This is a genomic window from Caulobacter sp. (assembly GCF_965279145.1).
Lineage (GTDB): Bacteria > Pseudomonadota > Alphaproteobacteria > Caulobacterales > Caulobacteraceae > Caulobacter.
Window position 1 is genome coordinate 2,613,324 of record NZ_OZ257139.1, and the last position, 55,394, is coordinate 2,668,717.

Annotated in this window: 52 protein-coding genes and 1 pseudogene; 34 read left to right on the forward strand and 19 right to left on the reverse strand. The window is 67.6% G+C overall.

The window, feature by feature from the left end:
• The first annotated feature begins 253 nt into the window (after nt 1-253).
• On the forward strand, nt 254-1,075 hold the full coding sequence (locus tag ACQY9P_RS12285; RefSeq protein WP_421738980.1) for a flagellin: 822 nt from the start codon (nt 254-256) through the stop codon (nt 1,073-1,075).
• Nucleotides 1,076-1,206: 131 nt separating this feature from the next.
• Here the strand turns inward: ACQY9P_RS12285 and ACQY9P_RS12290 are convergent, their stop codons facing one another.
• Nucleotides 1,207-2,499 (reverse strand): lytic murein transglycosylase, encoded by a 1,293-nt coding sequence (locus ACQY9P_RS12290; protein ID WP_421738979.1) that lies wholly within the window; start codon nt 2,497-2,499, stop codon nt 1,207-1,209.
• A 192-nt stretch (nt 2,500-2,691) separates the two neighbouring features.
• Between ACQY9P_RS12290 and ykgO the strand changes: the two genes are divergently transcribed.
• The 5 genes from ykgO (at nt 2,692) to ACQY9P_RS12315 (ending at nt 5,004) form a co-directional block, all read left to right on the forward strand.
• Nucleotides 2,692-2,817, forward strand: a complete 126-nt coding sequence (ykgO, locus tag ACQY9P_RS12295) for a type B 50S ribosomal protein L36 (protein WP_007663273.1) — start codon at nt 2,692-2,694, stop codon at nt 2,815-2,817.
• The gene (locus ACQY9P_RS12300) at nt 2,817-3,434 is read left to right on the forward strand and encodes an HAD-IA family hydrolase (protein WP_421738978.1); all 618 of its coding nucleotides are present in this window, start codon (nt 2,817-2,819) and stop codon (nt 3,432-3,434) included. Before ykgO ends, ACQY9P_RS12300 begins: the two co-directional genes overlap by 1 nt.
• Before the next feature lie 62 nt (nt 3,435-3,496).
• Nucleotides 3,497-3,763, forward strand: a complete 267-nt coding sequence (locus tag ACQY9P_RS12305; protein ID WP_421738977.1) for a DUF2312 domain-containing protein — start codon at nt 3,497-3,499, stop codon at nt 3,761-3,763.
• A 55-nt stretch (nt 3,764-3,818) separates the two neighbouring features.
• A complete protein-coding gene (locus tag ACQY9P_RS12310; RefSeq protein WP_421738976.1) occupies nt 3,819-4,184 on the forward strand; it encodes a hypothetical protein in 366 nt (121 codons plus the stop codon).
• A gap of 391 nt (nt 4,185-4,575) precedes the next feature.
• The gene (locus ACQY9P_RS12315) at nt 4,576-5,004 is read left to right on the forward strand and encodes a hypothetical protein (RefSeq protein ID WP_421738975.1); all 429 of its coding nucleotides are present in this window, start codon (nt 4,576-4,578) and stop codon (nt 5,002-5,004) included.
• 156 nt (nt 5,005-5,160) lie between these two features.
• Here the strand turns inward: ACQY9P_RS12315 and ACQY9P_RS12320 are convergent, their stop codons facing one another.
• A complete protein-coding gene (locus ACQY9P_RS12320; RefSeq protein WP_421738974.1) occupies nt 5,161-6,633 on the reverse strand; it encodes a sigma-54-dependent transcriptional regulator in 1,473 nt (490 codons plus the stop codon).
• Nucleotides 6,634-6,828: 195 nt separating this feature from the next.
• Between ACQY9P_RS12320 and ACQY9P_RS12325 the strand changes: the two genes are divergently transcribed.
• The 4 genes from ACQY9P_RS12325 (at nt 6,829) to ACQY9P_RS12340 (ending at nt 11,882) form a co-directional block, all read left to right on the forward strand.
• Nucleotides 6,829-7,191, forward strand: a complete 363-nt coding sequence (locus tag ACQY9P_RS12325; RefSeq protein WP_421738973.1) for an MmcQ/YjbR family DNA-binding protein — start codon at nt 6,829-6,831, stop codon at nt 7,189-7,191.
• A 903-nt stretch (nt 7,192-8,094) separates the two neighbouring features.
• Complete coding sequence (locus ACQY9P_RS12330; protein WP_421738972.1) at nt 8,095-9,885, forward strand: M3 family oligoendopeptidase; 1,791 nt, start codon at nt 8,095-8,097, stop codon at nt 9,883-9,885.
• A gap of 133 nt (nt 9,886-10,018) precedes the next feature.
• Entirely contained in the window at nt 10,019-11,389 is a 1,371-nt protein-coding gene (locus ACQY9P_RS12335) for an ABC1 kinase family protein (RefSeq protein WP_421738971.1), read from the forward strand.
• A gap of 52 nt (nt 11,390-11,441) precedes the next feature.
• On the forward strand, nt 11,442-11,882 hold the full coding sequence (locus tag ACQY9P_RS12340; protein ID WP_421738970.1) for an SRPBCC domain-containing protein: 441 nt from the start codon (nt 11,442-11,444) through the stop codon (nt 11,880-11,882).
• Here the strand turns inward: ACQY9P_RS12340 and ACQY9P_RS12345 are convergent.
• Nucleotides 11,879-12,478 carry a hypothetical protein gene (locus ACQY9P_RS12345; protein WP_421738969.1) on the reverse strand — a complete coding sequence of 200 codons (600 nt, stop codon included), beginning with the start codon at nt 12,476-12,478 and terminating at the stop codon, nt 11,879-11,881. The two genes, ACQY9P_RS12340 and ACQY9P_RS12345, sit on opposite strands and share 4 nt — an antisense overlap.
• On the reverse strand, nt 12,468-12,995 hold the full coding sequence (locus tag ACQY9P_RS12350) for an RNA polymerase sigma factor (protein ID WP_421738968.1): 528 nt from the start codon (nt 12,993-12,995) through the stop codon (nt 12,468-12,470). The genes ACQY9P_RS12345 and ACQY9P_RS12350 overlap by 11 nt, the downstream gene beginning before the upstream one ends.
• Before the next feature lie 105 nt (nt 12,996-13,100).
• On the opposite strand from ACQY9P_RS12350, the gene ACQY9P_RS12355 reads away from it, so the two are divergent.
• The 8 genes from ACQY9P_RS12355 (at nt 13,101) to ACQY9P_RS12390 (ending at nt 19,121) form a co-directional block, all read left to right on the forward strand.
• Nucleotides 13,101-13,574 (forward strand): PaaI family thioesterase, encoded by a 474-nt coding sequence (locus ACQY9P_RS12355; protein ID WP_421738967.1) that lies wholly within the window; start codon nt 13,101-13,103, stop codon nt 13,572-13,574.
• Nucleotides 13,575-13,576: 2 nt separating this feature from the next.
• Nucleotides 13,577-14,515 carry an alpha/beta fold hydrolase gene (locus ACQY9P_RS12360; protein WP_421738966.1) on the forward strand — a complete coding sequence of 313 codons (939 nt, stop codon included), beginning with the start codon at nt 13,577-13,579 and terminating at the stop codon, nt 14,513-14,515.
• A gap of 56 nt (nt 14,516-14,571) precedes the next feature.
• Nucleotides 14,572-15,510 carry a glycosyltransferase family 9 protein gene (locus ACQY9P_RS12365; protein ID WP_421738965.1) on the forward strand — a complete coding sequence of 313 codons (939 nt, stop codon included), beginning with the start codon at nt 14,572-14,574 and terminating at the stop codon, nt 15,508-15,510.
• A 61-nt stretch (nt 15,511-15,571) separates the two neighbouring features.
• Entirely contained in the window at nt 15,572-15,802 is a 231-nt protein-coding gene (locus tag ACQY9P_RS12370; RefSeq protein ID WP_421738964.1) for an aa3-type cytochrome c oxidase subunit IV, read from the forward strand.
• Between the two features lie 118 nt (nt 15,803-15,920).
• On the forward strand, nt 15,921-17,063 hold the full coding sequence (locus tag ACQY9P_RS12375) for a Re/Si-specific NAD(P)(+) transhydrogenase subunit alpha (protein WP_421738963.1): 1,143 nt from the start codon (nt 15,921-15,923) through the stop codon (nt 17,061-17,063).
• 23 nt (nt 17,064-17,086) lie between these two features.
• A complete protein-coding gene (locus tag ACQY9P_RS12380) occupies nt 17,087-17,413 on the forward strand; it encodes a proton-translocating transhydrogenase family protein (RefSeq protein WP_062149601.1) in 327 nt (108 codons plus the stop codon).
• Nucleotides 17,410-17,706 (forward strand): hypothetical protein, encoded by a 297-nt coding sequence (locus ACQY9P_RS12385; RefSeq protein WP_421738962.1) that lies wholly within the window; start codon nt 17,410-17,412, stop codon nt 17,704-17,706. The genes ACQY9P_RS12380 and ACQY9P_RS12385 overlap by 4 nt, the downstream gene beginning before the upstream one ends.
• Nucleotides 17,703-19,121 (forward strand): NAD(P)(+) transhydrogenase (Re/Si-specific) subunit beta, encoded by a 1,419-nt coding sequence (locus ACQY9P_RS12390; RefSeq protein WP_421738961.1) that lies wholly within the window; start codon nt 17,703-17,705, stop codon nt 19,119-19,121. Before ACQY9P_RS12385 ends, ACQY9P_RS12390 begins: the two co-directional genes overlap by 4 nt.
• 86 nt (nt 19,122-19,207) lie before the next feature.
• Here ACQY9P_RS12390 and ACQY9P_RS12395 read toward each other — a convergent pair whose 3' ends face one another.
• Nucleotides 19,208-19,558 (reverse strand): UrcA family protein, encoded by a 351-nt coding sequence (locus ACQY9P_RS12395; protein ID WP_421738960.1) that lies wholly within the window; start codon nt 19,556-19,558, stop codon nt 19,208-19,210.
• A gap of 623 nt (nt 19,559-20,181) precedes the next feature.
• On the opposite strand from ACQY9P_RS12395, the gene ACQY9P_RS12400 reads away from it, so the two are divergent.
• The 4 genes from ACQY9P_RS12400 to ACQY9P_RS12415 are packed head-to-tail and all read left to right on the forward strand — an operon-like array spanning nt 20,182 to nt 24,333.
• Nucleotides 20,182-20,931, forward strand: coding sequence for a M23 family metallopeptidase (locus ACQY9P_RS12400; RefSeq protein ID WP_421738959.1), 750 nt, complete (start codon nt 20,182-20,184; stop codon nt 20,929-20,931).
• 45 nt (nt 20,932-20,976) lie between these two features.
• Nucleotides 20,977-21,951: an alpha/beta hydrolase gene (locus tag ACQY9P_RS12405; protein ID WP_421738958.1), complete on the forward strand. Its 975-nt coding sequence runs from the start codon at nt 20,977-20,979 to the stop codon at nt 21,949-21,951.
• A 13-nt stretch (nt 21,952-21,964) separates the two neighbouring features.
• Nucleotides 21,965-22,882, forward strand: coding sequence for an ABC transporter ATP-binding protein (locus ACQY9P_RS12410; RefSeq protein WP_421738957.1), 918 nt, complete (start codon nt 21,965-21,967; stop codon nt 22,880-22,882).
• Nucleotides 22,879-24,333 (forward strand): ABC transporter permease, encoded by a 1,455-nt coding sequence (locus ACQY9P_RS12415; RefSeq protein WP_421738956.1) that lies wholly within the window; start codon nt 22,879-22,881, stop codon nt 24,331-24,333. The genes ACQY9P_RS12410 and ACQY9P_RS12415 overlap by 4 nt, the downstream gene beginning before the upstream one ends.
• 156 nt (nt 24,334-24,489) lie before the next feature.
• On the opposite strand, the gene rpsU is transcribed toward ACQY9P_RS12415, so the two are convergent.
• Nucleotides 24,490-24,729: a 30S ribosomal protein S21 gene (rpsU, locus tag ACQY9P_RS12420; RefSeq protein ID WP_085953736.1), complete on the reverse strand. Its 240-nt coding sequence runs from the start codon at nt 24,727-24,729 to the stop codon at nt 24,490-24,492.
• 181 nt (nt 24,730-24,910) lie between these two features.
• Here rpsU and ACQY9P_RS12425 point away from each other — a divergent pair, with 181 nt between their 5' ends.
• Complete coding sequence (locus ACQY9P_RS12425) at nt 24,911-25,567, forward strand: COQ9 family protein (protein ID WP_421738955.1); 657 nt, start codon at nt 24,911-24,913, stop codon at nt 25,565-25,567.
• Nucleotides 25,568-26,313: 746 nt separating this feature from the next.
• Here ACQY9P_RS12425 and ACQY9P_RS12430 read toward each other — a convergent pair.
• The 3 genes and pseudogenes from ACQY9P_RS12430 to ACQY9P_RS12440 all read right to left on the reverse strand — a co-directional run.
• Nucleotides 26,314-26,474: pseudogene (locus ACQY9P_RS12430) on the reverse strand (hypothetical protein); the annotation flags it as partial.
• Between the two features lie 869 nt (nt 26,475-27,343).
• On the reverse strand, nt 27,344-28,960 hold the full coding sequence (locus ACQY9P_RS12435) for an alpha-L-fucosidase (protein ID WP_421738954.1): 1,617 nt from the start codon (nt 28,958-28,960) through the stop codon (nt 27,344-27,346).
• 11 nt (nt 28,961-28,971) lie between these two features.
• A complete protein-coding gene (locus ACQY9P_RS12440; protein ID WP_421738953.1) occupies nt 28,972-30,945 on the reverse strand; it encodes a glycoside hydrolase family 97 protein in 1,974 nt (657 codons plus the stop codon).
• Nucleotides 30,946-31,105: 160 nt separating this feature from the next.
• Here ACQY9P_RS12440 and ACQY9P_RS12445 point away from each other — a divergent pair, with 160 nt between their 5' ends.
• Together ACQY9P_RS12445 and ACQY9P_RS12450 are read left to right on the forward strand one after the other, a co-directional pair.
• Nucleotides 31,106-33,571, forward strand: coding sequence for a glycoside hydrolase family 3 protein (locus tag ACQY9P_RS12445; RefSeq protein ID WP_421738952.1), 2,466 nt, complete (start codon nt 31,106-31,108; stop codon nt 33,569-33,571).
• 143 nt (nt 33,572-33,714) lie between these two features.
• Nucleotides 33,715-35,637 (forward strand): sialate O-acetylesterase, encoded by a 1,923-nt coding sequence (locus ACQY9P_RS12450; protein ID WP_421738951.1) that lies wholly within the window; start codon nt 33,715-33,717, stop codon nt 35,635-35,637.
• Nucleotides 35,638-35,802: 165 nt separating this feature from the next.
• Here ACQY9P_RS12450 and ACQY9P_RS12455 read toward each other — a convergent pair whose 3' ends face one another.
• From ACQY9P_RS12455 to fucP, 3 genes are read right to left on the reverse strand one after another with little or no spacing between them, the layout of a single operon-like run.
• On the reverse strand, nt 35,803-36,567 hold the full coding sequence (locus ACQY9P_RS12455; protein WP_421738950.1) for an IclR family transcriptional regulator: 765 nt from the start codon (nt 36,565-36,567) through the stop codon (nt 35,803-35,805).
• Nucleotides 36,568-36,573: 6 nt separating this feature from the next.
• Entirely contained in the window at nt 36,574-37,398 is an 825-nt protein-coding gene (locus ACQY9P_RS12460) for an amidohydrolase family protein (RefSeq protein ID WP_421738949.1), read from the reverse strand.
• Nucleotides 37,399-37,402: 4 nt separating this feature from the next.
• Nucleotides 37,403-38,692, reverse strand: coding sequence for an L-fucose:H+ symporter permease (gene fucP, locus ACQY9P_RS12465; RefSeq protein WP_421738948.1), 1,290 nt, complete (start codon nt 38,690-38,692; stop codon nt 37,403-37,405).
• A 107-nt stretch (nt 38,693-38,799) separates the two neighbouring features.
• Between fucP and ACQY9P_RS12470 the strand changes: the two genes are divergently transcribed.
• Complete coding sequence (locus tag ACQY9P_RS12470) at nt 38,800-39,153, forward strand: L-rhamnose mutarotase (protein WP_421738947.1); 354 nt, start codon at nt 38,800-38,802, stop codon at nt 39,151-39,153.
• A 77-nt stretch (nt 39,154-39,230) separates the two neighbouring features.
• Nucleotides 39,231-39,395 carry a hypothetical protein gene (locus tag ACQY9P_RS12475; protein WP_421738946.1) on the forward strand — a complete coding sequence of 55 codons (165 nt, stop codon included), beginning with the start codon at nt 39,231-39,233 and terminating at the stop codon, nt 39,393-39,395.
• Here the strand turns inward: ACQY9P_RS12475 and ACQY9P_RS12480 are convergent.
• From ACQY9P_RS12480 to ACQY9P_RS12490, 3 genes are all read right to left on the reverse strand, one after another.
• Complete coding sequence (locus ACQY9P_RS12480) at nt 39,376-39,825, reverse strand: MarR family winged helix-turn-helix transcriptional regulator (protein WP_421738945.1); 450 nt, start codon at nt 39,823-39,825, stop codon at nt 39,376-39,378. The genes ACQY9P_RS12475 and ACQY9P_RS12480 overlap by 20 nt on opposite strands.
• The gene (locus ACQY9P_RS12485) at nt 39,822-40,238 is read right to left on the reverse strand and encodes an organic hydroperoxide resistance protein (protein WP_421738944.1); all 417 of its coding nucleotides are present in this window, start codon (nt 40,236-40,238) and stop codon (nt 39,822-39,824) included. The genes ACQY9P_RS12480 and ACQY9P_RS12485 overlap by 4 nt, the downstream gene beginning before the upstream one ends.
• Nucleotides 40,239-40,337: 99 nt before the next feature.
• Nucleotides 40,338-41,048 carry a DnaJ domain-containing protein gene (locus ACQY9P_RS12490; protein WP_421738943.1) on the reverse strand — a complete coding sequence of 237 codons (711 nt, stop codon included), beginning with the start codon at nt 41,046-41,048 and terminating at the stop codon, nt 40,338-40,340.
• A 94-nt stretch (nt 41,049-41,142) separates the two neighbouring features.
• Between ACQY9P_RS12490 and pdxH the strand changes: the two genes are divergently transcribed.
• Nucleotides 41,143-41,808 (forward strand): pyridoxamine 5'-phosphate oxidase, encoded by a 666-nt coding sequence (gene pdxH / locus ACQY9P_RS12495; RefSeq protein WP_421738942.1) that lies wholly within the window; start codon nt 41,143-41,145, stop codon nt 41,806-41,808.
• A gap of 1 nt (nt 41,809) precedes the next feature.
• Here the strand turns inward: pdxH and ACQY9P_RS12500 are convergent, their stop codons facing one another.
• The gene (locus ACQY9P_RS12500; RefSeq protein ID WP_421738941.1) at nt 41,810-42,430 is read right to left on the reverse strand and encodes a TetR/AcrR family transcriptional regulator; all 621 of its coding nucleotides are present in this window, start codon (nt 42,428-42,430) and stop codon (nt 41,810-41,812) included.
• 141 nt (nt 42,431-42,571) lie between these two features.
• Between ACQY9P_RS12500 and ACQY9P_RS12505 the strand changes: the two genes are divergently transcribed.
• Nucleotides 42,572-44,071 (forward strand): AAA family ATPase, encoded by a 1,500-nt coding sequence (locus ACQY9P_RS12505; RefSeq protein WP_421738940.1) that lies wholly within the window; start codon nt 42,572-42,574, stop codon nt 44,069-44,071.
• Between the two features lie 9 nt (nt 44,072-44,080).
• Entirely contained in the window at nt 44,081-44,506 is a 426-nt protein-coding gene (locus ACQY9P_RS12510) for a TonB family protein (protein ID WP_421738939.1), read from the forward strand.
• Nucleotides 44,507-44,558: 52 nt separating this feature from the next.
• Here ACQY9P_RS12510 and ACQY9P_RS12515 read toward each other — a convergent pair whose 3' ends face one another.
• Nucleotides 44,559-46,325: an ATP-binding protein gene (locus tag ACQY9P_RS12515; RefSeq protein WP_421738938.1), complete on the reverse strand. Its 1,767-nt coding sequence runs from the start codon at nt 46,323-46,325 to the stop codon at nt 44,559-44,561.
• 235 nt (nt 46,326-46,560) lie between these two features.
• Here ACQY9P_RS12515 and ACQY9P_RS12520 point away from each other — a divergent pair, with 235 nt between their 5' ends.
• Entirely contained in the window at nt 46,561-49,437 is a 2,877-nt protein-coding gene (locus ACQY9P_RS12520; RefSeq protein ID WP_421738937.1) for a long-chain-fatty-acid--CoA ligase, read from the forward strand.
• A 4-nt stretch (nt 49,438-49,441) separates the two neighbouring features.
• Here the strand turns inward: ACQY9P_RS12520 and ACQY9P_RS12525 are convergent, their stop codons facing one another.
• Nucleotides 49,442-50,332 carry an MBL fold metallo-hydrolase gene (locus ACQY9P_RS12525; RefSeq protein ID WP_421738936.1) on the reverse strand — a complete coding sequence of 297 codons (891 nt, stop codon included), beginning with the start codon at nt 50,330-50,332 and terminating at the stop codon, nt 49,442-49,444.
• Nucleotides 50,333-50,393: 61 nt separating this feature from the next.
• Here ACQY9P_RS12525 and ACQY9P_RS12530 point away from each other — a divergent pair, with 61 nt between their 5' ends.
• The gene (locus ACQY9P_RS12530) at nt 50,394-50,543 is read left to right on the forward strand and encodes a hypothetical protein (RefSeq protein ID WP_421738935.1); all 150 of its coding nucleotides are present in this window, start codon (nt 50,394-50,396) and stop codon (nt 50,541-50,543) included.
• A 6-nt stretch (nt 50,544-50,549) separates the two neighbouring features.
• Here the strand turns inward: ACQY9P_RS12530 and ACQY9P_RS12535 are convergent, their stop codons facing one another.
• Entirely contained in the window at nt 50,550-50,960 is a 411-nt protein-coding gene (locus ACQY9P_RS12535) for a TIGR01244 family sulfur transferase (protein WP_421738934.1), read from the reverse strand.
• A 613-nt stretch (nt 50,961-51,573) separates the two neighbouring features.
• Here ACQY9P_RS12535 and ACQY9P_RS12540 point away from each other — a divergent pair.
• Both ACQY9P_RS12540 and ACQY9P_RS12545 read left to right on the forward strand, forming a co-directional pair.
• Entirely contained in the window at nt 51,574-54,759 is a 3,186-nt protein-coding gene (locus tag ACQY9P_RS12540) for a TonB-dependent receptor (protein ID WP_421738933.1), read from the forward strand.
• Between the two features lie 131 nt (nt 54,760-54,890).
• Nucleotides 54,891-55,388, forward strand: a complete 498-nt coding sequence (locus tag ACQY9P_RS12545; RefSeq protein ID WP_421738932.1) for a GNAT family N-acetyltransferase — start codon at nt 54,891-54,893, stop codon at nt 55,386-55,388.
• Nucleotides 55,389-55,394 lie beyond the last annotated feature (6 nt).

Genomic DNA, 55,394 nt, shown 5'->3' on the forward strand with positions numbered 1-55,394 from the left:
GTTAAGACTTTCCGAACGGCGCCGCCCGCGCCCTTGCCGCGCAAGGGATTCGAGAGTCTCGATCAGAGTCTTAACGGGGTCTAGATTCCAGTTCTTACCGCGATGTTAGCATTAACGAAGCTGTCTGATGTATTAAGCATGCGTCGATATGTCTTAAACGAAATGGAAATCTCAATCTTGGATACTTTTCGGCGGGTAAAATGCCCGCCGGCCTTAAAATGAGGCCGAAGACCTTGAATAGGAGTCTTTCGTAATGGCGCTGAACAGCATCAACACGAATCAGGGCGCTCTGATCGCTCTGCAAAACCTGAACACCACCAACCAAGAAACGGCCCAAGTCCAACAACGCATTTCCACCGGCAAGAAGGTGGGCAGCGCCAAGGACAACGGCGCGATCTGGGCGACCGCCAAGAACCAGTCGGCGACCGCCTCCTCGATCAATTCGGTGAAGGACTCGCTGCAACGCGGTCAGTCGACCATCGACGTGGCCCTGGCCGCCGGCGATACGATCACCGACCTGCTGGGCAAGATGAAGGAAAAGGCCCTGGCCGCTTCCGACACCTCGCTCAACACCTCGTCGTTCAACGCTCTCAAGGCCGACTTTGAATCCCTGCGCGATCAGGTGACCAAGGCCGCCACGAACGCCAAGTTCAATGGCGTCAGCATCGCCGACGGCACGACCACCAAGCTGACCTTCCTGGCCAACTCGGACGGCTCGGGCTTCACCGTCAATGCGCAGACCCTGACCCTGGCCGGCATCGGCCTGACCACCGGCTCCACCTTCACGACCGCCACGGCCGCCAAGGCCATGATCACGACGGTCTCCGAGGCGCTGCAGACGGCCACCAACAAGCTGGCCTCGCTGGGCACCAACTCGACCGGCCTGGACACCCATCTGACCTTCGTCGGCAAGCTGCAAGACAGCCTCGACGCCGGCGTGGGCAACCTGGTTGACGCCGACCTGGCCAAGGAAAGCGCCAAGCTGCAGTCGCTGCAAACCAAGCAGCAACTGGGCATCCAGGCGCTGTCGATCGCGAACTCGTCGAGCTCGTCGATCCTGAGCCTGTTCCGCTAACCAAAACGACGGCCGGACCGGCGGGGCGCGTCTAGCCCCGCACGCGCCAACGGCCGCGACCTGAAAGGGGCGGACTTCGTGTCCGCCCCTTTTTTCTTGCCGGCGTTATCCGCCCACGGCGGAGCGCGGGGCTAGGTCAGCCCTGCCTGGGCCTTCAGCCTCAGCACCATGTCCATCGACAGATAGCCGTCGGCCGGCACGCTTCGGCTTTGCTGCCAGGCGCGCAGGGCCTTGCGGGTGCCCGCACCGATCACGCCGTCGGGCGCGCCGGGATCGAAGCCCAGGCGGGCCAGGGCGATCTGGGCGGCCATGCGATCCGACAGCGACAGCGGCGCCTCGACCGGCCAGGCGGTCACCAGCGGGCCCTCGCCGCCGAAGCGGTCGGCCAGCAGGCCGATGCCCAGGGCGTAGGAGGTCGAGTTGTTGTACTTGCGGATCGCGAAGTGGTTGGGCAGGGCCAGGAAGGCCGGTCCAAAGGCTCCGGCGGGCAGGATCAGGCCGGCGGGGGAGGCGGCGTCGGCGCTGGTCCAGGGCAGTCCGTCGGCCCGCCTGACGCCCCTGGCTTCCCACCACGACGGGATCTCGCGCGGGCCCTCGGCCAGGCCGTAGTCGAAGCCGGCGGGCAGGATCACTTCCCGTGCCCAGCCCACCCCGCGCTGCCAGCCGCCCTTGGCCAGCAGGTTGGCGGCCGAGGCCAGGGAATCGATGTCCGACGTCCAGATGTCGCGCTTGCCGTCGCCGTCGGCGTCCACGGCGGTGGTGCGATAGTTGCTGGGCAGGAACTGGGTCTGGCCCATGGCCCCGGCCCATGAGCCCTTCAGCTGGGCGCGGGTGACCTCGCCCGAATCGATGATCTTCAGGGCGGCGATCAGCTCGCCCTCGGCCCAGCCGCGGCGGCGGCCGTCGGCGGCCAGGCTGACCATCGAGCGCACGACGTCGAAATTGCCCTGCAGCTGGCCGAAGGCTGATTCCATGGCCCAGACCGCCAGCAGGATGTCGCGCGGCACGCCGTAGCGGCTCTCGATATCGGGCAGGTAGGTCAGCTGCTCGCGCTTGTTGCGGCCCACGGCGACGCGGTCGTCGCTGATCACGCCCTTGATATAGTCGCCGACCGGTTTGGAGAACTCCGGCTGCCGGCCGTCCAGGCTGATGACCTTGGGATCGGGGGTTACGCCGCCCAGCTCGCGCTCCAGCAACTGCCGCGTCAGGCCGGCGGCCTGGGCGCGAATCATGAAGTCCGCCAGCCAGGTGTCGAAGCCCAGCTCACCGGCCGGTACGGGCGTCTCCACGGCCGGCGGAGGGGTGTTGCCGGCCGGCGAGGGCGGGGGAGTCGGCGGGGCCGAAACCGGCGGCGTCAGCGGCCCCTGGGGCGAGGTGTCCGCGCAGCCGGCGAGAAGAAGAACGAGAAAACAACGACGATCCATGACGACAGGCTACCGGCAACCGGGCAAACTCTTCAATCACAAGGCCGACAGAGCGGTGAAGTTCCGCGTCAGCGCGCCGAGCCGATTGACTCTGATCGCTGCCTTGCCTATACGCCCTCCCTCCGAAACATCCCGGACGTTCCGGTCGCCACTTGGTGCGCCCGAACCTCTCCGCTGAGTATAGAGACGGTCATGAAGGTTCGTAGCTCGCTGAAGTCGCTGAAGTCGCGTCACCGCGACTGCAAGTTGGTCCGCCGTAAGGGCGTGGTCTACATCATCAACAAGACCGACCCGCGCTTCAAAGCCAAGCAGGGCTGATGACGGCTGCCGCGCCTCCCAGGGCTCTGCTCTGGGATGTCGGCAATGTCATCGTGCGCTGGAATCCGCGCACGCTGTTTGCGAAGATCTTCAAGGAACCAGCCGAACTCGACTGGTTCCTTTCGCATGTCTGCACCATGGATTGGCACGGCGAGACCGACCGGGGCCTGACCTTCGCCGACAATATCGCGCGACTGACGCCGCTGTATCCCGACCATGCCGAGCAGATCGCCGCCTGGTGGGACCGTTGGCCGGAAATGTTCTCTGGGACGTTTCCCGAGACCGAGGGCGTGATGGATGATCTGGCCGCGCGGGGCGTCCCGCAGTTTGGCCTCACCAACATGTCCAGTGAGAGCTGGCCCGGCGTCCAGGCCATGAGTCCGGTGTTCCGCCATTTCCAGGACGTGGTCGTCTCGGCCGAGGAGGGCGCCATCAAGCCCGAGCGGCGGATCTACGAGATCGTGCTGGAGCGGACGGGCCTGAACCCCGGCGACCTGCTGTTCATCGACGATAGCGCCGCCAATATCGCCGCCGCCGACGCGATGGGTTTCCATACACACTTGTTCACAGATCCGGCGGCCCTGCGGCCGATGATTCAGGCCCGCGGGCTGTTGTGAGGCAAGAGCGTCGCGACTATGGTCCGCGACCCAATTTCCACTCCGACTGAGAGCTTTCCGTCATGGCCGACGACGCCGCCCACGCCGACGTTCTGAACTCCACCGCCCAAGGCCAGCTGAAGAGCATCATCGAGCGCATCGAACGCCTCGAGGTCGAAAAGACCGAGATCGCCGAGCAGATCAAGGAAGTCTACGCCGAAGCCAAGGGCAACGGCTTCGACGTCAAGATCCTGCGCAAGGTGGTCCGCATCCTCAAGCAGGACCGCGCCAAGCGCCAGGAAGAGGATGCGATCCTCGACCTCTATCTGTCGGCCGTCGGCGCGATCTAAAGCGCCGATTTTTGCGGGGTGCGTCTTGGCGCGGCTTGGGGAATAGTCCGAGGCGATGCGCGCCAAGCCCCCCGATCGCAAAGCTCCCGATCGCAAAACCCCTGACTCCAGGGCCCAGGCCAGGAAGGCCGCGCTGAAGGCGCTGGAACGCGCGCGCCGCGCCGCCGACAAGGCCGGGGTCGAGCTCTCCGACTGGGAAGGCGAGTTCCTCGGCTCGGTGGCCCAGCGCATCCAGACCTATGGCCGGGCCTTCGGCGATCCCGAAAAGGGCGGTCGCGACCAGGCCCTCTCGGCCAACCAGACCATCAAGCTCAAGGAAATCGTCGCCAAGGCCAAGGGCGAGAAGAAGCCGCTCGGGCGGGGCAAGGGCTTTGGCCGACGCGAGCGGCCCGTCACCGTAGAGTCGGAACCCGAAGACTAGTCCGGCATTCAGAGTAACAGCACAATGTCGGCGCCTGTCGTCTCAAGCGCTGCCTTGCGGCCTGAGTTCAGCAATGGCTGTCGGTGGGGCCGGATATCCAGCCGAGATGAGCATTCTACTGGCGAAATCAGTACCCAAATCTTACTAGAAAGCAACGTTCGGCGAACTCCGTTAAGGTCTTGGTAATCATACCGAATGAAAATACGAACATTCAAGTTATTGCTTATTCGAGATAATCTGAACGGTTCGGCCGGTGGGGGCGACGTTCTTTTCTAGCGCGCGTGGACTCTGATCTGCATCGGCGCCGGATTAACGCTGACAGATAGGGACCAATGCTATGTCGACGACTTATGAATATCTATTGCGAAGAAAGGCGGATCTAGAGGTCCGCATGGTGGACGCTCAAAGGCGCGCCGCGGCGCCCTTCGAGGGGGAGCTTCAGGCCATCACCCTGGCGATTGGCGCGATCGAACGCGCGGGCCTCGTCGAGGGGCGTGTCGCCAACGAGCAGCCATCCTTCGCCGGATCAGCCACGACTCCGGCGCCCAGCCGTCGCGGACGGCGCAGCCGCTCGACCGGCGACATGATCCTGATGGCCCTGGAGCGGGCAGGTTCGGGGATGGGCGTGGCCGACATCGTCCAGCAACTGGAGCGTCGCTGGAACCGGACCATGCCGGCGGCGGCGGTCATGCTGGAGCTGCAGCACCTGGAAGCCGAGGGCGCGGTGGCCCGGGGCGTCGCGGGCTGGAGCCGCAGGGCCAGCGCGCCGATACAGGACACGTCCCCGGACAGTGACAACGACATCGCCAACGTGGCGTGACGCCAACGGGTGATCCCGACTAGAACCTTTCTTCTTCAAATCGCGTATTTGAAGAAGAAAGGTCCTAGGTCGCTGTTTTCGAGCGCGTCGGCTTCGACGGTCGGATCAGTGTCTTCAGGCGCTGTTCGCGCGAGATGGGGCGCAGGACGATCGCCATCAGCCGGCTTCCTTCATGTCGACGTCGATGCCCTGCTCCCGCACCTTGCGATAGAGGGTGGATCGACCGATGCCCAGGCGGCGCGCCACCTCGCTCATGTGACCGGCATAGACATCGATGGCGTGCTGGATCAGGTCGCGCTCGATCTCTTCCAGGGTCCGCAGATGGCCGCGGTCGTCCAGAATTCGCACCGGCGCGTCGCCGGGGGCGCTGGCCAGGGCGGCGTGCGTGGCTTGCAGCACCGCCGGCAGATCGGGCGTGCTGAAGCCGGGCGCGGGCATGGCCTCGATCGGGGCCTGCAGGCCCGAGATCGCCGGGAAGTCATAGGGTTGCAGATAGGGCGCGTCGGCCAGGACGATGGCGCGATACACCGTGTTTTCCAGCTGGCGCACATTGCCCGGCCAGTCGAAGGCGGTCAGCAGGGCCAGGGTCTCGGGCGAGGCGCCGATGACGCGCTTGCCCTCTTCCACGTTGAAGCGGCGGATGAAGGCCTCGACCAGGGCCGGCACGTCCTCGCGGCGTTCGCGCAAGGAGGGGGCTTCGATCGGGAAGACGTTCAGGCGGTAATAGAGATCCTCGCGGAACCGGCCCTGCGACACGGCGTGGGCCACGTCGCGATTGGTCGCCGAGACGATGCGCACATCCACCTTCTGCGAGCGCTTGGAGCCGATCGGATCGATCTCCCCTTCCTGCAGCGCGCGCAGCAGCTTGACCTGCATGTCCAGCGGCAGCTCGCCCACCTCGTCGAGGAACAGGGTGCCGCCGTCGGCCTCCTTGAACTTGCCCAGGTGCTTGTCGGTGGCGCCGGTGAAGGATCCCTTCTCGTGGCCGAACAGGATCGACTCCACGAGGTTTTCCGGGATGGCGCCGCAGTTGACGGCCACGAAGGGCTTGCCGGCGCGGTCGGACGAGCCGTGCACGGCGCGGGCGATCAGCTCCTTGCCGACGCCGCTTTCGCCGGTGATCAGAATGGGGATGGCGCTCTTGGCGGCGCGCTCGCCCATCCGCTTGACCAGGGTCATGGCCGGCGAGGTTCCGATCAGGTCGGCGAAGGTGGTCTTGCCGGCTGTGCGCTTGGTCAGCCGCTCGACCTCGCCCTTCAGGTCGCCCATCGACAGGGCGTTGCGGATCGACACGGTGATCCGCTCGGGCGAAGCGGGCTTGATGAAGAAGTCGGTGGCGCCGGCCTGCATGGCCTTGACCACGGTGTCGACGCCGCCGCTGGCGGTCAGCACGATCACGGGCTGCGAAAAGCCGCGCGACCGCATCTCTTTCAGCGTGTCGTGACCGTTCAGGCCGGGCATGACCAGGTCCAGCAGGATCACGTCAGCGGGCGCGCCGGACGACAGATGCGCCATGGCCGCGTCGCCGCTCTCGGCGTGCGAAACCGCGAAGCCATCGCGTTCCAGCACGGCCTGGATCAGGCGGCGTTGAGTCGGATCGTCATCGACGACGAGAACCGTCTTGGACATTGGAAGACACCCATCATAACCGGCCGCGTCCAACGTGGGACAGGGCTCTTGTTGGCTCAGAGTGATACAGCAGGGGTGTAAAGACCGGGTTTCGGAGACGTGTCCGGGGCCTTAACGGACGCGCTTAACCGGGTCTGAACAGGGGCCCGTCGGGGGCGGTTGCCAGTTGGTCCTTTCGCGGACCATTGTTACGCCATGGTCGACGACGCCACCCTTCGCGCCCTGGCGCTGGCGCTGCCCGAGGTGGAGGTGGGCGATGACCCGTATGGCTTCTCGGTCGGCGGCAAGGCCGTGGCCTGGGCCTATCTCGCCCGCTCTGCGCCCAAGGCCGCCCGCGTGCGGGTTCCAGGCGTGATCGCCATTCGCTGCCGGATTGAGACCAAGGACATGCTGATCGAGGCCGCGCCGGAGCGCTTCTTCTCCGACGATCACTATCGGGGATACCCGGCGGTGCTGGCGCGGCTGGTGGAGATCGAGGCGGAGGAGCTGGCGGGTTTGCTGCGCGAGGCGTGGCGGGTCGTGGCGCCGAAGGCGGTGGCGCGGCGGTATGAGGTTTGAGGGGGGGGCTCCGTGGGTTTGCGCCTTCAAGTCCTCCCCCTAGCGGGGGAGGTGTCGCCGCAGGCGACGGAGGGGGAAGTGCTGCTGACTCATTGCGGTCTTCCCCCACCGGCCTCCGGCCGCCTCCCCCTTCAGGGGGAGGACCTGTCGCGCTGTATCCTCCGCGCTTAGCGAATCGAACTGAGCGAATTCAATCACTTCCAACTTTCTCGCGCTTGCGTATCCCCCGCTCCCAAAACGGGTGGATACTTCTCCTTGTCCCCGTCGCAGGGGGAGGGCGCTTGGTACCGGCCCAAAGCGGCGACGGGTGATGAAGCTGAGCGGGGCCGCGACGCCCTGGGCGGCGGGTCGAAGCGGGCGGACTGTCTCAGAAGGACGGACCGCGCGCCGAGGGGCCCGTCGGCCGAGCGAGCGCGGGTTGAAGAGGGCGGGGATCAGAGTCCGCCTATCGCACATCGTCGGCGTCGAGACGGATTAGCCGATCGACAAGATGCGCGCCCGTCCGGGGGCTAGTTGGGAATCAGAGCTGAAACCGACGCTCGTGTGCCCCAATCCTTACGGTCAAGAACAGCTTGGCGAAGCGGACAGGTCGAGCCGAAACGCACAAAACACATCACGGTCATCCGGGTTCGCCCCGGCCGCTTCGCGCCTCCCCATCCACTTGCAGCCGATCTGGCGCGAGGCTGAGAGCCCGTGTCCGCCAGACTTGCCCCCTACGGACCGCTTCGCGGTCGTCTTCCCCCGGAGGGGGAAGATGGGATCCGCGTGCTTCATCTTCCCCCTACGGGGGAGGACGACCTGCGCAGCAGGTCAGGAGGGGGCCAGTGCGCCGGGGCCACGAATGTCGCCCCCAAGCGCCAAGGCCGTTGCGCCTCACCCCGCAGGGGCCATATCGGTAGGATCATGAACGCCCCCTTCAAGACCGACGCCCTGCCCGAGTGGAACCTGACCGACCTCTATGTCGGCCGCGAGGACCCCCGCATCGAGACCGACCTGGCCGCCGCCAAGGCCGCCAATGACGAACTGGCCTCGCTGGAAGGCCTGTTCCTGCAGGCGCGGGGCGAGCCCGAGCGCCTGGGCCTGCTGATCGATCGCGGCATCAAGCTTTACGAGCAGGCGACCAACAGCCTGTGGAGCGTCGGCGCCTATGCCAGCCTGTCGGGCTCCATCGCCAAGGACGACCCGGCCTGGGCCAAGTTCGAGGGCGACCTGCGGGCGCGCTCGTCGCAGATCGCCGCCGAGAGCCTGTTCTTCTCGCTGGAGCTCAACAGGCTGGAAGACAGCGAAATCGAGGCGGCGTTGACGGCCCATCCCGCCGCCCGCCGCTGGACGCCGTGGCTGCGCCGGGTGCGCCTGTCGCGGCCGCACGAGCTGTCGCCCGACCTGGAGCGCTTCATCGTCGACAAGAGCCCGGCCGTCGCCAACTGGGTGCGGCTGTATGACGAGACCCTGGCCAAGCTGAAGGCCCAGGTCGGCGACGAAAGCCTGACCCTGCCCGAGGCGCTGAACCGTCTGTCGGATTCCGATGTCGGCCGCCGCAAGGCCGCCGCCGAGGGTCTGGCCGCCGCCCTGGAGGAGCGGGTCTCGACCCAGGCCCTGGCGCTCAACACCCTGGCCTTTGAAAAACAGGTCGAGGACCGCTGGCGCCACTACAGCGACCCGGCCCAGTCGCGCCACCTGTCCAACGAGGTCGACGCCGACGCGGTCAACGCCCTGGAGGCGGCCGTGGTCGAGGCCTATCCGCGCCTGTCGCACCGCTACTATGCGCTGAAGGCCAGGATCATGGGCGTCGAGGCCCTCGACTACTGGGACCGCAATGCGCCGCTCGATGCCGCCGCCCCGCGCACCTATGACTGGAAAGAGGCCCAGGCGATCGTGCTGGACAGCTTCCAGAGCCTGGCCCCGAAGTTCGCGCAGAACGCCAAGACCTTCTTCGTCCAACCGTGGATCGACGCCCGGCCTAGGGCCGGCAAGCAGTCGGGGGCCTATGCCCACCCGGTGACGGCCGAGCGCCACCCCTATGTGTTCATGAACTATATGGGCGAGCGGCGCGACGTGCTGACCCTGGCCCATGAACTGGGTCACGCCGTGCACCAGACCCTGTGCGCGCCGTTGGGCACCCTGCTGGCCGACACCCCCCTGACCCTGGCCGAGACCGCCTCGATCTTCGGCGAAGGCCTTGTGTTCGAGCGGCTGCTTGCCGAGGCCGCGCCGGACGATCGCCGCAAGCTGCTGGCCGGCAAGATCGAGGACGGTCTCAACACCGTGGTCCGCCAGATCGCCTTCCACCGCTTCGAGCGCCGCTTCCATGAGGCGCGGCTGGAAGGCGAGCTGTCGGTCGAGCAGATCGGCGGCCTGTGGCTGGAAGTGATGGGCGAGAGCTTGGGTCCGGCCGTGCGGCTGAACCCCGGCTATGAGCACTACTGGGCCTATGTCAGCCACTTCTGCCACGCGCCGTTCTACGTCTATGCCTACGCCTTCGGCGACCTCTTGGTGCGCGGCCTGATGGAGAAGCGTCGCGAGGATCCGGAAGGCTTCGCGCCGCTCTATGAGGAGCTGCTCGCGGCGGGCGGCACCAAGACCTATGTCGAGGCGCTGAAGCCCTTCGGCCTGAATCCGCGCGAAAAGGCGTTCTGGGCGGCGGGGTGTTCGCAGCTGGAGCGGCTGGTCGATGAGTTCGAGGCGCTGGTGTGAGCGGCGTCGTCCAAATCCTCCCCCTGAAGGGGGAGGCGGCCGGAGGCCGGTGGGGGAAGACCGCAATGCGCTGGCCGACTTCCCCCTCCGTCGCCTGCGGCGACACCTCCCCCGCTAGGGGGAGGACTTAAGCATGGCTGACGACATCAGAGACCCTGAACGCGACCGCCTCTCCGGCCGCTTGAGCCGCTTCGCCAAGGTCGGCGCGGGCCTCTCAGGCGCGGCCGTCAGCTACGGCGCCAACAGCCTGTTCGGCGGCGACAGCGCCGACGCCCGCAACGCCAAGGCTCTGCGGGCTGCTCTCGGCGGGCTGAAGGGGCCGCTGATGAAGGCGGCGCAGATGTTCGCCACCGTGCCCGACCTGTTGCCGCCGGAGTTCGCGGCGGAACTGGCCGAGCTGCAGACCAACGCCCCGGCCATGGGCTGGCCGTTCGTGCGCCGCCGGATGGCCGCCGAGCTGGGTCCAGACTGGCAGTCGAAATTCCAGAGCTTCGAGCACGAGGCCAGCGCCGCCGCGTCGCTGGGCCAGGTGCACCGCGCCGTCGCCCCCGACGGCCGGGCCATCGCCGTGAAGCTGCAATATCCCGACATGCAGAGCGCGGTCGAAAGCGATCTGGGCCAGCTGAAGACCCTGTTCGCCCTCTTCAAGCGCATGGACGGCTCGATCGACCCCACCCAGATGATCGTCGAGATCGGCGACCGCCTGCGCGAGGAGCTGGACTATGGCCGCGAGGCCAAGCTTATGGCCCTCTATGGCGGCTTCTTCTCGGGGCGCGACGACATCCGGGTGCCCGTGCCCGTGCCGTCACTGTCGACCGGCCGGCTGCTCAGCATGACCTGGATGGACGGGAAGGGGCTGCTGGCCTTCAAGGACGCGCCGCAGGACACCCGCGACCGCATCGCCGCCCTGCTGTTCGAGGCCTGGTGGAGCCCGATGACCCATCTGGGAATCATCCACGGCGACCCGCACCTGGGCAATTACACCTTCGGCGGTCCCGCTGGCGGCGACGGCGCGGCGCACCTGAACCTGCTGGACTTCGGCTGCATCCGCATCTTCCCGCCGCGCTTCGTGGCCGGGGTTGTGCGGCTGTACCGCGCCCTGTCGAATGACGACCGCGCCGAGCAGTTCGAGGCCTATCGCAGCTGGGGCTTCGCCGATCTCAATGACGAGCTGGTCGATGTGTTGAACGTCTGGGCGCGCTTCATCTATGGCCCGCTGCTGGACGACCGCGTCCGTACTGTCGCCGACGATGTGCCGCCCGGCGAGTACGGCCGTCGCGAGGCGTTCCGGGTGCGCCAGGCCCTGAAGTCCAAGGGGCCGATCACCATCCCGCGCGAGTTCGTGTTCATGGACCGCGCCGCCATCGGCCTGGGCGCGGCCTTCCTGCATCTGGGCGCCCGCCACAACTGGAAGGCGCTGTTCGAGGCCTCGCTGGAAGGCTTCTCGGAAGAGGGGCTGGCCACGCGCCAGGCGGCGGTGCTGGCGGCGGCCGGGGTGACTTGAAGCCGGCCGCGTTCGCGTGTGAAGTCGCCCTGACATAACGGGAGGCGCTGTCATGACCCTCAAGGCTCAGGTCCAGCTGAAGATCCGCAAGCCGGTCGCCCAGGTGTTCGATGCGGTGGTCGATCACCGTAAGCTGGCGGGCTACTTCATCGAGGTGGGCAGCGGTTCGCTGGTGGGCGGAACGACCGTGACCTGGAAGTTTCCGGAGCTGGACGAGGCCTTCCCGGTCAGCGTCCGCGAGGTCGTCCCGCACGAACGCCTGGCCTTGGAGTGGGGCTCGATGCTGGGCGGCCCCGACAACCGCGTCGAGTTCGTCTTCACGCCGATGAATGGCGAGGAGACCATGGTTCAGGTCACCGAGTCCGGCTGGCCCGATACGGACGAGGGCGTCAAGGCTTCGCAGGGTAATGCGGGCGGCTGGATGTTCATGCTGTCGGCGCTGAAGGGCTATCTGGAATACGGCGTCAACTTGAGGGCTGGGGGGCTGTTCTAATCTTCGTAGTCGGCCAGCAGGCTTTCCAGGCGCTTGCCCTCCGGCTTCAGCACCAGGACATACCGGCCGATGTTCCAGCTGACGCTGGCCGCCAGCGCGACGCCGAACACCAGCAGCATCTGCGCCATGTTCCGATCGCTGGTCTTCCCGACATCGTGGAGCTGGGTCACGGCCAGCAGCATGGGGACCATGAAGACTGGCAGGCTCATCCAGAAGATCCGGCAATTAGCCCGCGCCGCGCGGTTCGAGGCCAGCATGGCCGCCAGGGTGTCGCGCACCGGCGATCCGCTGGCCCCGCCCCGTCGCCGCATCAGGACTCCGGTGATCAGCATGGCCGCCAACACGATCCAGCAGACGGCCAGCATGCCCAAGCCGCCCCATTCACGACCGACGTCCATCGCGCCGTTCAGAACCGACCGCACGGCGATGGCGGTGAACAGCGTCATCGCGGCGGCGGGGATCACGAACAACAGCAGGTCCGCGCGACGGCGGGCTTTCAGGGTGCGCATCAGTTCCTCCATCAGAAAGGTCTGGGCCCTGGCGTCGGGCGTATTAGCTTCCGAGCGCCAGGCCTGTTCGAGACGTTCAAAGTCCATGGTCGCGGTCCTCCACCAGGCTGGCGATCCGCTGCCGGATGCGGGTCAGGCGGGCCCCGACATTGGTTTCACTGAGACCGTGCAGCCGGGCGATCTCGCCATAGCTCACGCCGTCGAGCGACAGCAGGATCAGCGACCGGTCCACCGGCGGCAGGGTGCGGATCGCCTCGTACAGCCGGTTCAGCAGCCCCACCTCGGGCTCGGCGCCGTCCCGCTCGGCGCGCAGGGCCATCTCGGTCTCGATCGCGTCTCGCCGCCGCCGGCGACGGGTCTCGCTGCGTTTCCAGGTCAGGGCGCTGTTGTGGGCGACCCGGTAGACGAAGGTCGCCGCCGTGCTGCGATCCTGAAAGCGGGGGCGGGCGCTCCAGACCGCCAGCATCAGCTCCTGCATCAGGTCATGCTGGTCGGCGGGTTCGGCGAAGGCGCGGCTGATCCTGCGCAAGGCGCCCAGATGGGGCGCCAGCCAGTCGGCGAACGTCTCGTCTCCCCGCCGCTTTCGATGTTGATCCGCGCCCATGGCTCATCCCGTGTTCGAGAAGGTTAGACGCCGACCGCGCCCCCGTCCTTACACGCCGTCAGGGAAGGGTTCCGCTTTGTTCAAACGATCGTTAGGATTTGTCGTATGTCCGACGATCTTACCGACGCCCAGACCGCCGCCATCCCCGATGGCTATAGCCAACTCAACTGGTCGCGCGGCTTTGGCCGGCAGATCGGACCGTTGTTCGAGCAGCGCTCCGGCCCGGGCGAGGCGTGCCTGGGCTTCCGCGTCGAGGAGCATCACACCAACGGCCTGGGCAATTGCCACGGCGGCATGCTGATGAGCTTCGCCGACATGGCCTGGGGCCGGATCATCTCGCTGCAGAAGTCCTACAGCTGGGTCACGGTGCGGCTGATGTGCGACTTTCTGTCGGGCGCCAAGCTGGGCGACTGGGTGGAAGGGCAGGGCGAACTGATCGGCGAGGAAGACATGGTCTTCACCGTGCGCGGCCGGATCTGGTCGGGCGACCGCACCCTGATCACGGGTACGGGCGTCTTCAAGGGCCTCAGCCCCCGCAGGCCCCGCCCGGGCGAGCTGGCCTTCAAGGACGAGGGCTGAGCATGGCCGACGATCAACTGCTGCACACGCCGCCGCCGATGCCCGCGCCGCTGGTCGCCTTCGCCGGCGAGCAACCGCCCGCGCCGGCCTGGTTCGACGCCGCGCTCGCCATCGCCCCCGACCGTTCGACGATCGTCGTTGATGGCGTCGATATCGAGATGCTGACCTGGGGCGAGGTCGGCAAGCCGGGCTTGCTGTTCCTGCACGGCAACGGCGCCCACGCCGACTGGTGGAGCTTCATCGCCCCCTTCTTCGCGAAGGACTGGCGGGTGGCGGCGATTTCCTGGTCCGGCATGGGTGGCTCGGGCTGGCGCGAGGCCTATTCAGCCGAGTCCTTCGCCCGCGAGATTTTCGCGGCGACCGACGCCGCCCAGCTGGAGGCCGGCGGGGTCAAGCCGATCCTGGTGGGCCATTCGTTCGGCGGCTTCCCGACGCTCTATTGCGGGGTCGAACACGCCGACCGCCTGCGCGGCATTGTCATGGTGGACAGCTCCATCCAGCCGCCTGAGAAACGCTGGAAAGGCCCGCCCAACCGTCCGGGCTTCGGCATGAGGGTCTATCCTACCCTCGTCGAGGCTCTGGCGCGCTTCCGCCTGGCCCCGCCCCAGGCCTGCGAGAACCTGTATATCGCCGACTACATCGCCCGCCGGTCGCTGAAGGAAGCGGACGGCGGCTGGACGTGGAAGTTCGATCCCGCCATCTGGCAGCGCTTCTCGATGCCCGACCTGGGGCTGCTGCTGCCCAGGATCGCCTGTCCCGCCGCCCTGATGTGGGGCGAGCGGTCTAACCTTATGCATGCCGAGACCTTGGACTATATGATCGGTCAGATGCCCAAGGACGTTCTGCTCGTGCCGATTCCCGACGCCGACCACCATGTGATGATCGACCAGCCTCTCGCCTTCGTGGCGGGGCTGCGCGGCCTGCTCGCCGCCTGGGCCTAGTCGCGGTGGCCGGTCCGGTTCTCGTCTACGCCCCGGATCGTGGGATCGGCGATCTCATGTGGCACCTGCCGACGATCCGGGCGATCGCCGCGACGACGCCGGAGGGCAAGATCCTGCTGGTGGCGCGGCCGTCCAGCCGGGCGGGCGAGGTTCTGACCGTCGAGCCCAGCGTGGAGCGGGTAGTCTTCGCGCCACACTACAAGGACAGGCTGAAGGGCGCGCGCGAGGTCATCGACTTCTGGCGCATCTGCCGGCGCGAAAAGCCGCGCGCGGTGTGGATCCTGGAGAAGATCGGCCGGCCCGCCATGGCGGCCGCCCTCGCCGGCGTTCCCGAGCGGCGAGGCTTCGGGCTGGGCCATTCCAGCCAGGAACAGTGGCTGAACACGGGGCCGTACCTGCCTCGCGCCATGCGACCGGCGCATCGGCTGGACAAGCTGAAGGCCTTCGAGGCGGCGCATGGCCTGAGCGTGGCGAGCCGCGAACCCGAACTTAAGCTCGATCCGAAAGCCCTGGCGGCGGTCAAGGCGCTCTACGGCGACAGGCCTGGGCCGTGGCTGGTGCTGGGTCTCGGCGCGAGTGAGCCGGCGCGAACCTGGCCCGCCGAGCGCTTCGCCGCGACGGCCGCTGCGCTGTCGGATCTCTTCGGGACGGTCTTCTGGGTCGGAGGCCCGCAGGAGGGCGAGGCGGCCAGGGCGGCCATCGGCGATCTGCCGGGCAATGTCGTCGCCTGTGACCTGCCTCTGGACCAGTCCGCGGCGCTGATCGCGCTGTCGGCCGGGTTCCTGGGCAACGACTCCGGACCGCTGAACGTGGCGGCCGCGGTCGGTACGCCGGCCGTGGGGCTGATGGGCACGAGCCCCGTTCCGGCCTATTCGCGGTGGCTGACAATCCTGGACGCGGGGACTGCCCGAATCTCGGACATCACCGTCAAGCAGGCGGTCGCGGCGGTGCGGGAACGCTTCCTCGCGGAGTCCTGGGGCAATTCGCACGCTTGAGCCTTGGGCGGCCCCGTTGTATCCGCCAAGTAGATTCCTATTTCCTCCAAAGGACGACAGCATGGCCGGCGATTATCACCGCGGTGAAATGAACATCCAGGAACAAGCCGCGACCTTCGTGGCCTTCGGCAAGATGGCCAAGTGGGGCTCTCTGGCGATCTCGGTCCTGCTGCTGACCATCACACTGTGGTTCTGCACCCCGGCCGGCTTTGTCGGCGGCGTGATTCCCGGCGTCGTGCTGGCCGTCCTGGGCGTGGTGTTCCTGCGGGAAAAGCCTGTTCCGGCTCACTGACACCGGTGGACATCGGCATATTTTCTCCCTGACGCGCGCGTAACGCCTCGACAAGAGGCAAGACTATCCCCTAAACACCGGCGCAGTCTGGTGAGCGAACAACGCTCTGGGGAGGGGTATGCCGATGGCCGTCATCGCCGTGACGAAAGAAACCCGCGGGGGCGAAACGCGGGTCGCCGCCACGCCTGAAACGGTCAAGAAACTGACCGCGGCCGGCTTTTCGCTGGTGGTCGAGGCGGGCGCTGGGGTCGCGGCATCCTACCCCGACGCCGATTACGAAGCGGCCGGCGCGAAACTGGCGAAGACCGCCAAGGACGCGATCGCCGGCGCCGACATCCTGTTCAAGGTGCGCGCTCCGGAGGCCGCCGAGATCGCGGCCCTCAAAAGCGGCGCGATCGTCGCCGCGGCTCTCAATCCTCATCAGGACAAGGATACGCTGGCGGCCCTGGCCAAGGCCGGCGCCAGCGCCATCGCCATGGAATTCATCCCGCGCATCACGCGGGCCCAGGTGATGGACATGCTGTCCTCGCAAGCCAACCTCGCCGGCTATCGCGCCGTGATCGAAGGGGCCGAAGCCTATGGCAAGGCCCTGCCGATGATGATGACCGCCGCCGGCACCATCGCCGCGGCCAAGGTGTTCATCATGGGCGTCGGCGTCGCCGGCCTGCAGGCCATCGCGACCGCCCGTCGCCTCGGCGCGGTGGTCACCGCCACCGATGTTCGTCCGGCGACCAAGGAGCAGGTCGAAAGCCTGGGCGCCAAATTTCTCGCCGTGGAAGACGAGGAATTCAAGAACGCCCAGACCGCTGGCGGTTACGCCAAGGAGATGTCCAAGGAATACCAGGCCAAGCAGGCCGAACTGGTCTCCGCGCACATCGCCAAGCAGGACATTGTCATCACCACGGCCCTTATCCCTGGTCGCCCGGCCCCCAAGCTGGTCAGCGCCGAGCAGGTGGCCTCCATGCGTCCGGGCTCGATCCTGGTCGACCTGGCCATCGAGCAGGGCGGCAATGTCGTCGGCGCCAAGCTGAACGAGACGGTGGTCACCGCCAATGGCGTTAAGATCCTGGGCGCCGCCAACCTGCCGGGTCGCATCGCCACCGACGCCTCCGCGCTCTACGCCCGCAACCTCTTCGCCCTGTCGGGTCTGTTCCTGAACAAGGAGGGGGCGTTCGCTCCCGACTTCGAGGACGAGATCCTGAAGGCCGCCCTGGTCACCCAGGGGGGCGAGATCGTCCATCCGTCGCTGAAGACCGCCTAAACCGCATCGAAAGGGAGGCTCCCATGGAAGCCGTCGACCCCACCGTGTTCCGCCTGGCGATCTTCGTGCTCGCCATCTTCGTGGGCTACTACGTCGTGTGGAGCGTGACACCCGCGCTGCACACGCCGCTGATGGCCGTGACCAACGCCATTTCCTCGGTGATCATCGTCGGGGCCCTGCTCGCGGCCGCCGCCCACGGCGGAGCCGGTGAAGCCGCGACCGGATCGGTCTGGATCTCCAAGGGGGCCGGCGCCCTCGCCGCGGCCTTCGCGGCGGTCAACATCTTCGGCGGCTTCCTAGTCACCAACAGGATGCTGGCCATGTACAAGAAGAAGGACAAGGCCAAGTGAGCGGGCCAGCGACCCTGACCCTGGCGGCCCTGATCGTGCTGATCATCGCCGCCGGTGTGTCCATGGTGCTGCCCAGGAAGACGCCGACCGGAAACGGGGCGGCGTTCGCGCCCGCCTTTGTCCTGATCGCCCTGGGTCTTAGCTCGAACGCCGTCGGCCTGCAGGCCGGAACCAGCGGCGCCGCTGACATCCTTCGCTGGCTCTCGCCCTTTGCCGTCGGCATGGGCGTGGCTCTGCTGCTCGCCAATCTGCGCGCCGACAAGGCGCCGCCGTCCGGGGGGACCTCCGAATGAACGCCAATATCGCCGCCATCCTCTACATCGTCTCGGGGGTGCTGTTCATCCTGGCCCTGCGCGGCCTGTCCAGCCCGGTGACCAGCCAGGCGGGCAACCGCAACGGCATGATCGGCATGGCCATCGCCGTCTGCACGACCCTGGCCACCCTGTGGAGCCAGGGCGCGCTGGACGTCGTGACCCTGGGGCTGATCATCGCTGGCGTCGCCGTCGGCGGCGGGGTGGGCGCGGTCATCGCCCGCAAGGTCGCCATGACCTCGATGCCGCAACTGGTCGCCGCCTTCCACAGCCTGGTCGGCATGGCCGCCTGTCTGGTAGCCGTGGCCGCGATCTACACCCCGGCCGCCTACGGCATTCTGGGCGCGGACGGTCACATCCATCTCAACAGCCTGATCGAGCTGTCGCTGGGCCTGGCCATCGGCGCCATCACCTTTACCGGTTCGGTCATCGCCTTCGCCAAGCTGAACGGCAACATGGGCGGCGCGCCGATCATGCTGCCCGCCCGCCACCTGCTGAACATCGCCCTGGCCCTGGGCATCGTCGCCCTGGTCGTGGTGCTGGTGGTCTCCGGCGGCGCGGCGATCTGGGCCTTCTGGGGCATCTTCGCCCTGGCGCTGATCATCGGCGTCACCTTGATCATCCCGATCGGCGGCGCCGACATGCCCGTCGTGGTGTCGATGCTGAACAGCTATTCCGGCTGGGCGGCGGCGGCCTTGGGCTTCACGCTGGAAAACACCACCCTGATCATCACCGGGGCCCTGGTGGGCTCGTCGGGCGCGATCCTGTCCTACATCATGTGCAAGGCCATGAACCGGTCCTTCATTTCGGTGATCCTCGGCGGCTTCGGCGCCGCCGACGCCGTCGCCGGTCCTGGCGGCAAGGTCGAAAGCCGTCCCGTCAAGCAGGGCAGCGCCGACGACGCGGCCTTCATCATGAAGAACGCCAGCAAGGTGATCATCGTCCCCGGCTATGGCATGGCCGTCTCCCAGGCCCAGCACATCCTTCGCGAGATGTGCGACAAGCTGAAGGAAGAGGGCGTCGAGGTGAAGTACGCCATCCACCCCGTCGCCGGCCGGATGCCGGGCCACATGAACGTGCTGCTGGCCGAAGCCAACGTCCCCTATGACGAGGTGTTCGAACTGGAGGACATCAACAGCGAGTTCTCGACGGCCGACGTGGCCTTCGTGATCGGCGCCAACGACGTCACCAACCCGGCCGCCAAGACCGACCCGACCAGCGCCATCTACGGCATGCCGATCCTCGACGTCGAAAAGGCTCGCACGGTGCTGTTCATCAAGCGCGGCATGGCTTCGGGCTATGCCGGGGTCGAGAACGAGCTCTTCTTCCGCGACAACACCATGATGCTGTTCGGGGACGCCAAGAAGATGGTCGAGGGGATCGTGAAGGGGCTTTGATCCTTCGCTATCCGGGTTCGAGATAGAGCAAAGGCCTCAGGTGATCCTGAGGCCTTTGTCGTTTTTGGGTTGGGATTTTTCTGAACTCACTGGGCGGCGACTTGAGTGGCCTTTTCGGTGCGGGCGGCGACTTGCAGGGCCTTGCGCTGGTTGTGCGAGAGCTGGCGGCTGACTTCGCGCCGAACTTCGGCGACGCAGAAGCCGTGGGGCATTTCGCGCGGATTGGAACGGGCCTTCGAGCGGCAGAGTTGGTCGGCGGCGGCGTCGATGCGAGCTTTGAACAGGGAGGCCTGGGCGGGATTGGCTAGGTTCAGATCGCCAACCGCGATGCGGGTTTGCGGCTCGGCGGCGTTGGCGGCCTGGGTCAGGCCCAGGACGGGGATGGCGGCCAGACTGAGGCTGGCGACGGTGGTCACGCTGACGATGAACTTGCGCATTTGAGTGGTCCCTCTGTTTGGCGCTTCGCCGCGCCCCATGTCCAGAGTTTTACTTGCGAGTTCTCATGAAGTCCCGTTACGTCTCATTCATGACGTGTAATTTAAATAGTTACACTCATTTAATGGTCTAAAAATCCTGTAATGCTTACCGATGTATTTGTTGCGTGGCGTGACGGTTCACCCATCCCGCAGCCGCGACAGGGCGTCGCAGGCGTGTGGCGCCCGGCTGAGCGACGAATTGTTGAATTCTACCTCGCCACTAATTCTGCGCGCCGTACGGGGGATGAAATCCTCCAGTCTTACGGCGGCGTTTGCCTGAAAAACGGAAGATGAGCGTGGATGACAGCGGAGGGATCGACGCGATCAACCCTCTGATTTGGACCCTGGCGGGCTAAGCAATATTATCGACCACATAGCTTTCGTGGCCTGAGTGGACGCATTCCGGGGTGAAAGTTTGGTGCGCGAAGAAGTTGCGCCTTAAGTAATGGTTAAGCTGCGCCCTGTTTTCGCCCAATAGAACCTGCATCCACCCCGCCGATTCATCATCGCGAAAGATCAATATGGGACCAAGAGCGCTCTAGCGCGGTCCCTCATTCAGACCGATCGTCTGAGAGGAAGCGGATTTGACGTCACAGACCCTCGCTGCACGGCCGCCCTATTCCCGCGCCGCGTTTCTCGCCTTGGTGGGCGTGATCGCCACGGTGGGCGCGCTGAACGCGACAACGGCCCTGCGCGCCCTGGCCGGAGAGCCCGCTTCGCCACCGACCCCCGTCATCGATACGTCCGATGTCGAGATCGCTCCGCCGCCTCCGCCGCCGCCGGCCTTCGTGTTCGATACGCCGCTGCCTGGCCGTGTGGTCAACTCGCCGTTCGGTCTGCGCCAGCTGCCCTGGGAAGAAAACGGCCGCCTGCATGAAGGCGTCGACATCGCCGCGCCGGAAGGTTCGGCGATCAAGGCCGCCACGGACGGCGTGGTTGTCCGCGCCGGCGTCAGCGGCTCCTATGGTCGCTATGTGGAGCTGGCGCACAAGGACGGCTTCCGCACGATGTACGCCCATCTGGGTGCGACGGCGCGGGGCGTGAAGCCTGGCGCCTTCGCCCGTCGTGGCCAGACGATCGCCTATGTCGGCAGCAGCGGCCGCTCGACAGGCGCGCACCTGCATTTCGAGCTGCGCCGCAAGGGCAAGCCGTTGAACCCAACTTTCTTCCTGGGCCAGAGCTTCGCGGAGGCCGACGATCTGCCCCTGAAGGCCGCCGCGCGCGTGTCTCGCAAGGTTAGATTGGCGACGGTGTCCAACTGGCCCGAGAGTGTGAAGGCCGCCAAGACCAAGGGCGGCCGGGTTCGCGGTCGCATCGTCGTCGCCGACAGTTAGAGAAGGCCACTCGACGCGTCATGATCGCCCGGTAAGCTGGAGGACATGCTCAAGGTCCTTGGTCGCGGTTTCGCCGGTGTCGCAGTTTTCTTTGTCTCCTATGTCGCCGTGGGCGGCCTGATGAGCGCCTCGGGCGCGCCGCGTCCGCGTGGCGAGATGGTCCAGATCGAGCCGGGGCGCAGCCTGCGGCTGGTCTGCGAGGGGCCTCGCACAGCGCGTCCCGTCGTCTGGCTGGAAGCCGGAGCCTTCGGCTTCGCCGCCGACTGGGGCGCGACCCAGCAGGCCCTGACGGCGGCCGGTTGGCGCTCCTGCGCCTATGACCGGGCGGGCATGGGCTATTCCCAGCCCGGTCCTTCGCCGCGCGACGGTCTGGCGATCGTGTCGGACTTCGAAAAACTGACCGCCGCCTCGGGCGAGCCAGGGCCCTACATCCTGGTGGGCCACTCGATGGCGGGCCTGAGGTTGCGCCAATATGCCGGCCGCAATCCGGGTGAGATCGCTGGCCTGGTGCTCGTCGACGCCGCCACGCCGGAGGCGGCGGCCAGTCCGCGCCTGAAGGGTTTCATCAAGGCCTTCGCCGCGGCGTCGCGATGGGCGGCGCGGGGCGCGTCCCTGGGGCTCTACAAGCCCCTGGTCCGTACGGGCCTGGGCGACAAGATCGGCCTGCCCAAGGCGGCGGGCGACGAAAAGCGCTGGGCCTTCGCCAATGGCCTGCACAATCGTACGGCCGCCGCCGAGGTGGAGCTGTGGCCCCTGGCCTCGGACCAGGCCGCCGCCCAGCCGCCCTTCGATCCCGCCTGGCCCGTGGCCGTGGTCACCGCCGGACCGATGATGGGGCGCGAGGCCTGGAAGGACATCCAGGCCGCGCCGGCCAGGGCGTCGCGCCATGGCCTGGTCGACCATGTGGAGGCGGCGACCCATACGCGGTTGCTGGGCCAGGGTTTCGCGGACCATATCGTGCGGGCGGTGGCCTTCGTGGCCAGTCCGCCAGAGGCTGATACAACTCTGAAGAGCGATTGATTCGGGAGCGCGCATGTCGACGGCCCTCAGCCTGGATGGCGTCAGCAAACGCTATGGCGATTTTCACGCCGTGCGCGATGTCAGCTTCTCGGTCCCGGCGGGGCGGATCTGCGGCTTTCTGGGCCCCAACGGCGCGGGCAAGACTTCGACCATCCGCATGGCTCTGGGTCTGATCGCGCCGACCTCCGGCCAGATCACCGTGCTGGGCAGCGACGACGCCCGCAAGGTGCGCGACCGCATCGGCTTCCTCCCCGAGGAGCGGGGTCTCTACAAGCGCATGACCCCGATCGACGCCATTGCCTTCTTCGCGGGTCTGAAGGGCGTGGCCGATGGCGAGGCGCGCAAGCGGGGCAAGGCGATGCTGGAAGCCCAAGGCCTGGGCCCGTTCATGGCCAAGCCGATCCAGTCGCTGTCCAAGGGCATGGCCCAGAAGGTGCAACTGCTGTCGGCCCTGGCCCACGAGCCCGAGCTGGTGGTTCTGGACGAGCCGTTCTCGGGCCTGGACCCCGTCAACCAGCAGGCGCTGGAGGCGATGATCCGCGACATCGCCGCCCGGGGCGCGACGGTGCTGTTTTCGACCCACGTCATGCAGCACGCCGAGCGGCTGTGCGACCGGGTGGTGCTGATGGCGCGGGGCCGCAAGGTGTTCGACGGCGATGTCGCCGAGGCCCGCAGCGCGGCGCCCCGCGTGCTGGTGCTGGAAGGCGACCTGACCGCCGAAGAAGTCGCGGCCCTGCCGGGGATCGGCAAGGTCACGGCCGAGACCCTGGCCGACGGGAGCCGGCGCCATGTGGCCGTGCTGGAAGCCGGGGCCGACGGCCAGGCCGCGCTGAAGACCGCCTTCGCCCGTGACCTGGCGCTCAAGCGATTCGAGGCCCGGGAGCCCAGCCTGCATGATGCCTTCATCGTCCTGACCGGAGGCCAGGCATGAGCCGGCTGCTGCGCATCGCCCGCCGCGAATATCTGGCCTATGTCCGCACGGCGGGCTTCTGGCTGTCGATCCTGGCCTTGCCTCTGGTCATGGGCGTCAGCATCAGCGCGCCCATGATGATGATGCGCTCGGCCCAGCCCGAGCGCCTGGCCATCGTCGACCTGACCGGCCAGGGCCTGGGCGAGGCGGTGACCCGGGCGCTGGACGAGGAGCAGGCCCGCGCGGTCGGCCGCTCGCTGCGCGCCGCCGCCACGGCGGCCGGCGGTCCCAAGGCCGGCGACACCGTGCGGCTGGCCCAGGAACGGGGCGGCGAGGCCGAGGCCCGCAAGGCCCTGGCGGCGCTCAACCCGGCGGTCGCCGAACGCTTCAAGACCCCCAAGCCCTCCGCCGTGCGCCAGCCGGCCCCGGCCGAAGCCCTGAACGCCGCCGACGCCAAGGCGGCCGGGGTCGTCCTGCGGCGCGAGATCAGCGAGCGCCGCCTCGACACCGGCCTGATCCTCAGCGGCCGCGACGACGCCATCGTCATGGACCTGTGGAGCCGCAACCTGGCCGCCCCGGTGCTGGAGAACGATCTGCGCGGCCATGTCCGCGACATCATGCGGGAGCGGGCCCTGTCCCGGGCCGGAGTCGACGCCGCCACCCTGAAGGCGGTCGATGCGCTGAAGCCCACGCTCAACAGCCTGTCGCCCAAGGCCGCCTCGGGCGAGAAGATCTCGCTGCGCGACCGCCTGCCCACCTATGTCGGCCTGGCCATGGGCTTTCTGCTCTGGTCGATGGTGATGACGGGGGCGGGGATCCTGCTCAACAGCGTCATCGAGGAGAAGTCGACCAAGATCCTGGAGGTGCTGCTGTCCTCGGCCTCGGTGCCCGAGATCATGGGCGGCAAGATCCTGGGTGTGGCGGGCCTGACGGGCACCGTCATCGGCGTGTGGGCCCTGGCGGGGACGGTCGCCCTGATGGCCTTCGCCCCGGGGCTGGCGGGCGATCTGGGGGCCGTGCTGATGGGCAAGGGCCTGATCTTCTATTTCGCCGCCTATCTGGTCGGCGGCTATCTGATGTACGCCTCGCTGTTCGCCGGCATCGGCGCGTTCTGCGAAAGCCAGCGCGACGCCCAGACTCTGCTGGGTCCGATCATGCTGGTGATGAGCATCCCGATCATCTTCATGAGCCAGGCGATCCGCACGCCGGATTCGCCGATCCTGAACCTGCTGTCGTGGATCCCGCCGTTCACGCCGTTCCTGATGCCCGCCCGCATCGCCGGCGACCCGTCGACGGTCCAGGTGATCGGCACGACCGTGCTGATGCTGGCGACCACGGTCGTCATCGTCTGGGGCTCGGGCCGGGCGTTCCGGGCCGGGGCTCTGGCGACGGGCAAGGTGGATCTGAAGGGGGTGGTCGGGCGGATGTTCTCAAGATCCGCTCATCCCCGCGAAGGCGGGGACCCAAGCTGAATCAGCGGGGGATCGCTCGACATCGCCAACCCGCCAAACCCGCTTGGGTCCCCGCCTTCGCGGGGATGAGCGGAGCAGGGGTGCCCCCGGAAACGACGAAAGCCGCGCGGGTGACCGCGCGGCTTTCGAGGATCTTGCGACGGTGAGGCTTAAAGCCTACCGCGCGCCGACCGGCTTCTTCGGCATCGGGATCAGGCCTTCACGCTGGGCGCGCTTGCGGGCCAGCTTGCGGGCGCGGCGAACCGCTTCGGCCTTTTGACGGGCGCGCTTTTCCGACGGCTTCTCATAGTGCACGTGCCGCTTCATTTCGCGGAACGAGCCTTCGCGTTGCATCTTCTTCTTCAGGGCCTTGAGGGCCTGATCGACGTTGTTGTCGCGGACGAAAATCTGGACCAGGGGTCTCTCTCCATTCGACGGCCCGACCAATGTCCCGAGTCCCTCTCAGGGGCCGGGCGGGCGAACAAAACCTGATAAATCCGGAAGAGGGGCTTCCGGGAAACGAGGGGCGGCTGATAGCAGAGTGAATGGGACCTGTCCATGCGCGACGCGGCCTAAACCACGGTGTAGACTCGGATTCATGAGCAAGGCAGCCGAGATGGGAAGCAACTGGGCCGACGAGGCCGAACAGCGGGTGCTGGATGAGGCCGTTCGCTTGGCGCCGACGGTCGGCTGGAACGCCCGCCTGACCGAGCGCGCCGCCCAGGCCGCCGGCCTGTCGCCGGGCGAGACCCAGCTGCTGCTGCCCGAAGGCGCGCGAGACCTGGCGGCCCTGCTGTCGCGACGCCATGACGCCGCAGCGCTGGACAAACTGGCCATTCACGACCCCGGCGCGATGAAGATCCGCCAGAAGATCCGGGCCGGCGTCGTGGCCCGACTCGACGCCGCCGCCGCTGATTCCGGCGTCATGCGCCCCTTGGCCGCCTTCCTGGCCTTCCCGACCAACCTGGCCCTGGCCCTGCGCCTGACCTGGGAAAGCAGCGACGCCCTGTGGCGCTGGGCCGGCGATACGGCGACCGACGAAAATCACTATTCCAAGCGGGCGATTCTCTCCGGAATCCTGGTTTCAACCCTGGCCGTCGACCTGGCCTCGGGCCGCGATTCGGCCCTGGCCCATCTGGACGCCCGCATCGACAACGTCATGGCCTTCGAAAAGTGGAAGGCCGGGATCAAGCCGATGGACCTGGCCACCGAGATGGTCACGGCCCTGGCGAAGATGCGGTACGGCCGGGGCTAGGTCGATCCTCCCCCTAGCGGGGGAGGTGGTCGCGAAGCGACCGGAGGGGGAAGTCCCCGCTGTTCATGGCATCTCGCTCTGTCCGGCGAGGCCTTGCGTCCTTCGAGGCTCGCCGCTGGCTCGCACCTCAGGATGAGGACCGTTTGTTGATCTCCTCATCCTGAGGCGCCCGCGCAGCGGGCCTCGAAGGACGCACGGCTTCGCCCCCTCGCGCGGAAACCGCCGAGTGGATGGGAAGGGTCGCGGAGCGTCCGGGCCTCGCCCGGATGATTGTGTTTTTAAGTACCGTTTCGACGAAGCCGTCCGCTCCGCGTGACCGTTCTGGCGAAAGCGCGCGGCGCTCGAGCCCTGTTGGGGCCTCGCCGCCTTGAAGCCTCCGACGGGCGGACGGGATAGCGTTCCCCGCCCGGACTGCCGATCCTTCCGGATCAGCCTGCTGCTCGTTCGACCCTCGAAGCCACGTCGTTTTAGTTTTCCACGGCCGACCGCCGCCAGAGAACAACGAGGTTGACGGCCCGGAGCACAACGCACTCCTCCCGCCATCGATTGAGCTTCCCGCTCGGTCACCCCTGACAGCCGCAACGGTCGCCGGCCGAGCGCCCTTCCCGTGCTGTCAGGTGAGATCATTATGCGGGCGGTTTGAGCGCGGAGGATTGGCGCGATCAACTATTTTACAGGGTGTTGATTTCGTTGAACTCGGCGCGGGAAAGAACGGGGACTGGGCGCCCCCTATCCCCATACTCCACCGTCATTCCCGCCCTTGTGGCGGGAACCCCTGGTTCAGCTGACACGTGAAGCGCACGCGAAGTGCGCGCGCACTTCGCCCCTCCCGCACCTGCGGCGGATGGAGGGGTTCCCGCCACAAGGGCGGGAATGACGGCGAGGCATGGGAGCGCCTCCCGCCCACCTTCGCGCTGCATCCTTACATCTCACGGCAGGACGATCGCCGGTCTGTCCAGGTTGCAGCCTCCAAGAGTTGTAAGGATGCGCGCGACGCCGGGGCGTCCGCTTTCGGGAGGGAGGGCGAAGCGTGCTTCCGACCCTAGTCGGACGTTGACTTGGGGCCGTCGAGCACGTCCGCATGTTCGCGGAATGGTGCAATAGAACATACCGGTTACAACCGGAGCTGAAAATTCAAGCCCTGCTCACACCCGGCAGTGACTACAGTGGCGGATTCATCTGCCAGCGTCGTAGAATTTGCATCGTGGCGACTGCAGCGACTTTGGCTCAAAGGCAAGCGAGCGATCAGCATGAGTGGACTAAGTACATTGGGTGATCGCGTTGGTCCCAGGTCAGTAGGCCTGATCGCTTCTATAATTTTGCTCCCAATATATGCCACCTTCTCGCACTTCGGTCATGAGGGGCGAGGATTTATAGTCGTATCCATTTGCGTCGTATTCATCGCTACCGCCTACGTTAATATCGAAAATATTAGATCGCTTTCGTTCACTTCCTCGCTTGTCCTGCTATTTATTGCGCAGCTGGCGGCGGCATTTTTCGTGAAAGTCCCTGATCGCTTTCCTGGCTTCATCATGCCTCCCGCTGCCGTTGTGGACCTGCTTCTCGTCTTGGCGGTTATGAACCGCGTCGAGAAATGGGAACGATCGCGCTCAAAGCGCAACGAGTAGCAGAGCTTTCCAAGTGGGCGGCGCGGTCGAAGCGAACGGCGACTTTCCACCCCATACAGACCACCGGAAGGTCCGCTTCGGAGCGGTCGCCATTTCCTCGTCATCCGCGACCCTTGCGCCCGCCAAGCCCGAACGCCCGCCCGCGAGCCTAGACCAGCCCGGGCCCGCTGATCTTCAGCACGGGGGTGAAGGCTGGCCGTCGCTGCGGCAGGTCCACCCGCAGGCCCGAAGCGTCGCGCGTGAAGGGGAGCGGATCACCGCCGCCCAGAAGCTCCACCCGCCGCACCTCTCCGGCGCTGGTGGGGCCGGCGGCGGCCAGGCTTTCGATCACCAGCGGTCCCTCGGGCCAGGCCATCGGCAGGGCGTGGAGCGCGCCGGCCTTGGTCGTGAAGCGGATGTCGGCCGCCTCGAACGGCTTGGCGCCGCCTTCGTTCTGCATGCCTTCGACCAACTTGGTGGGGCCTTCGCCGAACACCCGCCAAGGCCGCGTGGCATAGATCGCCTCGCCATTGACGGCGATCCAGCCGGCCATGTCGGCCAGCACCTTTTCCTCGCGGTCGTCGATCGAGCCGTCGCCGCGCTGGGGGATCGACAGCAGCAGGCAGCCGTTCTTGCTGACCACGTCGATCAGCCGCTGGATTACGTCCTGGCCGGTCTTGTAGCCGTCGCGTTCGTACAGCGGGCGGTCATAGTGCCAGTTGCCGATGCAGGTGTCGGTCTGCCACGGCTCGGGGCGCAGGCGGTCGGAAAAGCCGCGTTCGACATCCTCGACAATGCCGCGCCTTTGCAGGGGCGACAGCTTCTTGCCGGTCACCACCACGTCGGTCGCGCCGCTCTGCCCGACCGCCTGGTTGTAATAGTGCGCCGTCGCCGACAGCCCGGCCCAGCCCAGCGGCAGGGTGTAGTTGTCGAAATAGACGAGGTCGGGCCTGTAGCGGTCGACCAGATCGTTCTGACGCAGCAGCCAGTTGCGGACGAAGGCCGGGTTCATGGCCGGCGGCTTCTCGTCCCAGTCGCCGTCGTGCTGGTCGTGCCAGGCGCTGGCGGCCTTGGCGTCGGTGAAGCCGTCGGGGATGACGATGTTGCGGCCGGTATAGAGGTCCTGCGGATCCAGGCCCTGCCACCACTGGCCCTTGCCGTCGGCCTTGCTGCGGCGGAAGGCGTCGTAGCGCTGGCCCTGCCTGGCGCCTTCAGCGTCATAGCCATAGGCCGTCTGCCACCAGTGCCAGGCGTGGGCCGAATGGTTGGAGACCCCGAACTTCAGGCCGTGGGCCCGCGCCACCTTGGCCCAGGTCCCGACGATGTCGCGCCGGGGGCCCACCCGCGTGGTGTTCCAGGCGTGGTGGCGGCTGTCGAACATGTCGAGATTGTCGTGATGGTTGGCCATCGACATGAAGTATTTCGCGCCGGCCCGGACATAGGTCTTCATCAGGGCGTCGGGGTCCCAGGCCTCTGCCTTCCAGCGCGGGATGAAGTCCATGAAGCCGAACGTCGTCGGATGGCCCCAGGTCTTCAGGTGGTGCTCATAGACGGGGTTGCCCTGCACATACATCTGCCGGCCGTACCAGTCGCCGAACTCGGGCACGCATTGCGGACCCCAGTGCGACCAGATGCCCAGCTTGGCGTCACGGAACCAGTCGGGCGTTTGATAACCGCCGGCCAGCGACTCCCAGCTGGGCTGGAAAGGGCCCCTGGCGGCCGCCAGAGTCGGGGTGGCGGCGAGGCCGGCTGCGGCGCCCAGGACGCCGCGACGGGTGAAGACCATGGGGCGAACTCCTACCGGGCCGGGGTCAGCCGAATGACGCCGCCGCCGCTGGGGGCCAGGGTCAGCGACAGGGTGTCCCTGGCGGTGACGTGTTTGGCCGAGGCGACCAGCGCCGTGGGCTCGCGTCCGTCCTGGCGGATGTCGGCGTTGAAGGCGCCGCCGCTCAGGAAGCCCAGCGGGACCTTCACCGACCGACCGGTCTCGTTGGTCATCGCGCCCACATACCAGTCGGCGCCCTTGCGGCGGGCCATGACGATGGACTGACCGATCTGGCCCGACAGCACGCGGGTCTCGTCCCAACTGGTCGGTACGGCGCTGATGAAGTCCAGCCCCGCCGGCGAGGCGGCATAGGTCACCGGGCTGTCGGAAACCATGCTCAGCGGACTGTCGAACACCACATACATGGCCAGGGCCTGGCCGCGCGTGGTCTTCACCGTCGGCAGGACGAACTGGCTCTTGAAGTCTCCGGGCGCCACGTTGCGGAAGCCGCCGGGCGTGTAGTCCATCGGCCCCAGCAGCATGCGGGTGAAGGGCAGGGTGACATTGTGGGTGGCGGTGATCCGGCCGCTCCACTTGTTGTATTCCGCGCCCAGCACGCCTTCCTGGGTGATGAAGTTGGGATAGGTGCGCACCAGGCCGGTCGGGCGATAGGCGCCGTGCAGGTCGACCATCAGATGATGCTGGGCCGCCTTGCCCAGCAGGCGGTGGTAATAGTCGACGATGGCCTGGTCGTCGCGGTCCATGAAGTCGACCTTGATCCCCTTGATGCCCCATTTTTCATAGGCGGCCAGGGCCTCGTCCATCTGGGCGTCCAGCGCCTTCCAGTGGACCCAGACCATGATCCCGACGCCCTTGTCGCGGCCGTGGGCGACGAGGGCGGGGATGTCGATCTGCGGGATCTGGCGGGTGACATCCGTGCCGGGCAGCACGACGGGCGCCTGGCCCGAGCCGACATACCAGCCGTCGTCGATCAGCATGTATTCTAGCTTGTTGGCGGCGGCGAAGTCGATGAAGCCCTTCATCGTGGCGGTGTTCATGCCCGGCTTGTCGACGCCGGCCACGATCGAGCCGTTCCACCAGTCCCACGCCGCCTTGCCCGGCTTGATCCAGGACGTGTCCGTCAGGGCCGTTGGCGGGTTCAGGCTGGTCATCAGGTTGGACGAGACCAGGTCGCCGGGGGTGTCGCCGACCATGATCACGCGCCAGGACGAGACGGTGTCGGTCCCGATCCGGGTGTGGACCGCCACCGCGCCATCCTCCAGGCGCGGCGACAGTTTGGCTTTCAGGCCCAGCCCACCGTCGCCCCGGCCGGTCAGGTAGAGGCCAGCATAGTTCTTCAGGTCGGCCTCGGCGAGGGCGAAGGTCGCGCCGTCCGGCGTCTGGCAGACGACCGGCAGTTCCAGCAGGTTGTGCTCGCGGAAGCTGCTGGCCTGAACCGGATCGTACTCGCCTTCGTGCGAGGAGCCGAACTTGCCCAGGTTCAACGCCCAGCAGCGGTCGTCCCCGGCGAAGTTGAAGCCGGTTTCCTCGTTGCGGATGACCACCCCGGCCAGGGCCGGCTGGTCGGGCAGCACATAGCGGAACGCCGCGCCGTCATCATAGACGCGGAACACCACCTTCAGCCTGCGGCCGTCGGCGCCGGCCTCCGCGAAGTCGATGGTGAGCTCGTTATAGCGCTCGCGGACGGTGCGGGTCTTGCCGACCACCAGGTCATAGGTCTGGTCGACGCTGGCCTGGGTCGAGCCGGCGATGGTCAGGCCGCGCGACAGCAGACCGCCCTTGTCGAGCAACAGGCCCAGCGGGGAGGGGACGAGAAGCGCCCGGCCCTTGCGGGAGACCGCGTAACGGGCCTGACCATCGGTGTCCGAGATGGTGACCGTCAGGGACTTGTCGGGCGAGGCGAGGATTCGCTCGGCCGCCTTGGCGGACCCCGCCATGGCCGTGATGAGCGCGCCGGCCATCAGCGCGCGCCTGAAATTCCGCATCGAATCCTCCCTGACCACCGTTATCTCGGTATTTGTCACATAATTAGACTGGGCATGGCCCGCCGTCGAGCTTTAGGATACCGGTACCATCACGACGGCGCGGTGCGTCGAAGGCAAGAACACGTCGGCGCGACGCGCTGAAAAAAAGAGAAGCGGGAGCATGAACACCAGGACCCTTTCGGTCGCCCTGATGGCGACGACCCTCCTGACCGGCGTGGCGATGGCTCAGCCCCTGGTCGCCTCCAGCGGCAAGGCCACCGCCCACCCGGCCGCCTGGCCCGCGGCCAAGAGCCAGGGCCTGGTCGACGCCCAGACCGAAGCCTTCGTCGACGGCCTGCTGGCCAGGATGACGCTGGAGGAAAAGGTCGGTCAGATGATCCAGGCCGACACCGCCTCGATCAAGCCGGAAGACCTCAAGACCTATCCGCTGGGCTCGATCCTGGCGGGCGGCAGCTCGCCGCCGCTGGGCGCGCCCGACCGTTCGCCCAAGGAGCCCTGGGTCGCCACCGTACGGGCCTTCCGCGAGGCCGCCGCCACGCGCGGCGGGACCAACATCCCGCTGATGTTCGGCATCGACGCCGTGCACGGCAACGGCAATGTCGTGGGCGCGACCCTGTTCCCGCACAACAGCGCCCTGGGCGCGACCCGGGATCCCGAGCTGATCCGCCGGATCGGCGCCGCCACGGGTCAAGAGACAGCGGTGTCAGGATTCGACTGGGCCTTTGGTCCGACCCTCACCGTGCCCCGCGACGACCGCTGGGGCCGCACCTATGAGGGCTATTCCGAAGACCCCGAGATCGTCCGCCAATATGCCGGCCAGATGATCCTGGGCCTGCAGGGCGCGGTCAGCGAGGGCCAGGTGCTGCAAAAGGGCCACGTCGCGGCCAGCGCCAAGCACTTCCTGGGCGACGGCGGTACGCAGGATGGCCACGACCAGGGCGATACGCGGGTCAGCGAGGCCGACCTCGTGCGCCTGCACGCCCCGGGCTACGTGCCGGCCATCAATGCCGGGACGATGACCATCATGGCCTCGTTCAACAGCTGGAACGGCGTCAAGATGCACGGCAACCAGAGCCTGCTGACCGACGTGCTGAAGGGCAAGATGGGCTTTGACGGCTTCGTCATCGGCGACTGGAACGGCCATGGCCAGGTGGCCGGCTGCGTCCCGACCAACTGCCCCCAGGCCGCCAATGCGGGCCTGGACATGTATATGGCCCCCGACAGCTGGAAGGGTCTGTTCGACAACATGCTCGCCCAGGTCAAGGCGGGCCAGATCCCGCAGGCCCGCGTCGACGACGCCGTGCGCCGCATCCTGCGGGTCAAGGCCAAGCTGGGTCTCTTCAAGACCGCCCGGCCATGGGAAGACCGCGACGGCGTGCTGGGCAACGCCGAGCACCGCGCCCTGGCCCGCGAGGCGGTGCGCAAGTCGCTGGTGCTGCTGAAGAACAACGGCGTGCTGCCGATCAAGAGCTCGGCCAATGTGCTGGTCGCCGGCTCGGGCGCCGACGACATCGGCCGCCAGTCGGGCGGCTGGACCCTGTCGTGGCAGGGCACCGACAACAAGAACTCAGACTTCCCCAATGCCCAGTCGATCTGGTCGGGCCTCAAGGACGCGGTCGAGGCCGGCGGCGGCAAGGCTTCGCTCAATGTCGACGGCAAGTTCGACAAGAAGCCCGACGTCGCCATCGTGGTGTTCGGCGAGACCCCCTATGCCGAGGGCGTCGGCGACCTGAAGACCCTGGAATACCAGGCCGGCGACAAGACCGACCTGGCCCTGCTCAAGCGTCTGAAGGCGGCCGGCGTGCCGGTGGTGGCGGTGTTCCTGACCGGCCGGCCCCTGTGGGTGAACCCCGAGCTCAACGCGTCGGACGCCTTCGTCAACGCCTGGCTGCCGGGCTCGGAAGGCGGCGGGATCGCCGACGTGATCATCGGCGACAAGGCGGGCAAGCCACGCAACGATTTCCACGGCAAGCTGTCGTTCAGCTGGCCCAGGAGCGCGACCCAGACCTCGCTTAATCGCGGCGACAAGACCTATGACCCGCTGTTCGCCTATGGTTTCGGCCTGACCTATCGCGACCACGTCCGGCTGCCCAAGCTGTCGGAAGTCTCGGGCGTGACGGTGGCTTCGCTCAACACCGGCAACTACTTCGTGGCCGGCAAGACACCCGCGCCGTTCGGCTTCCGCCTGCTGCCGACCACCGCCGTGCAGATCCGCCCCGTGGACGCCGCCGGCGTGCAGGAGGCTGGACGCCAGATCGTCTTCGCCGGCGGCGTTGCGGCCACCGCGGCCCTGGTCGGCGACAAGCCGATCGACCTGTCGTTCCAGACCAATGCCGAGATGGGCCTGCTGATCGACTATCGCCTGGACGCCAGGGCCTCGGCCCCGGTCAGCCTGTCGCTGGGCGGCGGCAAGCTGGACCTCACGCCGGTGCTGGGCGCGGCGACCGTGGGCGAATGGACGAGCCTGAAGGTGCCCCTCAAGTGCTTCGCGGCGGCGGGCGCCGACGTGACCCAGGTGGTCGAGCCGTTCGCGCTGGCGACCAGCGGGGCGATGACGATCTCGCTGCAGGGCGTCAAGCTGACCACCGATCCGGCCGGGGCGGTCTGTCCGGCGAAACTTCAATAACAGCCACAATAGCTTGTCATCCCGGCCGCAGCGAAGCGGAGCGCCGGGACCCAGGGGAAACCGCACTGCGCCGGCCCCTGGGTCCCGGATAGCCTCTGCGAGGCTTCCGGGATGACAAGGATAGAGATGTCTTGGGAAGCCCAATGAAACGCCTGCTTCTGACCGCGGCCTTCGCCGCCCTGGCCACGGCCGCCGCGGCGGGGCCCTTGCTGGCCCCGGTCTTCACCGACCACGCGGTTTTGCAGCGCGGCCAGCCGATCCGCGTTTGGGGCGTGGCCCAGCCCAACGCGGCCGTCGCCGTGGACCTGTCCGGCGCGACCGCCTCGGTCAACGCCGACGCCCAGGGCCGCTGGTCCGCGTCGCTGCCGGCCCGCGAGCCGGGCGCGCCGCTGAGCCTGACGGTGCGCGCCGGGGCCGACGCCCAGACTCTCACCGACCTGCTGGTGGGCGATGTCTGGCTGTGCTCGGGCCAGTCGAACATGGAGCTGCCGGTCCGCCGGGCCATGGGCGGTGAGTCCGAGGTCGCGGCCGCGGCCGATCCGAACATCCGCCTGCTGCAGACCGGTCGCGTCAGCCTGCCGGCCCCGACCTCGACCTTGCCCCGGGAGGCCGTCTGGCAGGTCGCCAGCCCCGCGACGGCCAGCAATTTCAGCGCCGCCTGTTTCTTCATGGGGCGCGACATCAAGAAGACCACCGGCGTTCCCGTCGGGCTGATCGACGCCACCTGGGGCGGCTCGGTGATCCAGGACTGGATCAGCCGCGAGGGCCTGACCGCGCTGAAGACCTATGACGAAGGCCTGTCGGTGCTGTCCGACTACGCCCGTTCGCCGCAGGCCGGCATGGCCCGGTGGGGCGCGATGCTGGACGCGTGGGCGGCGCGCGTGGAGCCGCACGCCAAGGCCTGGGCCCGCCCCGACTTCGACGATCGCGCCTGGGCGACCCTGCCGGCCGAGGCCTTCTGGGAAACCGCTCCGGGCCTGGCCACCTTCGACGGCACGATCTGGCTGCGGGCCGAGATCACCCTCACCGCCCAGCAGGCCGCTCAGGGCGCGACCCTGTCGCTGGGCCCGGTCGATGACATCGACACCACCTTCGTCAACGGCAAGCCGGTCGGGTCGTCCGAGGGCTGGAACGCCCCGCGCGACTATCGCCTGCCCAAGGGCGCGCTGAAGGCCGGCCGCAATGTGGTGGCGGTTCGCGCCATCGACACCGGCGGCGGCGGCGGCGCCTGGGGCCCGGCGGCGCAGAAGGGACTGAAGCTGGACGATGGATCCTTCGTCCCGCTGGGTTCGAGCTGGCGGTACAGGATTTCGACCACCCTGGCGGCCACCGGCCTGCCGCCGCACGCCCCTTGGCTGGGCGCCAGCGGTCTTTCCACCCTGCACAACGGCATGATCGCCCCGCTGGCGCCCTACGGCCTGAAGGGGATGGCCTGGTACCAGGGCGAGGCCAATGTCACCGAGGCGGCCGAATATGCCCGCCTGATGCCGGCCCTTATCGCAGACTGGCGGCGTGCGTTCGCGGCTCCGGACCTGCCGTTCCTTATGGTGCAACTGGCCAGCTTCGGGGCCTACAAGTCCGCCCCCGCCGAGTCCGGCTGGGCCGCCCTGCGCGATGTCCAGCGCCGCACGACGGCGGCCGATCCCAGGGTCGGCATGGCCAGCGCTGTCGACATCGGCGACATCTACGACATCCACCCCACCAACAAGCAGCAGGTCGGCGCGCGCCTGGCCCTGCTGGCCCGCAAGCTGGCCTATGGCGAAGCGAGCCTGAACGCCGCCGGCCCCGCGCCGCTGTCGGCCCGTCGCGACGGCGAGGCGGTGGTGGTGACCTTCGACCAGCCGCTGACGGTGTTCGGCGGCGCGCGGCCTCTGGGCTTCGAGCTGTGCGACGCCGCGGTCTGCCGCTTCGTCGAGGGCGCGGTCGACGGCGCGACCACGCGGCTGGCGACGCCCGCCGGCCTGACGCCGACCCGGGTCCGCTTCGCCTGGGCCGAGAGCCCGATCCTCAACCTCTATGGCGTCAACCGCCTGCCGGCGACGCCGTTCGAACTGAAGGTGGATTAGAGCGCATTTGGCTCACATCAAAGCGACCACCCCATGCCTCCGTCTTCCCGGCGAAGGCCGGGACCCAGATTCATCCGGAGCGTCTCGTGGGTTTCATCTGGGCCCCGGCCTTCGCCGGGGAGACGGGAAATTTGGATGCGCGATTCAATCCGAACCAAATCCGCTCTACGCGGCGCCTAGCTCCACCGAGATCTCCCGGGCCGTGGCCTGGATGGCGGCGACGGTGTCGGCCATCGGGATGGCGGCGGGGGTCTCGACATACGGACTGGTCAGGGCGGCCGCGACGCCTTCGGGACCCATGACCGGGGCCGACAGGTCGGTGATCAGGCGGGTCACGGCGCTGACGGCGCTGACATGGCCCTGGGCGCGGGCGGCCTTGGCGCGGGCCTCGAAGTCGTTCCAGCGCTCGGCGCCGGCCAGGGGCTTGAGGCGCTGGCGCCATTCGGTACGGATCGCTTCGGGCTGAAAGGCGTACAGCACCAGGCCCGAGGTCGCCTCGACCAGCGGCCGGCGATAGCCCACACGGACCGAGAAGCCCAGGTCGCCCGGCGCCTCGACGCGGGCCACCACCACCATCTGGTCGTCGCTGGCCACGGCCATGTGCACCGACTGGCCGATGGCGAACGACAGCTGGCGCATGCGGGGCAGGGCCGCTTCCAGCAGGTCCTTGGCCGGGGCTCGGGTCATGCCCAGGGCGAACAGCTTGTTGGTCAGGACCAGGCCGTCGCCCTTGGGGGCGGGGCCGACATAGCCCCGGAACTCCAGCACCTGGACCATGCGGAACAGTTCGCTGACCGAGCGGTCAAGGGCGGTGGAGATCTGCGACAGGGTCAGGGGCGTGCGATGGGCGGCCAGCAGCTCGAGCACGTCCAGGCCCTTTTCAAGGGCTGGCGCGCGGTATTTGCGGTCGTTGTCTTCAAGCTCGGGCATGGTTGTTCATAGACGATAAAATCGCCGCGCCGTCTCGCCGAACAAGGCGGCCAGATCGTCGGGCTGGGTGAGTCCGCCGAGGCGGCGGGAGAGGTCGAGCCAACCGGCATAGTCGCCGGCCAGGTTCAGCACCGGCCAGTCGCTGCCCCACATCAGGCGCTGGGGACCGAACACCTCGACCAGATGGGCCACATAGGGCGCCATCGCCTGGGCGGAGGGCTCGGGGCCGGCTTCGGTCAGCAGGCCCGACAGTTTGCAGAAGACGTTGGGCTGGGCCGCCAGGGCGTTGATCCCGGCGCGCCAGGGCTCCAGACGGCCGGCGGCGATGTCCGGCTTGGCGCCGTGGTCGATGACGATCGGCAGGTCGGGCCAGCGGCGGGCGAAGGTCAGCAGGTGCGGCAGGTGGCGGGGAAGGACCAGCGCGTCGAAGGTCAGGTCGTGGGCGACCATCGCGGCGATGGCGGGCTCGAGCGCGGGCGCGAGGATCCAGGCGTCGTCGTCCAGGGTCTGCAGCATCGGGCGCAGGCCGCGCAGCTTGGGCCGTCGGGCGAGGTCGGCGATCCGGACCGGTGCGTCGGGCGCGGCAAGGTCGCTCCAGCCGACCACGGCCAGAACCAGGGGCTCGGTGGCCGCCAGGTCCAGCAGCCACGCGGTGTCACGGTCGCTGGGCTGGGACTGCACCAGCACGCCGCCGCTCAGGCCCACCGGAGCGCCGGCGGCCTTGAGGTCTTCCAGCCCGAAGTCGCGGTGGATCGCCGCCAGGTCCTGGGTCGGCCAGGCGCAGTCGTTCCGGCCGATCCGCCAGACGTGCAGGTGGGCGTCGATCAGCATGTTGCTAGTGTCCGACCGACGCGGGGCGGGCGGGCGTGGCCTTGCCGGTCGACAGGGCGTACAGGCCGACCACGGCGAAGCAGACGGCCGGCGCGATCATCGCCATTCGCATTGACGACAGGTGCGAGATCCAGCCGATCAGCGGCGTCATCACCGCCCCGCCGATGATGGCCATGACCACGAAGGACGAGCCGGTCTTGGTCAGCGGCCCCAGGTCCTTCACGGCCGTGGCGAAGATGGTCGGGAACATGATCGACATGAAGAAGCTGGTGGCCGCCAGGGCGTAGAGGCCGGTCATTCCGCCGACGGTCACGCCGACGCCGACCAGCAGCACGTTGATCGCGGCGTAGCCGGCCATCAGGCGCGCGGCGGGGATCACGCCCATCAGGGCCGCGCCGATGAACCGGCCGGCGAACAGCGCCCACAGGGAAGCGATCAGCACGGCGGCGGCGGTCTTTTCACCCATGCCCGGAACCTCGGCCTGGGCGTAGCGGATCATGTAGCTCCACACCCCCACCTGGGCCCCGACATAGAAGAACTGCGCCGCGACCCCGAACACGAAGCGCGGACGGGCCAGCAGCCTGGGAAAATCGTCCAGCACCGAGCCCTCGTTGGCGTCGGCCGGCGGACGATTGGCCTGGGCGGGGAAGCGGACCAGCGCCACGGTGACGGCCAGCAGCAGCACCACGGCGGCCAGCGCCAGATAGGGCGCCTGCACCGCATGGGCCTCGGCGTCGCGGAAGCGCTCCAGGGCGGCCGGGCTCATGGCCGCCAGGTCGGCGGCGGTGGGTTCATGGCCCGACAGGATGAACTCCCGCCCGATGAAGATGCCGGTGATCGAGCCGGCTGGATTGAAGGCCTGCGCGAAGTTCAGCCGTTGCTCCGCCTTCGCGGGATCGCCCAGCACGGTCATCAGCGGATTGGCGGAGGTTTCCAGAAAGGCCAGGCCGCTGGCGATCACGAACAGGGCCGCCAGGAACCACGCATAGTCCCGCGCCTGGGCGGCGGGATAGAACAGCAACGCGCCGACTCCATACAGGATCAGCCCCAGCACCACGGCGCTCTTGTAGCCGAACCGCCGCATCACCATCCCCGCCGGCAGGGCCAGCGCGAAATAGCCCATGTAGAAGGCCGACTGCACCAGGCCTGACTGCCAGTCATTGAGGGTGAAGGTCTTCTTGAACTGCGGGATCAGGATGTCGTTGAGATTGTTGGCCACGCCCCACAGGAAGAAGAGAGCGGTGATCAGGATCAGCGGCGCGAGCGCTGTCCTGGGTCTTGGGCCGCTTTCCATGACTGTTCCCTCGCCGGGTCCGTTGGCCGGACGCCTTTTCTCTGGCGGCAGCCCATCATATGTGAATTTTGTCGTCAAATATGAAAGTTGTTGAGGGGCAGATCGGGATGTCGACACGCCGCCTGTGTTACGCGCTGGACCTGCGTGACGATCCGCGGGCGATCGCGGCCTATCGCCTTTGGCACGCGCCGGGCGGTCCGCCGGCGGCGGTCAACGCCGCGATCCGCGCGGCCGGGATCCAGGCGCTGGAGATCTATCTGACCGGCGACCGGCTGTTCATGATCATGGAGGTCGGCGAGGACTATTCGCCGGAGGCCAAGGCGGCGGCCGACGCGGCCAATCCCGAGGTCCAGGCCTGGGAGGCTCTGATGTGGAGCTTCCAGAAAGCCCTGCCGTGGGCGGCGCCGGGCGAGAAGTGGGTCGCTTGCGAGCGGATCTACGCGTTGGCGGAGCAACCGTGAAGAAAGCTTGGTTAGCGCGGCGTTAACCAGCAACGACCTGGCGGCGCCCGACATTTGCATGTCGAAGGAGCCGCATCGTGAGCGAGCATGAACGCCAGGAATGGTCCGGCCTGTGGGAGGCGGTGTTCGGCGAACCGCCGCCCATCGCGGCCGACGCCGCCCTGACCGCGCGGGTTCTGATCAGGCACCTGCCGCCGATCCTGCCCTACGAGCCCCGGGTTCCTAAGCGGCCACGGTCTTGAGTTTCTCGCGCAGACTGGTCAGCTCGTCGAGCGGCAGGCCGACCTGGCAGAATATCCGTTCGGGGATCGACAGCGCCTGCTCGCGCAGGGCCAGGCCCTTGTCGGTCAGGGCCACCACCACCCGGCGCTCGTCCTTGGGGTCGCGGCTGCGATCGATCAGGCCGCCGGCCTCGAGCCGCTTGAGCAGGGGCGTCAGGGTGCTGGAGTCGAGGTCCAGCGCGTCGCCCATCGCGCCCACGGTGCGCGGGCTCTGCTCCCACAGCACCAGCATGGCCAGGTATTGCGGATAGGTCAGGCCCAGCGCGTCGAGCAGCGGCCGATAGAGCCGCGTCATGCGCTGGGCGGCTCCATACAGGGCAAAGCACAGCTGCCGGTCGAGGCGGAGAACCTCGACCGGAGCCTGGACGGATATGTCCTTGGACTGGCTCATTTGGCCTTTACGGTCAGGGTGACGTCGATGTTGCCGCGCGTGGCGTTCGAATAGGGACAGACCTGGTGCGCCGTCGCAACCAGGGCTTCGGCGTCGGCTTGCGACAGGCCCTCGGTTTCGACCTCGAGGGTCACTTCCAGCTTGAAGCCGACCTCCTGCGGCAGCAGGCCGACCACGCCGGTGACCTGCGAGCCGGTCAGGGGAATCTTCTGCTTGCCGGCCACGAAGGCCATCGCGCTCTGGAAGCAGGCGGCATAGCCGGCCGCGAACAGCTGCTCGGGATTGGAGCCGGTTTCCTTGCCGCCCAGGGCCTTGGGCATCGACAGTTGCAGGTCCAGCAGGCCGTCGTCGCTGCGGACATGGCCTTCGCGGCCGCCGACAACGGTGGCGCGGGCTTCGTAAAGGGTGGTCATCGGGGTCGCTCCATTGCGAAAGAATGATGTAAGCGATTTAATCGCGTACGATATAATTTCAAGAGCGAGCGGTGAATTTTAATCGCGCGCGATCGGCTTTTAAGCCGCCCAGGCCGCCGCGAAGCGCTTGAGCAGGGATCGCGCGGCGCTCTCGACGCCCGAGCTGACGGCCTCCAGGCGCAGGAACAGGTCGCCGGCCGCGTGGGGCCCGCGCGCGGGCAGGCCCTGGCCGGGCAGGCGGACCAGGCCGCGCGAGGCGGCCTTGGTCGAGATCCAGGCCAGGCGCGGGCCCAGGGCGGTGTCGACCTCGACCCGGCCGCCCTCGGCCAGGACGCGCTTGTCGACCTTGCCGGTCAGCCACAGGTCGTCGCCCCGGACCATCGCCTCGCGCGCGCCCTTGTGGCGGACCAGGAAGGTGACGCCGTCGACCCGCACCTTGTCGTCGACGCGCAGGCCGGCGGGCAGTTTCAGGCGCAGCTGGCGGCCGTCGATGGCCATGTCCATCGACCCGCCGTTAACCGCCGTGGCGACGTCCAGCTCCAGGATCGCCTGTTTTACGGGGGTCTCGGCTGGCGTGGCGCAGGCCGGCGGGAAATGGATTTCGCGCGGCGGCGGCTGGTCCTGCAGCAGGCGGTAGGCCGCCAGCACGTCGCGGAACAGGGCCGCGTCGCCACCGGGACGATCGGGGTGGGCGCGCTTGGCCGCCTCGCGATAGGCGGCGCGCAGCTCGCGCTCGCCGGCGCCGGGCGCCACGCCCAGCAGGGCGCGGGCGGCCGAAAGGGTCAGGAAGGAGGCGGGCCGGGCGGACATCGCGCCGACCCTGCCGCGTCTTGGTCAACGGGGCGTTAAGTTAAGACTTTCAGAGGCGGTGGTCGCCGGGCGCGCATCGGCCTATATCCCCTTCATGACCGACAAGACCCTGATCCCCGCCTCGCCCAGCGAGGATGACTATGTCCGCCAGGTGACCCAGGCCGAGCCCCTGCCGCTGTTGCCGGAAAACGACCCGTTCGCGCTGTTCGGCGAATGGCTGGCCGAGGCCGGCAAGAAGGAGCCGAATGATCCCAACGCGGTGACCGTCTCGACGGTCGACGCCGACGGCATGCCGGACTCGCGCATGGTGCTGCTGAAGGATTTCGATATCCGGGGCTTTGTCTTCTACACCAACACCCAGAGCGCCAAGGGCGTGGAGCTGAACGCCCACCCCAAGGCCGCGCTGCTGTTCCACTGGAAGTCCCTGCGTCGCCAGGTGCGGATCCGGGGCATGGTCGAGCCGGTCAGCGAGGCCGAGGCCGACGCCTATTTCGCCAGCCGGGCCCGCCACAGCCAGCTGGGCGCCTGGGCCAGCGACCAGTCGCGGCCTCTGCCCGATCGCCTGGCCCTGGAAAAACGGGTCGCCGAGATGGGCCTGAAGTTCGGCCTCTCCAAGGTGCCGCGCCCGCCGCACTGGTCGGGCTATCGCGTCGTTCCCCAGGTGATCGAGTTCTGGCGCGACCGGCCGTTCCGCCTGCATGAACGTCTGGTCTATGACCGCGTCGCCGAGGGCTGGACGACCAAGCGGCTGTTTCCGTAGGTCACTTGGCGCCGTAGCGCGCCAGGAAGGTCTCGACCGCGTCGTCGCAGATGTGGGGCAGGGACCTGCGGGGCAGGGCCTCGTCGCCGGCCGCTATGCCCAGCACCAGGGTGACGTGATCGAGCATGCCCAACAGCTGGCCCGCCGCCCACGAGGATTTCTCGACCTTGAGCTCGCCGCTCGCGACCAGGTCATTGATCACCGAGATCGCGGCGCCGCCCAGTTCGTCGCGCGCGCTCTGCAGGAAATGTTCGGCCACCTCCTCGAACCGGCGCCGCTCGGCGGTCACCAGCCGGAAGATGGCGCGGCTGACGGGGCGGGTGAAGAAGGCCGCATAGGCGTTGGCGAAGGACAGAAGCCGCGTCCGGGCGTCACCCTTGATGCGGACGCTCTCGCGAACCGGCGCGGTGATGTCTCGCACGGTTTCGAGAATCACCACCTTAAACAGCTCGGCCTTGCTGGGAAAATAGGCGTACAGGGTGGCCGTCGAAACGCTCGCCGCCCTGGCCACCACTTCCATGCCCGTATCGCTGTATCCCGTACGCAGGAACAGTGCTCGCGCGGCGTTGAGGATCTCAAGTCGCTTGTGTTCGGCCCTCTTGAGGCCGGCGCCCATCAGCATTTCAAAACTCTATGCTTCACTGAGCTGCAAGTTAATCGGGTATTCACCATCGGCGCAAGTCATGGGCGAGGACGTCGGAGCGATATTCGGATATGGGACCACCACGCGGCCCCAGAGGCGCGGTGAAATGGGATTTTGGGCGTGATCAAGGACGCGGAAGCCGCGCGCGAGCAGGAAGTGGCGGGCTGGTTCGGCCAGAGGGCCGAGAACACCATCGAGACCTCCTGCGCCAGGGTGTTCCTGCTGGGCGACGCCGCCTTCAAGGTCAAGCGTCCCGTCGATTTCGGCTTTCTCGATTATTCGACGCTGGAGCTGCGGCGCTGGGCGCTGGAGCGCGAGCTGGCCTTCAATCGCGCCGCCGCGGCCGACATCTATCGCGCCGTTCGCCGGCTGACCCGCACCGCCTCGGGCGGCCTCGAGATCGACGGCGACGGCGAGACGATCGAATACGCGCTGGAGATGCGCCGGTTCGACGAGCAGGGCGTGCTGGCCACCCAGCCCTGGGCCATTGACGACGCTCTGGAAGACGCCCTGGGCCGCACCGTGGCGCGGTTCCATGCCGGGGCCACCCTGCGGCCGCAGGGCGGCGGGGTGAACGCCCTGGGCTACACCATCCGCTCCAACGCCAACCTGCTGCGCGGCCTGGCCCCGCGCCTGGGGTCACTGGCGGTCGAACGCCTGATCGCCGAGACCGACCTGGCGCTGGAACGCCTGGGCCCCTTGCTGGACGGCCGGGCGACCGAGGGCTTCGCCCGCCACTGTCATGGCGACCTGCACCTGGGCAACATCCTGATCGAGGATCGCAAGCCGATCCTGTTCGACTGCATCGAGTTCAACGACACCCTGTCGGACATCGACATCCAGTACGACCTGGCCTTCCTGCTGATGGACCTGGATTTCCGCCGTCGTCGCGACGCGGCCGGCCGGGTGTTGAACGCCTATCTCGACGAGGCCGCGCGGTCGTTCGGCGACGGCCTGTGGAGCGGCCTGGCCGCCCTGCCGCTGATGCTCAGCGTGCGCGCCGCCGTCCGCACCCACGTCTGGGCCTATACCGGCGACGACGAGGCGGCGCGGGCCTATCTGGCCACCGCGCTGGAGCACCTGGCGCCGCGTCCGGTCAGTCTGGTGGCGACCGGCGGTCTGTCGGGGTCTGGCAAGTCGACCTTCGCCCGTGTGTGCGCGCCCGGCCTGGGCTCGGCGCCCGGGGCGGTGGTGTTGCGCACCGACGAGATCCGCAAGCGCCTGTGGGGCGTGCCGTCGCTGCAGCGCCTGCCGCGCGAGGCCTATACGCCGGAGATGAGCGTGCGGGTCTATGACCAGCTGTTCAACGACGCCGCCCTGGCCCTGAACGCCCGCCGCTCGGTGGTGCTGGACGCCGTGTTCATGAAACCCGAGGAGCGCGCCCGCGCCGAGGCCCTGGCCCGGAGCTGCGACGTCGCCTTCCAGGGCGTCTGGCTGGAAGCGCCGCCCGAAGTGCTGCGCGCCCGTGTCGCCGCCCGCGTCAACGACGCCTCGGACGCCGACGTCGCCGTGCTGGAAACCCAGTTGGCCCGCGAAACCGGCGACATCGCCTGGCGGCGGGTCGACACGGTCAGCGCCTTCGAGGACGAGGCGCGGGCTCTGGCGGAAACGATGGGCTAGGAGGGCGGCATGATCGGGGTGAGGCTTGGCCTGGTTGTCGCGATCGCCGGGATTTTGACGTGCGGGACCGCAGCGTCGGCGCAAGGCGCCGATTCATCGGAAATCCGTTGGGTCAGGAAGCCGGTCTGGTCGCGTCTGCCCACGGACGACGAGATATTGGGCGCCTATCCCTATCGAACCTCCAAACTCATCGCGGGCGGGAGCGCGATTATCGTCTGCAAGGTCACCGATGAGGGCGCGCTGGAGCCCTGCCTGGTGCGATCCGAAGATCCGCCCCTCTACGGCTTTGGCCGCTCGGCCCTGGCCGTCGCCAAGTTCATGCAGATGGCCCCGCGAGGCTCCGACGGTCAGCCGACGGCCGGCGCCTATGTCGCCGTCCCGATCATGTTCCGACTGCCCCCCGAAATGACCCCGCCTGAAGCCACGCCGCGATAAGGCTCACGTCGACTGTCGGCTCCGAGCCTTGAGGGCGCCGCGCGCCCTCTTTTCAAGCCGCGTCGTGCAGCGCGTCCGAATCCGCCGCGTTCGGGCTGACCGCGCGGGCGATGGCGGTGATCAGGGCGGCCGGCTTGACCGGCTTGCCCAGATGGTCGGTGAAGCCCAAGTCGAGGAAGCGTTCGCGATCGCCGGCCATGGTCGAGGCGGTCAGGGCGATGACCGGCAGGCCGGGGTTTCCGGCCGCGCCCGACCGGATGGCCTGCAGCGCGGTGATGCCGTCCATCACCGGTATGTTGATGTCCATCAGCACGCAATCGAAGCTGCTGTCGACCATGGCGTCCAGCGCCGCCTGGCCGTTGTCGACCACGGTCAGGGACAGGCCTGTGGCCTCCAGCATGGCCTGGACCACCAACTGGTTGATCCTGTTGTCCTCGGCCATCAGCACACGGATCGAGGCCAGGCCGTCGCTGTCGTCGTTCTCCGTGAGCGGAGCCGCCTGACCCGCCTGGGCGACCGGAGCCTGGATGCTGAAGACAAAGCAGGCCCCGTGATCGGAGGGCGCCAGCGTCAGGTCGCCGCCCATCTGACGGGCCAGGGCGCGGGAAATGGTCAGGCCCAGGCCCGCGCCGCCGTGGCGGCGCGACACCGTGTCGTCGGCCTGGGTGAAGCTTTCAAAGACCCGGTCGATCGCCTCGGGCGGCACGCCGGGACCGGTGTCGCGCACGGCGAAGACGATCTCGTGGCGACCCGCGGACGTGGGACGGCCCGAGACCTCGAGCCGGACCCCGCCTTCCGTCGCGAACTTCAGCGCGTTCGAGACGAGGTTCATCAGCACCTGGCGCACGCGCAGGACGTCGCTCTCGATCCAGGCGGGCACGTCCGGTTCGACATGAACCGACAGGTCCAGGTTCTTGACCACGGCCACGTCGCGCCAGGCGTCGATGACCTCGGTGGCGGTCTCGCGCAGATTGAAGGGCTCGGGGATCAGCTCAACCTTGCCGGCCTCGATCCGTGACAGGTCGAGAACGTCATTGAGCAGTTGCATCAGGTTGTCGCCCGACTTGATCATCAGCCGGATCTGCTCGCGCTGGGTCTCGTTGAGGTCGGAGCGCGACAGGGCGTGGGCCATGCCCAGCAGGCCGTTCATCGGCGTGCGCAGCTCGTGGCTGGTGACGGCGATGAAGGTGGACTTGGCGCGGGTGGCTTCCAGGGCGCGTTCGCGCTCCTCGCGCAGGCCGTGGGTCAGTTCGTCCAGGCGGCGGGCGGCGGCGCGGTTGGAGATCATCGTGTTGATGGTGGTCAGGGTCACCAGCAGAAGGGCGGCGCGGGCGGTGTCGGGGCCGATACCGTGCGCGTCGAAGAAGAAGAACGGAAAGATCACCAGGCTGGCCAGGGGCGCGACGGAACTGATCGTGACCAGCGCCCAGGGCTGATGGCGATAGTTCTGCGCGAAAACGATCTGTCCCACCCAGATGCCCACGGCGGCCAGCTTCAGATCGTAGGTCGGCGACAGCCACAGCATCGCCGCCAGCCAGCCCCAGACGATGTTGATCGGCAGGGCGCCCAGAACGAAGGCGGCGCGCAGGCCAGGCGTGGCGTGGACGCCGGGCCTGAAGCGGCGGGTGGCCAGGCGGGCCAGGCCCTCGCAGGCCATCAGGGCCATCAGCCAGCCCAGCGCCACTCGCCATTCTAGGGCGCGCCCGACGATCACCGCCACCACCGCGGCCGAGACCACGCGCGACGGCAGCAGGCGATGGGTGTCCATCGCCACCTCATCCAGCCGTTCGTCGGCCCAGGGGGATTGCAGCCAGCGCAAGGAATCGTCCTGATCAGGCCGGAGGGTGGCCGAGCCGGGACGATAACCCGATAAGGCAAACCGGGCTTTGATGCGGCCTGCGACGGATCAGCGCGGGCGCGAGCCCGGGTCCATCGCACAACCTCACGCCGTCAAACGGAGCGGCGAAGGTTCGCTCTTCGCGCGCGCCGCGTTGCGCGGGCCGTCCGGCGCCGATAGCCTTGGGCCAATAATGAGAAACGGGAGAGCCAGGTCGATGCAGGGGTTGATGCAGCACGGGGCGTTGACGGTCGACAAGATCATCGACCATGCCGCCCAGTGGCACGGTCGTCGTGAAGTCGTCACCCGCTCGGTCGAGGGGCCGATCGTGCGCACCACCTACGCGCAGATCCGCGACCGGGCCAAGCGGGTGTCCAACGCCCTGCTGTCGCTGGGGATCAAGCCGGGCGACCGCGTCGCGACCCTGGCCTGGAACACCGGCCGCCACATGGAGGCCTGGTACGGCATCATGGGCATCGGCGCGGTGTGCCACACCCTGAACCCGCGCCTCTTCCCGGATCAGATCGCCTGGATCGCCGACCACGCGGGCGACCGCGTGCTGTTCACCGACCTGACCTTCCTGCCGATCGTCGCCCAGATCCTGCCCAAGGTTCCCAGCATCGAGCATGTCGTCATCTTCACCGACGGTGAGCACATGACGGCCTTCGAACCGGCCGGCGAGGCCCCCAATTTCAAGGGCGCCCACTGTTTCGAGACCCTGATCGACAGCCACGGCGCCGACTGCGCCTGGGGCGGCTTCGACGAGGGCACGGCGGCGGGGCTCTGCTACACCTCGGGCACGACGGGCGATCCCAAGGGGGTGATGTATTCGCACCGCTCCAACTTCCTGCACACCCTGATCACCCTGCAGCCCGACGTGATGGGCCTGTCGCAGCGCGACGTGATCCTGCCGGTGGTGCCGATGTTCCACGCCAACGCCTGGGGCGTGGCGTTCTCGGCTCCGGGCACGGGCGCCAAGATGGTGATGCCGGGCGCGAAGATGGACGGCGCCTCGATCTATGAGCTGCTGGAGACCGAGGGCGTCACCTTTTCGGCCGCCGTGCCCACCGTGTGGCAGATGCTGCTGCAGCACCTGCGCGACCATGACCTGAAGTTGCCGGTGCTGAAAAAGGTGGTGATCGGCGGGGCGGCCTGTCCCGAGCACATCATCCGCGCCTTCCAGGACGACTATGACGTCGAGGTGGTCCACGCCTGGGGCATGACCGAGACCTCGCCGGTCGGCACCCTGTCGGTGATGACCGACGAGCTGGTCGCGCTGCCTTACGACGAGCAGATGGCCTACCGGCTCAAGCAGGGCCGCCCGCCGCTGGGCGTCGAGCTGAAGCTGACCGATGACGCCGGCCAGCGCCTGCCGCACGACGGCAAGAGCTTCGGCAACCTGAAGATCAAGGGGCCGACCATCGCCGGTGAGTATTTCCGCGGCGCGGGCGGCAAGATCCTCGACGACGAGGACTTCTTCGACACCGGCGACGTGGCCACCATCGACGACCACGGCTTCATGCAGATCACCGACCGCGCCAAGGATGTGGTCAAGTCCGGCGGCGAGTGGATCAGCACCATCGACATCGAGAACATCGCCATGGGCCATCCCAAGGCGGCCCTGGCGGCGGTGGTCGGCGTGCCCCATCCCAAGTGGGACGAGCGGCCGATCCTGCTGGTCAAGCTCAAGGAGGGCGAGACCGCCACCAAGGAAGAGTTCCTCGACTTCCTGCAGGGCAAGATCGCCAAGTGGTGGATGCCCGACGACGTGCTGTTCGTCGATGACATCCCGCTGGGCGCCACCGGCAAGATCGACAAGAAGCTGATCCGTTCGCGGCTCAAGGACTATGTGCTGCCCACGATCGCGGCCGCGCCCGTGCTGGCCGCCGCCGATGGCGGGCAGGCCGCCAAGATCTACGCGCCGGAGCCGGTCGAGGCGGCCCCGGAGGTCGAGGCTGTTCTCACCGTTTCGGAGCCCGAGCCCCAGCCTGAGGTCAAGGCCGAGCCCGAGCCCCAGCCCGAGCCGAGATCCGAATCCGGCCTGGTCGAGGCGCTGATCCAGTCCGCCAAGGCCGAAGCCGAAGCGGGCCATGCCCCCGAGCCGGAGGTCGTCCAGGTTCTCGCGGCCCCGCCGCTGCCCGACCCCGAAATTCTGGACGACCCGCCGCTGAGGCTGCGCGAGCCCGAGGCCGATCCCTTCGCGGCGTCGACGCCGGCGGCCGCGCCGGTCGCCTCGACCGCCGAGGACCTGCCGTTCGCCATGCCGTTGACGCCTCGTCAGCGCAGGAGCGCGACGCGCGCCTCGGGCGGCGACAAGCCCGCGCCCGGCTGGGCGTCGCTGTTCCTCGACGTGGCCCTGGTCATCGCCCTGGCGCCGGCCCTGCTGGTGGCGGCGGGCGCGGTGGGGGTGAAATACGGCCTGATCGACCTGTCGCTGGGCTACGGCCTGATGGCCCAGCAATGGGCGCCCAAGGTGGCGCTGCTGAGCGTGGCGACCAGCGTTCTGGGTCTGATCATCGGTCTGATCGCCGGCTTCGGCGGGCTCTGGAAGCGGGTGCTGCTGACCCTGCTGATCACCATCGCCACCATCGGCGGCATGATCGGCGTCAAGGCCATGGGCGCGGGGGCGCCTCCGATCCATGACGTCTCCACCGACTGGCGCACCCCGCTGGGCTTCTCCGACGCCACCCTGGCCGCGCGCGGCGGTTCCGCCCAGGCGGTCGAGGACGACCCCAGCCTGCCGGTCGGCTCATCGGCCTTCGCCGGGCGCCGCGTGGCCGACGTCAACGCCGAGACCTGTCCGGCGGCCCGACCGCTGGTGCTGGAACGCGCGCCGGCCGACGCCTATGAGGCCGCCAAAGCGGCGGTGCTGGCCTCCGGGCTGACCCTGATCACCGACGATCCGATGGACGGGCGGCTGGAGGCCACGGGCAAGAGCTACTGGTACGGCCTGGTCGATGATCTGGTGGTGCGGGTTCGTCCCGACACGGCCGGGGCGCGGGTGGACATGCGCTCGATCGGTCGCGATCCCGGGCCGGACAGGGGGCGCAATTGCCGCCGCATCGAAGGTCTGATCACGGCGATGCGGCAGTAGGACTTCACGCCAAGCGGTAGTCGGCGTCCAGGTCGGCTTCGCCGGCCGTGACGACGCGGCCCTCGCGCACCAGTTGCCGCATGTGGGACAGCACCGACATGGCGGCGGCCGGGTGCAGGCGCGGATCAACGGCGGCGTACAGCTCGGGCACCATCGCCTTGATCCGCGTGTGGCCCCGCGCCAGCGCGGCCAGGATCTGGGCCTCGCGCTCGCGGCGGTGGGCGATATAGGCGTCGATGAACGGCGCCACCTCGCGCACCGGCGCGCCATGGGTCGGCCACAGGGTCTGGAACCCTCGCGCCCTGACCTTTTCCAGGCTGGCGAAATAGTCGCCCATGTCGCCGTCGGGCGGGGTGATGACCGTGGTCGACCAGCCCATGATGTGGTCGCCCGCGAACAGGGCGTTTTCTTCCTTCAGGGCGAAACAGACGTGGTTTGAGGTGTGGCCGGGTGTGGTCACCGCCTCCAGCGTCCAGCCCGGACCCGAGAAGACGTCTCCGTCGGCGATCTCGACATCGGGCTGGAAGCGTCCGTCGGCGCCTTCCTCCAGGCCGGCATGGGCTTCGCCATGATCGACCGGCGCGGCGCGGCCGTAGATCGTCGCGCCGGTGGCCGCCGCCAGCGGGCGGGCGAGGGGAGAGTGGTCCAGGTGATGGTGCGTCACCAGGATGTGGCTCACCGTCTCGCCCTCCAGCGCCGCCAGCAGGGCGTCCAGGTGCTCGGGCAGGTCCGGGCCCGGATCGATCACCGCCACCTGGCCCGAGCCGATGATGTAGACCCCCGTCCCCGTGAAGGTGAACGGCCCCGGATTGCGGGCGATCACCCGCCGGATCAGCGGCGAGACCTGATCACAGCGGCCGTACTCGAACTGGATCTCGCGAACATAGGGGATCATCGCTGTCTCTCCGGCGCCGGTCTTGCGGTTAAGCCCTCGGTAACCTTGTGGAGGACGGGCCATGGTGGCTGACGCGGCGATTTTTGTATCAAAACGGCTCCAGCGCGCCGCCTTCGCCATCCTGTGTCTCGTCATGGCCCAGTTCGTTCTCGCCAGTTGCGAGGCCGAGCCGTCGCCGATGGCGGCGCGGGTTTCCCTGGACGGTCGCTAGGGTCCTTTAGCCGGGCAGTACGCCCGAAAGATCATAGCCCGCCGCGGCGCCCTGGTTCACCAGGGTCTCGCGATCGGCCGCGCCGGAGATCGCCTGACCGATCGACCAGGTGACGATCGAGCGCGTGCCCGAGCGACAGAAGGCCAGCACCGGGCCCTTGGCGACCTCGATGGCGATGCGCACGGCGTCCACCTGGTCCGGCCCCGGTCCGCCCCGCACCGGAACATGCACATAGTCCAGTCCCGCGGCCCGGGCCGCGGCCTCGATCGTGGCGCTTGAAGGCTGGGTGGGATCCTCGCCATCGGGGCGATTGTTGATCACCAGAACGAATCCCTCGGCCGCGGCCCGGGCCATGTCGGCCTCGGTCACCTGCGGGCTGACGGAGAGGGTGTCGGTGACGCGTCGGAAGTCGCTCATGGATACTCGCGGAATTGTCTGGCCAAACCCGCCGCCGAAGGGCGACGCGGAGACCATATCATCAAGAGCGACGGGCGCCCTGACAACGTGCGGCGGCGTGGAAATGTGCCCCTTAATCAATCATTAATGAAAATTTGCAGCTCGAAAACCGCCGCAAATGGGGTGAAAAACGCCGATATTCCGAGAAATGGATGGAATGCGTTGCGGGCTTGTCAAGATTGCCGAGGCGGATTTTGCCGCGCTCCGATATTCAAAAGTATCGCCGTTCGGATACCGTTGATCGGGTAATTTTTCTCGTGAAACCAAAGGCCTAGCTGCGCCGTGAGGCCTGCGCGGAAAGCCTGCGACAAATGGCGTAGCTTCGTTTGTCGAGAATGAGACGTCCGTGTTGCGTTTATGCGACAGCTTTGAGCGATGTGGATTACAATCCTGCAATGTCCGTTGACCCAAAAGCGGGGCGGCTCCTAACGTCCCGGTAACCGGGGAAATGTTTTCCGGGACACCAGTAATCTCGTGGTCAGTTGGCGCGGTTTCCCGCGCGGGTCGGACGAAATGTTTCTCAGGGGCCCCGTCCGGCCGGAACGCTCACCACGCTAGAGGGGATATGAAGAACATGAACTCCACAAAGGGTAGCGTTCGCGCGCGTCTTTTGACGTCGTCGCTGCTGGCCGGTCTGGCGGCGGTCGCCGCGCCTATGGCCGTGACGCTCGTCGCGACCGCCGTTCCGACGCTCGCCAGCGCTCAGGACTATACCAGCGGCGCCCTGGTCGGCACCGTTAAGGACACCAACGGCGCGCCCGTCGCCGGCGCCACGATCGTCGTCAAGTCGACGGCCCAGGGCTTCGAGCGTAACCTGACCACGGACGCCGACGGTCAGTTCCGCGCGGCCTCGATCCCCGGCGGCGCCTATTCGGTCTCGATCACCAAGGAAGGCTTCAAGCCGACCAGCGACGGCAACGTCCGCGTCGGCACCGGTTCGGCCTCGAACTACGGCTTCACGATCGCGGCTGAAGGCACGGAAGTGTCGGAAATCGTCATCACCGGCACCGCCAACCCGCAACTGGACTTCGCCAACACCACGACCGGCCTGGTCGTCGACGTTGAAACCCTGTCCAAGCAAATCCCGATCGCGCGTAACGTCACCGCCCTGACGCTGCTGGCCCCCTCGGCCGTCCCCGGCGACACCGCCGCGACGTTCGTCCAACAGGGTCAATCGCAGGCCGCCATCGGCGGTAACTCGATCGGCGAGAACGTTTTCTACGTCAACGGCCTGAACATCACCAACTTCGTCAACGGCATCGGCGGCACGCTGGTCCCGTTCGAATTCTACAAGTCGGTTGAAGTGAAGACCGGCGGCTTCCCCGCCGAATTCGGCCGTGGCACCGGCGCCGTGATCAACGCGGTGACCAAGTCCGGCTCGAACGAGTTCAAGTTCGCCATCCACGGCAACTACGAGCCCGACAGCCTGCGCGCCAAGTCGCCGAACGCCCTGGTCTCCCGTAACTCGGTCGCCGCTCGTTCGGACAAGAGCTTCATCGTCGAAGCCGGCGGTCCGATCATCCGCGACCACCTGTTCTTCTACGGCCTGGCCTCGTTCAACAACCTGCGCACCACGACCGGCACCAACACGTTCCGCCCCGCCGCCGGCGCCACGAACAACCTGGTCAAGGACCGCACGGCTGATCCGTTCTACGGCTTCAAGCTGGACGGCTACATCACCGACAGCCAGCACCTCGAGTTCACCTACTTCGACAGCAGCCGCAAGCGTAAGCGCGACAGCTATCGTTACTCGCTGGACAACGACCAGATCGTTGGCGGCCGCACCTCGGCCGACACCCTGTATCAGGGCGGCGAAAACTACGTTGCCCGCTATACCGGCAACTTCACCGACTGGCTGACGATCTCCGCCGCCTACGGCCGCAGCGAAGTCGACAACGCCAACCGCGGCAACCTGGCCGGCGAGTCGCTGGTTCAGGACACCCGCTTCGGCACCACGACCACCGTCAGCCGTCAGACCGCCACCTCGACGACCTTCCCGTTCATCGCTGAACGCGAATTCTATCGCGGCGACGTCGACCTGTACTTCAAGCTGTTCGGTTCGCACCACGTTCGCGCCGGCTACGACCGCGAAAACACGACGCTCACCGAGTTCACCGTCCGTAACGGCGGCTACAACTACACCCTGCGTCGCGCTGGCGCCGCCGGCGCTCTGGGTGGTCTGATCGCGACCGGCCAGGACTATATCGAACTGCGCAAGTTCCAGACCGGTGGCGGCTTCGACGGCGTCAACGAGGCGTACTACATCCAGGACGCCTGGGACGTTACCGATCGCCTGACCCTGAACCTGGGCGTCCGTCAGGACAAGTTCTCGGTCGCCGACCCGAACGGTCAGGTGTTCTCGTCGTTCGACAACGAAGTCGGCCTGCGTCTGGGCTTTGCCTATGACCTGTTCGGCGATCGCAACGACAAGGTCTATGGTTCGTACGGCCGCACCTATGTGCCGGTGGCGTCCAACACCGCGTTCCGCGCGGCCAGCCCCGCCATCGACAACTCGCAGTTCTTCCTGCCCGCCGGCGGCGCCGTCAACTTCGGCGCCCTGAACCCGGTCACCGGCCTCCCGGCCGCTGGTCTCGGCGCTCAGATCATCGGCACCGCTGCAAACCACGGTTCGCTCAACACCTGCGCCGCCGCCGTCGGCTCGATCGCTGCGGCCGGTTCGTACGCCTGCGTCACGCGTAACAACGGCCTGTCGCCGAACCCGGACGCCGTCGCCGCCAAGAACCTGAAGTCGACCTATCAGGACGAATACATCGTCGGCTTCGAACACCGCTTCGGTCCGCTGTGGAAGGCCGGCGTCAACCTGACCTACCGCAACCTCGGTCGCGTCAGCGAAGACGCCCTGCTCGACTACGGCATCCGCAACTGGTGCTCGGCCAACGGCTACGCGCTGAACAACGCGGCGGAAACCGGCTGCGCCGATATCTGGTACGGCGAACACCAGTACCTGATCGTCAACCCGGGCCAGGACGCCAAGATCGTGCTGAGCGATCCGCTGCCGGGCGAGACCCAGATCCGCACCATCACCGTGACCGGCGCCCAAATGGGCTTCCCGAAGGTGAAGCGCGAATACATCGGTCTGGAAATGAACTTCGAACGCGCCTTCGACGGCAAGTGGGGCCTGCAAGGGTCCTACGTGATCTCGGAGTCGAAGGGTAACTTCGAAGGTCTGGCGCGCTCGGACAACGGTCAAACGGACGCCGGCATCACCGTCGACTTCGACCACCTGGCGTTCATCCCCGGCACCTACGGCCTGCTGCCCAACCACCGTGGTCACCAGCTGAAGCTGTTCGGTTCGTACGCTGTGACCGACAACCTGCTGTTCGGTGGCAACCTCTCGGTTGTCTCGCCGCGCAAGTACGGCTGCATCGGCACGGCTCCGGCCGGCTCGACGCCTGACGCCCTCATCGCCAACGACAGCTACGGCGCCGCTTCCCGCTATTGCGGCGGCAAGCTCGTCAACCGCGGCACGGCGTTCGAAGGTGACTGGATCACGCGCTTCGACATGTCGGTTCGCTACACCGTTCCCGCCAAGTTCGTCCCGGGCATCCCGCTCATCGGTTCGGACGACAGCGCTCTGGTGCTCCGCGCCGACCTGTTCAACGTGTTCAACCTGGACGGCGTTTCCGAGCGTAACGAGTTCGGTGAATCCGGCTCGGGCGCCGCCCGCGCTGACTTCATGTACCCGATCGCCTATCAGGCTCCGCGCTCCGTGCGCGTCGGCTTCGACTGGTCGTTCTAAGCAACACCACTTCGTTGCGACTAATGAAGGCGGCGGGCTCCGAAAGGAGCCCGCCGTTTTCTTTTGGGCGGTTGGCGCGAACGCCATCCAGAACCGTTGCCGACCGAGACGAAGTCCCGGACATTCGACCCATGGACACCTTCGCAACGTCCCGCCTCATGGCCACGCGGGTGGCGGACGACGATCTGGACGACCTGGTGGCGCTGCACCTCGATCCAGAGGTGTCGCGGTTCCTAGGCGGCGTCAGGACGCCCGAGGCCACGGCGGCCTATCTGGAGACCAATATCCGCCACTGGACCGATCATGGCGTCGGCCTGTGGACGCTCAGAACGGCCGACGGCGCGTTCGTGGGCCGGGCGGGTCTCCGCTACGTCGACCTGGAAGGCGCGCCGGAACTGGAGATCGCCTACACCTTCGCCAGACGCGCCTGGGGGCAGGGGCTGGCGACCGAGATCGCCGAAGCCCTGGTCGGGATCTGGCGGGCGCGGCGCGCCGAGCCCAGTCTCATCGGCATCGTCGTGAAGGGCCACGCGACGTCGGAACGCGTTCTTCTGAAGACCGGCTTCGACTACGAGCGCGACGCCCTCTTTCATGATGAGAACAGCGGCGTCTTTCGCCTGGCGCGGTGACGCCCG

Bases quoted from the DNA above. Each gene is read 5' to 3' on its own strand.
- ACQY9P_RS12285 (WP_421738980.1), top strand. From the start codon at position 254: ATGGCGCTGAACAGCATCAACACGAATCAGGGCGCTCTGATCGCTCTG.
- ACQY9P_RS12290 (WP_421738979.1), bottom strand. From the start codon at position 2,499: ATGGATCGTCGTTGTTTTCTCGTTCTTCTTCTCGCCGGCTGCGCGGAC.
- ykgO (WP_007663273.1), top strand. From the start codon at position 2,692: ATGAAGGTTCGTAGCTCGCTGAAGTCGCTGAAGTCGCGTCACCGCGAC.
- ACQY9P_RS12300 (WP_421738978.1), top strand. From the start codon at position 2,817: ATGACGGCTGCCGCGCCTCCCAGGGCTCTGCTCTGGGATGTCGGCAAT.
- ACQY9P_RS12305 (WP_421738977.1), top strand. From the start codon at position 3,497: ATGGCCGACGACGCCGCCCACGCCGACGTTCTGAACTCCACCGCCCAA.
- ACQY9P_RS12310 (WP_421738976.1), top strand. From the start codon at position 3,819: ATGCGCGCCAAGCCCCCCGATCGCAAAGCTCCCGATCGCAAAACCCCT.
- ACQY9P_RS12315 (WP_421738975.1), top strand. From the start codon at position 4,576: ATGGTGGACGCTCAAAGGCGCGCCGCGGCGCCCTTCGAGGGGGAGCTT.
- ACQY9P_RS12320 (WP_421738974.1), bottom strand. From the start codon at position 6,633: ATGTCCAAGACGGTTCTCGTCGTCGATGACGATCCGACTCAACGCCGC.
- ACQY9P_RS12325 (WP_421738973.1), top strand. From the start codon at position 6,829: ATGGTCGACGACGCCACCCTTCGCGCCCTGGCGCTGGCGCTGCCCGAG.
- ACQY9P_RS12330 (WP_421738972.1), top strand. From the start codon at position 8,095: ATGAACGCCCCCTTCAAGACCGACGCCCTGCCCGAGTGGAACCTGACC.
- ACQY9P_RS12335 (WP_421738971.1), top strand. From the start codon at position 10,019: ATGGCTGACGACATCAGAGACCCTGAACGCGACCGCCTCTCCGGCCGC.
- ACQY9P_RS12340 (WP_421738970.1), top strand. From the start codon at position 11,442: ATGACCCTCAAGGCTCAGGTCCAGCTGAAGATCCGCAAGCCGGTCGCC.
- ACQY9P_RS12345 (WP_421738969.1), bottom strand. From the start codon at position 12,478: ATGGACTTTGAACGTCTCGAACAGGCCTGGCGCTCGGAAGCTAATACG.
- ACQY9P_RS12350 (WP_421738968.1), bottom strand. From the start codon at position 12,995: ATGGGCGCGGATCAACATCGAAAGCGGCGGGGAGACGAGACGTTCGCC.
- ACQY9P_RS12355 (WP_421738967.1), top strand. From the start codon at position 13,101: ATGTCCGACGATCTTACCGACGCCCAGACCGCCGCCATCCCCGATGGC.
- ACQY9P_RS12360 (WP_421738966.1), top strand. From the start codon at position 13,577: ATGGCCGACGATCAACTGCTGCACACGCCGCCGCCGATGCCCGCGCCG.
- ACQY9P_RS12365 (WP_421738965.1), top strand. From the start codon at position 14,572: ATGTGGCACCTGCCGACGATCCGGGCGATCGCCGCGACGACGCCGGAG.
- ACQY9P_RS12370 (WP_421738964.1), top strand. From the start codon at position 15,572: ATGGCCGGCGATTATCACCGCGGTGAAATGAACATCCAGGAACAAGCC.
- ACQY9P_RS12375 (WP_421738963.1), top strand. From the start codon at position 15,921: ATGCCGATGGCCGTCATCGCCGTGACGAAAGAAACCCGCGGGGGCGAA.
- ACQY9P_RS12380 (WP_062149601.1), top strand. From the start codon at position 17,087: ATGGAAGCCGTCGACCCCACCGTGTTCCGCCTGGCGATCTTCGTGCTC.
- ACQY9P_RS12390 (WP_421738961.1), top strand. From the start codon at position 17,703: ATGAACGCCAATATCGCCGCCATCCTCTACATCGTCTCGGGGGTGCTG.
- ACQY9P_RS12395 (WP_421738960.1), bottom strand. From the start codon at position 19,558: ATGCGCAAGTTCATCGTCAGCGTGACCACCGTCGCCAGCCTCAGTCTG.
- ACQY9P_RS12405 (WP_421738958.1), top strand. From the start codon at position 20,977: ATGCTCAAGGTCCTTGGTCGCGGTTTCGCCGGTGTCGCAGTTTTCTTT.
- ACQY9P_RS12410 (WP_421738957.1), top strand. From the start codon at position 21,965: ATGTCGACGGCCCTCAGCCTGGATGGCGTCAGCAAACGCTATGGCGAT.
- ACQY9P_RS12415 (WP_421738956.1), top strand. From the start codon at position 22,879: ATGAGCCGGCTGCTGCGCATCGCCCGCCGCGAATATCTGGCCTATGTC.
- ACQY9P_RS12425 (WP_421738955.1), top strand. From the start codon at position 24,911: ATGAGCAAGGCAGCCGAGATGGGAAGCAACTGGGCCGACGAGGCCGAA.
- ACQY9P_RS12435 (WP_421738954.1), bottom strand. From the start codon at position 28,960: ATGGTCTTCACCCGTCGCGGCGTCCTGGGCGCCGCAGCCGGCCTCGCC.
- ACQY9P_RS12440 (WP_421738953.1), bottom strand. From the start codon at position 30,945: ATGCGGAATTTCAGGCGCGCGCTGATGGCCGGCGCGCTCATCACGGCC.
- ACQY9P_RS12445 (WP_421738952.1), top strand. From the start codon at position 31,106: ATGAACACCAGGACCCTTTCGGTCGCCCTGATGGCGACGACCCTCCTG.
- ACQY9P_RS12450 (WP_421738951.1), top strand. From the start codon at position 33,715: ATGAAACGCCTGCTTCTGACCGCGGCCTTCGCCGCCCTGGCCACGGCC.
- ACQY9P_RS12455 (WP_421738950.1), bottom strand. From the start codon at position 36,567: ATGCCCGAGCTTGAAGACAACGACCGCAAATACCGCGCGCCAGCCCTT.
- ACQY9P_RS12460 (WP_421738949.1), bottom strand. From the start codon at position 37,398: ATGCTGATCGACGCCCACCTGCACGTCTGGCGGATCGGCCGGAACGAC.
- fucP (WP_421738948.1), bottom strand. From the start codon at position 38,692: ATGGAAAGCGGCCCAAGACCCAGGACAGCGCTCGCGCCGCTGATCCTG.
- ACQY9P_RS12470 (WP_421738947.1), top strand. From the start codon at position 38,800: ATGTCGACACGCCGCCTGTGTTACGCGCTGGACCTGCGTGACGATCCG.
- ACQY9P_RS12480 (WP_421738945.1), bottom strand. From the start codon at position 39,825: ATGAGCCAGTCCAAGGACATATCCGTCCAGGCTCCGGTCGAGGTTCTC.
- ACQY9P_RS12485 (WP_421738944.1), bottom strand. From the start codon at position 40,238: ATGACCACCCTTTACGAAGCCCGCGCCACCGTTGTCGGCGGCCGCGAA.
- ACQY9P_RS12490 (WP_421738943.1), bottom strand. From the start codon at position 41,048: ATGTCCGCCCGGCCCGCCTCCTTCCTGACCCTTTCGGCCGCCCGCGCC.
- pdxH (WP_421738942.1), top strand. From the start codon at position 41,143: ATGACCGACAAGACCCTGATCCCCGCCTCGCCCAGCGAGGATGACTAT.
- ACQY9P_RS12500 (WP_421738941.1), bottom strand. From the start codon at position 42,430: ATGCTGATGGGCGCCGGCCTCAAGAGGGCCGAACACAAGCGACTTGAG.
- ACQY9P_RS12510 (WP_421738939.1), top strand. From the start codon at position 44,081: ATGATCGGGGTGAGGCTTGGCCTGGTTGTCGCGATCGCCGGGATTTTG.
- ACQY9P_RS12520 (WP_421738937.1), top strand. From the start codon at position 46,561: ATGCAGGGGTTGATGCAGCACGGGGCGTTGACGGTCGACAAGATCATC.
- ACQY9P_RS12525 (WP_421738936.1), bottom strand. From the start codon at position 50,332: ATGATCCCCTATGTTCGCGAGATCCAGTTCGAGTACGGCCGCTGTGAT.
- ACQY9P_RS12530 (WP_421738935.1), top strand. From the start codon at position 50,394: ATGGTGGCTGACGCGGCGATTTTTGTATCAAAACGGCTCCAGCGCGCC.
- ACQY9P_RS12535 (WP_421738934.1), bottom strand. From the start codon at position 50,960: ATGAGCGACTTCCGACGCGTCACCGACACCCTCTCCGTCAGCCCGCAG.
- ACQY9P_RS12540 (WP_421738933.1), top strand. From the start codon at position 51,574: ATGAACTCCACAAAGGGTAGCGTTCGCGCGCGTCTTTTGACGTCGTCG.
- ACQY9P_RS12545 (WP_421738932.1), top strand. From the start codon at position 54,891: ATGGACACCTTCGCAACGTCCCGCCTCATGGCCACGCGGGTGGCGGAC.